General features: G+C 30.8%; 59 protein-coding genes (2 of these 59 only partly in view). 46 read left to right on the plus strand and 13 right to left on the minus strand.

Annotation, left to right across the window (positions count from 1 at the left end; all coding sequences use genetic code 11):
- On the minus strand, positions 1–875 hold the 5' portion of the coding sequence (locus BLT88_RS08610) for a quinone-dependent dihydroorotate dehydrogenase (RefSeq protein WP_091954204.1). 160 nt of this gene lie to the left of the window's left edge; 875 of the gene's 1,035 nt are visible here — the first part of the coding sequence; it begins with the start codon at positions 873–875; the stop codon falls past the left edge of the window.
- Positions 876–920: 45 nt separating this feature from the next.
- Complete coding sequence (gene pheT, locus BLT88_RS08615; protein ID WP_091954206.1) at positions 921–3,347, minus strand: phenylalanine--tRNA ligase subunit beta; 2,427 nt, start codon at positions 3,345–3,347, stop codon at positions 921–923.
- Between the two features lie 172 nt (positions 3,348–3,519).
- Here pheT and BLT88_RS08620 point away from each other — a divergent pair, with 172 nt between their 5' ends.
- Complete coding sequence (locus BLT88_RS08620; RefSeq protein WP_091954207.1) at positions 3,520–7,473, plus strand: endonuclease; 3,954 nt, start codon at positions 3,520–3,522, stop codon at positions 7,471–7,473.
- Positions 7,474–7,567: 94 nt separating this feature from the next.
- Positions 7,568–8,788: a peroxiredoxin gene (locus tag BLT88_RS08625; protein ID WP_091954209.1), complete on the plus strand. Its 1,221-nt coding sequence runs from the start codon at positions 7,568–7,570 to the stop codon at positions 8,786–8,788.
- A gap of 136 nt (positions 8,789–8,924) precedes the next feature.
- Here BLT88_RS08625 and BLT88_RS08630 read toward each other — a convergent pair whose 3' ends face one another.
- The 5 genes from BLT88_RS08630 to BLT88_RS08650 are packed head-to-tail and all read right to left on the minus strand — an operon-like array spanning position 8,925 to position 12,929.
- Positions 8,925–9,494, minus strand: a complete 570-nt coding sequence (locus tag BLT88_RS08630) for a phosphatase PAP2 family protein (protein ID WP_091954210.1) — start codon at positions 9,492–9,494, stop codon at positions 8,925–8,927.
- A complete protein-coding gene (locus BLT88_RS08635; protein ID WP_091954212.1) occupies positions 9,487–10,644 on the minus strand; it encodes a peptidylprolyl isomerase in 1,158 nt (385 codons plus the stop codon). The genes BLT88_RS08630 and BLT88_RS08635 overlap by 8 nt, the downstream gene beginning before the upstream one ends.
- Positions 10,645–11,373, minus strand: a complete 729-nt coding sequence (locus tag BLT88_RS08640; RefSeq protein WP_036786691.1) for an FKBP-type peptidyl-prolyl cis-trans isomerase — start codon at positions 11,371–11,373, stop codon at positions 10,645–10,647. It lies immediately after the preceding gene.
- A gap of 4 nt (positions 11,374–11,377) precedes the next feature.
- The gene (gene gldI, locus BLT88_RS08645; RefSeq protein WP_036786693.1) at positions 11,378–11,911 is read right to left on the minus strand and encodes a gliding motility-associated peptidyl-prolyl isomerase GldI; all 534 of its coding nucleotides are present in this window, start codon (positions 11,909–11,911) and stop codon (positions 11,378–11,380) included.
- The gene (locus tag BLT88_RS08650) at positions 11,901–12,929 is read right to left on the minus strand and encodes a bifunctional oligoribonuclease/PAP phosphatase NrnA (protein WP_036786696.1); all 1,029 of its coding nucleotides are present in this window, start codon (positions 12,927–12,929) and stop codon (positions 11,901–11,903) included. The genes gldI and BLT88_RS08650 overlap by 11 nt, the downstream gene beginning before the upstream one ends.
- Positions 12,930–13,050: 121 nt before the next feature.
- On the opposite strand from BLT88_RS08650, the gene BLT88_RS08655 reads away from it, so the two are divergent.
- The 27 genes from BLT88_RS08655 to BLT88_RS08785 all read left to right on the plus strand — a co-directional run bounded on the left by BLT88_RS08655 (position 13,051) and on the right by BLT88_RS08785 (position 34,537).
- Positions 13,051–13,470: a nucleoside-diphosphate kinase gene (locus BLT88_RS08655; protein ID WP_036786698.1), complete on the plus strand. Its 420-nt coding sequence runs from the start codon at positions 13,051–13,053 to the stop codon at positions 13,468–13,470.
- 444 nt (positions 13,471–13,914) lie between these two features.
- Positions 13,915–15,129: an OmpH family outer membrane protein gene (locus tag BLT88_RS08660; protein ID WP_091954213.1), complete on the plus strand. Its 1,215-nt coding sequence runs from the start codon at positions 13,915–13,917 to the stop codon at positions 15,127–15,129.
- A gap of 162 nt (positions 15,130–15,291) precedes the next feature.
- Complete coding sequence (locus tag BLT88_RS08665; RefSeq protein ID WP_091954215.1) at positions 15,292–15,684, plus strand: SMI1/KNR4 family protein; 393 nt, start codon at positions 15,292–15,294, stop codon at positions 15,682–15,684.
- 2 nt (positions 15,685–15,686) lie between these two features.
- The gene (locus tag BLT88_RS08670) at positions 15,687–16,202 is read left to right on the plus strand and encodes a hypothetical protein (protein ID WP_091954216.1); all 516 of its coding nucleotides are present in this window, start codon (positions 15,687–15,689) and stop codon (positions 16,200–16,202) included.
- 166 nt (positions 16,203–16,368) lie between these two features.
- Positions 16,369–16,965 (plus strand): MarC family protein, encoded by a 597-nt coding sequence (locus BLT88_RS08675; RefSeq protein WP_091954218.1) that lies wholly within the window; start codon positions 16,369–16,371, stop codon positions 16,963–16,965.
- Between the two features lie 236 nt (positions 16,966–17,201).
- Positions 17,202–18,518, plus strand: coding sequence for an aminotransferase class III-fold pyridoxal phosphate-dependent enzyme (locus BLT88_RS08680; protein ID WP_091954219.1), 1,317 nt, complete (start codon positions 17,202–17,204; stop codon positions 18,516–18,518).
- A gap of 6 nt (positions 18,519–18,524) precedes the next feature.
- Positions 18,525–19,583, plus strand: coding sequence for a GNAT family N-acetyltransferase (locus BLT88_RS08685; RefSeq protein WP_091954221.1), 1,059 nt, complete (start codon positions 18,525–18,527; stop codon positions 19,581–19,583).
- 10 nt (positions 19,584–19,593) lie between these two features.
- Entirely contained in the window at positions 19,594–20,673 is a 1,080-nt protein-coding gene (locus BLT88_RS08690) for a serine hydrolase (RefSeq protein ID WP_091955742.1), read from the plus strand.
- Positions 20,674–20,964: 291 nt separating this feature from the next.
- Positions 20,965–22,389, plus strand: a complete 1,425-nt coding sequence (locus tag BLT88_RS08695) for a hypothetical protein (RefSeq protein WP_091954223.1) — start codon at positions 20,965–20,967, stop codon at positions 22,387–22,389.
- A 198-nt stretch (positions 22,390–22,587) separates the two neighbouring features.
- Complete coding sequence (locus tag BLT88_RS08700; RefSeq protein ID WP_036786929.1) at positions 22,588–23,127, plus strand: Crp/Fnr family transcriptional regulator; 540 nt, start codon at positions 22,588–22,590, stop codon at positions 23,125–23,127.
- Positions 23,128–23,238: 111 nt separating this feature from the next.
- Positions 23,239–23,442, plus strand: coding sequence for a CDGSH iron-sulfur domain-containing protein (locus BLT88_RS08705; protein ID WP_231959955.1), 204 nt, complete (start codon positions 23,239–23,241; stop codon positions 23,440–23,442).
- 138 nt (positions 23,443–23,580) lie between these two features.
- Positions 23,581–23,703 carry a (4Fe-4S)-binding protein gene (locus BLT88_RS14435; protein WP_081958214.1) on the plus strand — a complete coding sequence of 41 codons (123 nt, stop codon included), beginning with the start codon at positions 23,581–23,583 and terminating at the stop codon, positions 23,701–23,703.
- 81 nt (positions 23,704–23,784) lie between these two features.
- Entirely contained in the window at positions 23,785–24,708 is a 924-nt protein-coding gene (locus tag BLT88_RS08715; RefSeq protein ID WP_036786932.1) for a bestrophin family protein, read from the plus strand.
- Between the two features lie 41 nt (positions 24,709–24,749).
- A complete protein-coding gene (locus BLT88_RS08720; protein ID WP_091954224.1) occupies positions 24,750–26,258 on the plus strand; it encodes a glutamate synthase-related protein in 1,509 nt (502 codons plus the stop codon).
- Positions 26,259–26,333: 75 nt separating this feature from the next.
- Positions 26,334–27,254 (plus strand): adenylate/guanylate cyclase domain-containing protein, encoded by a 921-nt coding sequence (locus tag BLT88_RS08725; RefSeq protein ID WP_091954226.1) that lies wholly within the window; start codon positions 26,334–26,336, stop codon positions 27,252–27,254.
- Between the two features lie 80 nt (positions 27,255–27,334).
- Positions 27,335–27,874, plus strand: a complete 540-nt coding sequence (locus BLT88_RS08730) for a Crp/Fnr family transcriptional regulator (RefSeq protein ID WP_091954227.1) — start codon at positions 27,335–27,337, stop codon at positions 27,872–27,874.
- Positions 27,875–27,949: 75 nt separating this feature from the next.
- Positions 27,950–28,351: a DoxX family membrane protein gene (locus tag BLT88_RS08735; protein ID WP_091954229.1), complete on the plus strand. Its 402-nt coding sequence runs from the start codon at positions 27,950–27,952 to the stop codon at positions 28,349–28,351.
- Positions 28,335–28,553, plus strand: coding sequence for a (4Fe-4S)-binding protein (locus BLT88_RS08740; RefSeq protein WP_368086540.1), 219 nt, complete (start codon positions 28,335–28,337; stop codon positions 28,551–28,553). The genes BLT88_RS08735 and BLT88_RS08740 overlap by 17 nt, the downstream gene beginning before the upstream one ends.
- 2 nt (positions 28,554–28,555) lie before the next feature.
- On the plus strand, positions 28,556–28,963 hold the full coding sequence (locus tag BLT88_RS08745) for an OsmC family protein (protein ID WP_091954232.1): 408 nt from the start codon (positions 28,556–28,558) through the stop codon (positions 28,961–28,963).
- Positions 28,964–28,996: 33 nt separating this feature from the next.
- Complete coding sequence (locus BLT88_RS08750; RefSeq protein ID WP_157691172.1) at positions 28,997–29,398, plus strand: hypothetical protein; 402 nt, start codon at positions 28,997–28,999, stop codon at positions 29,396–29,398.
- 153 nt (positions 29,399–29,551) lie between these two features.
- Complete coding sequence (locus BLT88_RS08755; protein ID WP_091954236.1) at positions 29,552–30,091, plus strand: Crp/Fnr family transcriptional regulator; 540 nt, start codon at positions 29,552–29,554, stop codon at positions 30,089–30,091.
- Between the two features lie 76 nt (positions 30,092–30,167).
- Entirely contained in the window at positions 30,168–30,545 is a 378-nt protein-coding gene (locus BLT88_RS08760) for a DoxX family membrane protein (RefSeq protein WP_091954237.1), read from the plus strand.
- 5 nt (positions 30,546–30,550) lie between these two features.
- The gene (locus BLT88_RS08765; RefSeq protein WP_091954239.1) at positions 30,551–30,772 is read left to right on the plus strand and encodes a (4Fe-4S)-binding protein; all 222 of its coding nucleotides are present in this window, start codon (positions 30,551–30,553) and stop codon (positions 30,770–30,772) included.
- Complete coding sequence (locus tag BLT88_RS08770; RefSeq protein WP_091954240.1) at positions 30,772–31,176, plus strand: OsmC family protein; 405 nt, start codon at positions 30,772–30,774, stop codon at positions 31,174–31,176. The genes BLT88_RS08765 and BLT88_RS08770 overlap by 1 nt, the downstream gene beginning before the upstream one ends.
- A 6-nt stretch (positions 31,177–31,182) precedes the next feature.
- Positions 31,183–31,602 carry a hypothetical protein gene (locus BLT88_RS08775; protein WP_091954242.1) on the plus strand — a complete coding sequence of 140 codons (420 nt, stop codon included), beginning with the start codon at positions 31,183–31,185 and terminating at the stop codon, positions 31,600–31,602.
- Between the two features lie 325 nt (positions 31,603–31,927).
- Entirely contained in the window at positions 31,928–32,662 is a 735-nt protein-coding gene (locus tag BLT88_RS08780; protein ID WP_231959956.1) for a PHB depolymerase family esterase, read from the plus strand.
- A gap of 156 nt (positions 32,663–32,818) precedes the next feature.
- Positions 32,819–34,537: an amidohydrolase gene (locus BLT88_RS08785; protein WP_091954245.1), complete on the plus strand. Its 1,719-nt coding sequence runs from the start codon at positions 32,819–32,821 to the stop codon at positions 34,535–34,537.
- Positions 34,538–34,742: 205 nt separating this feature from the next.
- Here the strand turns inward: BLT88_RS08785 and BLT88_RS08790 are convergent, their stop codons facing one another.
- The gene (locus tag BLT88_RS08790) at positions 34,743–36,083 is read right to left on the minus strand and encodes a vanadium-dependent haloperoxidase (protein ID WP_091954246.1); all 1,341 of its coding nucleotides are present in this window, start codon (positions 36,081–36,083) and stop codon (positions 34,743–34,745) included.
- Between the two features lie 1,284 nt (positions 36,084–37,367).
- On the opposite strand from BLT88_RS08790, the gene BLT88_RS08795 reads away from it, so the two are divergent.
- The 7 genes from BLT88_RS08795 (at position 37,368) to BLT88_RS08825 (ending at position 45,339) form a co-directional block, all read left to right on the plus strand.
- Positions 37,368–38,498, plus strand: a complete 1,131-nt coding sequence (locus BLT88_RS08795) for a T9SS type A sorting domain-containing protein (protein ID WP_091954248.1) — start codon at positions 37,368–37,370, stop codon at positions 38,496–38,498.
- A gap of 260 nt (positions 38,499–38,758) precedes the next feature.
- The gene (locus BLT88_RS08800) at positions 38,759–39,298 is read left to right on the plus strand and encodes a retropepsin-like aspartic protease (protein WP_091954249.1); all 540 of its coding nucleotides are present in this window, start codon (positions 38,759–38,761) and stop codon (positions 39,296–39,298) included.
- Between the two features lie 249 nt (positions 39,299–39,547).
- A complete protein-coding gene (locus BLT88_RS08805) occupies positions 39,548–40,567 on the plus strand; it encodes a TlpA disulfide reductase family protein (RefSeq protein WP_091954251.1) in 1,020 nt (339 codons plus the stop codon).
- A 459-nt stretch (positions 40,568–41,026) separates the two neighbouring features.
- On the plus strand, positions 41,027–42,310 hold the full coding sequence (locus tag BLT88_RS08810) for an ADP-ribosylglycohydrolase family protein (RefSeq protein ID WP_197675641.1): 1,284 nt from the start codon (positions 41,027–41,029) through the stop codon (positions 42,308–42,310).
- Positions 42,311–42,478: 168 nt separating this feature from the next.
- On the plus strand, positions 42,479–43,441 hold the full coding sequence (locus BLT88_RS08815) for a C1 family peptidase (RefSeq protein WP_091954254.1): 963 nt from the start codon (positions 42,479–42,481) through the stop codon (positions 43,439–43,441).
- Positions 43,442–43,638: 197 nt separating this feature from the next.
- Positions 43,639–44,682, plus strand: a complete 1,044-nt coding sequence (locus BLT88_RS08820; RefSeq protein WP_052107553.1) for a TlpA disulfide reductase family protein — start codon at positions 43,639–43,641, stop codon at positions 44,680–44,682.
- A gap of 18 nt (positions 44,683–44,700) precedes the next feature.
- Positions 44,701–45,339 carry a DUF998 domain-containing protein gene (locus tag BLT88_RS08825; RefSeq protein WP_036786702.1) on the plus strand — a complete coding sequence of 213 codons (639 nt, stop codon included), beginning with the start codon at positions 44,701–44,703 and terminating at the stop codon, positions 45,337–45,339.
- 134 nt (positions 45,340–45,473) lie between these two features.
- On the opposite strand, the gene BLT88_RS08830 is transcribed toward BLT88_RS08825, so the two are convergent.
- Together BLT88_RS08830 and BLT88_RS08835 are read right to left on the minus strand one after the other, a co-directional pair.
- A complete protein-coding gene (locus BLT88_RS08830) occupies positions 45,474–45,770 on the minus strand; it encodes a DUF721 domain-containing protein (RefSeq protein WP_036786704.1) in 297 nt (98 codons plus the stop codon).
- Positions 45,770–46,849 (minus strand): DNA replication/repair protein RecF, encoded by a 1,080-nt coding sequence (locus tag BLT88_RS08835; RefSeq protein ID WP_091954256.1) that lies wholly within the window; start codon positions 46,847–46,849, stop codon positions 45,770–45,772. The genes BLT88_RS08830 and BLT88_RS08835 overlap by 1 nt, the downstream gene beginning before the upstream one ends.
- 113 nt (positions 46,850–46,962) lie before the next feature.
- Between BLT88_RS08835 and BLT88_RS08840 the strand changes: the two genes are divergently transcribed.
- The 7 genes from BLT88_RS08840 to BLT88_RS08870 all read left to right on the plus strand — a co-directional run bounded on the left by BLT88_RS08840 (position 46,963) and on the right by BLT88_RS08870 (position 53,146).
- A complete protein-coding gene (locus BLT88_RS08840) occupies positions 46,963–47,727 on the plus strand; it encodes a tol-pal system YbgF family protein (RefSeq protein ID WP_036786709.1) in 765 nt (254 codons plus the stop codon).
- A gap of 56 nt (positions 47,728–47,783) precedes the next feature.
- Positions 47,784–48,290, plus strand: a complete 507-nt coding sequence (ribH, locus tag BLT88_RS08845) for a 6,7-dimethyl-8-ribityllumazine synthase (RefSeq protein WP_091954257.1) — start codon at positions 47,784–47,786, stop codon at positions 48,288–48,290.
- 150 nt (positions 48,291–48,440) lie between these two features.
- On the plus strand, positions 48,441–48,710 hold the full coding sequence (locus tag BLT88_RS08850) for a riboflavin synthase subunit beta (protein WP_091955744.1): 270 nt from the start codon (positions 48,441–48,443) through the stop codon (positions 48,708–48,710).
- 5 nt (positions 48,711–48,715) lie between these two features.
- Positions 48,716–50,530, plus strand: coding sequence for a DNA mismatch repair endonuclease MutL (mutL, locus tag BLT88_RS08855; protein ID WP_091954259.1), 1,815 nt, complete (start codon positions 48,716–48,718; stop codon positions 50,528–50,530).
- A 1-nt stretch (position 50,531) separates the two neighbouring features.
- Positions 50,532–51,266, plus strand: coding sequence for a rhomboid family intramembrane serine protease (locus BLT88_RS08860; RefSeq protein WP_091954260.1), 735 nt, complete (start codon positions 50,532–50,534; stop codon positions 51,264–51,266).
- The gene (locus tag BLT88_RS08865) at positions 51,263–52,117 is read left to right on the plus strand and encodes a rhomboid family intramembrane serine protease (RefSeq protein ID WP_091954261.1); all 855 of its coding nucleotides are present in this window, start codon (positions 51,263–51,265) and stop codon (positions 52,115–52,117) included. The genes BLT88_RS08860 and BLT88_RS08865 overlap by 4 nt, the downstream gene beginning before the upstream one ends.
- A 216-nt stretch (positions 52,118–52,333) precedes the next feature.
- Positions 52,334–53,146, plus strand: coding sequence for an endonuclease/exonuclease/phosphatase family protein (locus BLT88_RS08870; protein WP_231959957.1), 813 nt, complete (start codon positions 52,334–52,336; stop codon positions 53,144–53,146).
- Here the strand turns inward: BLT88_RS08870 and BLT88_RS08875 are convergent.
- The 3 genes from BLT88_RS08875 to BLT88_RS08885 form a co-directional block, all read right to left on the minus strand.
- Positions 53,143–54,312 carry an NAD(P)/FAD-dependent oxidoreductase gene (locus BLT88_RS08875; RefSeq protein ID WP_091954264.1) on the minus strand — a complete coding sequence of 390 codons (1,170 nt, stop codon included), beginning with the start codon at positions 54,310–54,312 and terminating at the stop codon, positions 53,143–53,145. The two genes, BLT88_RS08870 and BLT88_RS08875, sit on opposite strands and share 4 nt — an antisense overlap.
- Before the next feature lie 165 nt (positions 54,313–54,477).
- Positions 54,478–54,660, minus strand: a complete 183-nt coding sequence (locus BLT88_RS08880) for an antibiotic biosynthesis monooxygenase (RefSeq protein ID WP_231959959.1) — start codon at positions 54,658–54,660, stop codon at positions 54,478–54,480.
- The gene (locus BLT88_RS08885; protein WP_091954266.1) at positions 54,657–55,154 is read right to left on the minus strand and encodes a GNAT family N-acetyltransferase; all 498 of its coding nucleotides are present in this window, start codon (positions 55,152–55,154) and stop codon (positions 54,657–54,659) included. Before BLT88_RS08885 ends, BLT88_RS08880 begins: the two co-directional genes overlap by 4 nt.
- Positions 55,155–55,193: 39 nt before the next feature.
- Between BLT88_RS08885 and mtaB the strand changes: the two genes are divergently transcribed.
- The 3 genes in view from mtaB to BLT88_RS08900 are tightly spaced (at most 49 nt apart) and all read left to right on the plus strand, a layout consistent with a single transcriptional unit that may run on beyond the window.
- Entirely contained in the window at positions 55,194–56,528 is a 1,335-nt protein-coding gene (mtaB, locus tag BLT88_RS08890; RefSeq protein WP_091954268.1) for a tRNA (N(6)-L-threonylcarbamoyladenosine(37)-C(2))-methylthiotransferase MtaB, read from the plus strand.
- A 44-nt stretch (positions 56,529–56,572) separates the two neighbouring features.
- On the plus strand, positions 56,573–57,232 hold the full coding sequence (locus BLT88_RS08895) for an alpha/beta hydrolase (RefSeq protein ID WP_036786729.1): 660 nt from the start codon (positions 56,573–56,575) through the stop codon (positions 57,230–57,232).
- Between the two features lie 49 nt (positions 57,233–57,281).
- Positions 57,282–57,671, plus strand: partial view of a lytic transglycosylase domain-containing protein gene (locus BLT88_RS08900; RefSeq protein ID WP_091954269.1) — the start only. 513 nt of this gene lie beyond the right edge of the window; only the first 390 of its 903 coding nucleotides appear in the window; the start codon lies at positions 57,282–57,284; its stop codon lies beyond the right edge, outside the window.

Consider the following 57,671-nt stretch of genomic DNA (forward strand, 5'->3'; position numbering starts at 1 on the left):
TTATTGGAATTATCTGCCAAGTATTTAATCACTTTTGTACTCTGATTTTTAATTGGCTGGCCACTTACACCTCCATTACCAATTTCTTGCAAACGTTTTTTAGACACTTTTAAATTATCTCTTGTGGTAGATGTATTAGAGGCGATCACCCCATCAATCTTCGTCTCTGCAACTAATTCTATAATTTCATCTAATTGTTCATTATTTAAATCCGGAGCAATTTTTAACAAAATTGGTTTTTGTTTTTCTTCTTGATTATTAAGTTTCTGACATTCAGAAATTAACTCTAATAAGTAATCTTTGTCATTAAGTTTTGCGTGACTTCCTACATTTGGACAACTCACATTTAGCACAAAATAATCTACATACGGATGCAATCCTTTAAAACATTCTTTATAATCTTCTGTATAATTCTCGGGTAATGTTTGTGTGTTTTTACCAATATTCCCGCCGATAATAACTTTGCCTTTGTTCTTCTTTAACTGGTGAATAGCACTGCGCAAACCGTCATTATTAAACCCCATTCTGTTAATGATCCCTTGATCATCTTTTAAACGAAATAACCTTTTCTTCGGATTTCCAGCTTGGCCTTTAGGAGTTACCGTACCAATTTCTATAAATCCAAAACCAAAATTAGCTAATTCGTTATATAAGACAGCATTTTTATCAAAACCAGCGGCTAAACCCACAGGATTTTTAAAGGTTAATCCAAATAAAGTACGTTCTAATTTTTTATCATTTACTTGGTAAATAGCTCTAAATATATTTGAAACTAAAGGAATTTTAGACACTAATTTTATGAAGGAAAAAGTAAAATAATGAATTTTTTCTGGATCAAAAAGAAAGAAAAAAGGTCTAATAATAAGTTTGTACATAATTTATCAAATATAAAAAAAGCTCCAAAATAGGAGCTTAAAATTTTATCTTAAAACAGCATCTAAATTCTTCTCGAAACTTTGCTGTAATTTTTGCATTATTTTATCTATTTGCTTTTCTTCTAACGTTTTAGTTTCATCTTGTAAAACAAAACCAACGGCATAGGATTTTTTACCTTCAGGTAATTTATCACCTTCATACACGTCAAACAAATCTACATCTTTTAATAACTTTCTTTCTGATTGAAAAGCTAAATTATATACTTCCTTAAATTCAGTTTTGTTATCAATTAACAATGCTAAATCTCTTTTTACAGAAGGAAATTTAGATAAATCAGAAACTTTAATATTTTTCTTACTAGATAACTTTAAGACATTTTCCCAATTAAAATCTGCAAATAAAACTTCTTGTTTAATTCCAAATTCTTTTAGAATTGAACGTTTTACTACTCCAAAATCCACTAATTTTATTTTCCCCAAACTCAACGTAATTCCTTCAGAAAAAATATCATTTTTAGTAGGGGTAGTTTTTAAGTTCTGAATTCCTAATCTATCTAGAACTGAAGTTAAAACTCCTTTTACGTAAAAGAAATCAGAAGTTGAAGTAAGTGTATTCCACGATTCTTTTGTTCTTTTTCCGGTTACAAAAAGTGTTAGGTGTTTATCTTCTTGATACTTGTCATTATATTTATGATATGTTTTACCAAATTCATAAAATTTTAATGAATTATTTTTTCTATTTAAGTTATAAGAAACCGACTCTAAACCACTAAATAATAGCGATTGGCGCATAACGCCTAAATCACTACTTAATGGATTTAACATTATAACATTAGCTTCATTATTAATATTTTCTGACAACTCTGTATAGCTTGCTTTTGTTAAAGAATTCGCCATTGTCTCATTGAACCCTAGAGAACTTAATTGATTAGCAACAACGTTTTCTATCTTAATTTCTTTATTCGAATCAAAAGAAATTGAAGTATTTAATTTATGAGAAAACTCAATATTATTATAACCATACACACGTAAAATCTCTTCAACAATATCAGCTTCACGCTGAACATCTGCCCTGTAAGAAGGAATTGTTAATCCCAATCCACCTTCAGTTTCACTGCTAATTTTAATTTCTAAAGATGCTAAAATATTCTTTATCGTTTCTTTTGGAATCTCTTGTCCAATTAACCTGTAAGCACTCTCATAAGAGAAAAATACTTGAAAATCTTCAACTTTTACTGGGTAAAAATCTGAAACGTCAGAAGCTAGTTTTCCACCAGCATATTCTTCAATGAGTAAAGCCGCTCTTTTCAAAGCATACTCTGTCATACTAATATCAATTCCTCTTTCAAAACGGAAAGAAGCATCCGTATTTAAAGCGTGTCTTTTTGCCGTTTTTCTTATAGAAACAGGATTAAAATAAGCACTTTCTAAAAATATTGAAGTTGTATTTTCTGTAACGCCTGATTTTAAACCACCAAAAACACCACCAATACAAAGCGGATTAGAATCTGCATCACAAATCATAATATCTTCTGCAGAAAGCTTTCTTTCTACTTCATCTAAAGTTGTAAACTTTGTGCCTTCTTTTAATTTTTTTACAATAATTTTATTTCCTTTAACTTTTTGAGCATCAAAAGCATGTAAAGGTTGTCCTAACTCATGTAATACATAATTTGTAATGTCTACAATATTATTTTTTGGCTGTATTCCTATGGCTTTTAAACGATTCTGAATCCATTCAGGAGATTCTTTAACAGTAATATCCGTAATTACAATTCCACAATAACGAGGCACTAATTCTTTATCTTCAATTTCTACATCAAAACGCAACGTTCTCTCATCAACATGAAAATTACTTACAGAAGGAGATATGAATTCTAACTTAATATCTTTTTGAATTAATCCTGCTCTTAAATCTCGTGCCACTCCATAATGACTCATAGCATCAGATCTATTTGGTGTTAAACCAATTTCAAACACGTAATCTGTTTCGATTTTAAAAACTTCCGCAGCCGATGTTCCTTGTTTTATTTTTTTATCTAAAACTAGAATTCCATCATGATCTTTACCTAGACCTAATTCATCTTCGGCACAAATCATTCCATTGCTTTCTTCCCCTCTAATTTTTCCTTTTTTTATTTTAAAACCTTCCCCTTTTTCATCATACAAAACTGCACCAATTGTAGCTACAGGAACCTTTTGACCGGCAGCAACATTAGGAGCCCCACAAACGATTTGAACAGGCTTCCCATCTCCTAAATCAACAGTAGTAATCTTTAATCTATCTGCATTTGGATGCTGAATACAAGTTAAAACTTTACCAACAACAATCCCTTTTAAACTTCCCTTGATGGATTCTTTTATTTCTATACCTTCAACTTCTAAGCCCAAATCAGTCAACAACTCACCTGTTTTAGAAGTTTCCCAGTTAATCTGTAAAAATTGTTGTAACCAATTGTATGATATTTTCATTTTTTTTCTTTCAAATTTTCAGGCGCTAAATTAACCAATTTTTATCTATTTTTTTCCTTAAAAGTTAAATGTTAATATCTAGTTTATAACTAACTATGTTGGAAAGCTTTAACATTTCTTATTTCTCTTAATTTGCAATATTATCAATTTTTAACCCCTAAATACTTATCAAATGAAAAAATTATTACTTTTTTACGCATTGATCATATCATGCTCGGCATTTTCTCAAATTCCAAATTATTATAATGATGTTAATTTAAATCAAACTAGTACCGCATTAAAAGATGCTTTAGCTCTTAAAATTATTACCACACATACTACTAACTTATCATACACGCCAGGTGTATGGGACGCCTTAAAGCAAACGGATTTAGACCCAAACGATAATACAAAAGTTGTATTAATATATGGGTATAGCGATATTGATGGAAACTATGTCACAGATAGAACAAGAGATAAAAATTTAAATGGAGGAACTTCTGGAACACAATGGAACAGAGAGCATACCTACCCAAAATCTTTAGGAACTCCAAATTTAGGAACTTCTGGTCCAGGAGCTGATGTACACCATTTACGTGCCGCAGATATTACATTTAACGGACAGAGAAGTAGCAAAAAATTTGCAGATGGCTCTGGTAATGCAGGCGATGTTTCTGGTGGATGGTACCCTGGAGACGAATGGAAAGGTGACATAGCCCGTATGATGATGTATACTTACTTAAGATATGGAAACCAATGCTTGCCAACAGGCGTGGCCATAGGTTCAACTGCTACTTCTGATGTAAACATGTTAAATTTATTTTTAGAATGGAATACAGAAGACCCTGTTTCTAACTTCGAAAAACAACGTAACCCAATTTTAGAAGGAATTCAAGGTAATAGAAATCCTTTTATAGATAATCCTGCATTTGCAACTCAAATTTGGGGTGGACCACAAGCTGAAGATTTATTTGGTAATCCTCCTAATGGAGATACTGAATCCCCTACCGCTCCAACAAATTTAATAGCATCGAATGCAACGCAAAGTTCTGTAGATTTAACTTGGACGGCATCAACAGATAATACAGCAGTTACTGGTTATGCTATTTTTAATGGAACAACCCAAGTTAGCACAACACTCAATACCAACTTTACTGTTTCAAGTTTAATGGCTGGAACTTCATACTCTTTTTATGTAAAAGCATTTGATGCAGCTGCCAATGTTTCCTCTATTAGCAACGCAGTATCTATAACAACTACTTCTAATGAAACTGGAAGCGGAACAGCCACGGAGTTATTAATTTCTGAATATATAGAAGGCTCTTCGAATAACAAAGCTATTGAAATTGCAAACTTCACGGGTGTAACAGTAGATTTAGCTGCATATTCTATTAAAAAAGCAACAAATGGAGGTGGTACTTTTTCTAGTACTTTAACTTTAACTGGTAATTTAGCAAACGGACAAGTATATGTTATTGCCCATTCTAGCGCAACCGCAACAATTTTAAATGTAGCTAATTTAACAAATAATGGTGTTATGTCTTTTAACGGAAATGACGCTATGGGCTTATTTAAAAATGATGTATTAATTGACTTAATAGGTGATGCCTCAAACAGCAGTAACTTTGCCCAAAATGTTACATTACAAAGAAAATCATCGGTTACAAGTCCTAATAACTCTTATTCTGCAACTGAATGGAATTCTTTTTCAACAGATACTTTTAATGGTTTAGGAAATCATTCGATAGATGGAGGAACAACTTCAGATACTGAAGCTCCAAGTTCTCCTGCAAACCTAGTTGCTTCAAATATTTTACAAAATATGGTAGATTTAAATTGGTCGACCTCTACAGATGACACAGCAGTCACAGGTTATGATGTTTATCAAAATGGAGTAAAAATAACAACTGTAACAAATACAACGTACACTGTTTCTGGTTTAGTAGACAATACTGCCTACAGTTTTTCTATAACCGCGTTTGATGCAGCGGCTAATGTTTCATCAGCTAGTAACACTGTTTTTATAACAACATTGCCAGTTCCTGACACTACAGCGCCAACTGCACCAACTAATTTAACTTCATCTAATATTACACAAACTACAGCTGATTTAAATTGGACTGCTTCTACTGACAATGTTGCTATAACAGGTTATGATATTTATCAAAACAGCACAATTATTGCATCAATTTCTGGAACAAACTATACTGTTTCTGAATTGACATCTGGAACTTCCTATAATTTTTTGGTAACAGCAAAAGATGATGCAGGAAATATTTCTAATGCTAGTAATATATTAAATGTAACTACAGAATCTGCTCCTATAAATGGAACAACGACTGAATTATTAATTTCTGAATATGTAGAAGGGTCTTCCAATAATAAAGCTATTGAGATTGCAAACTTTACGGGTAATGCTGTTGACTTATCTTCTTACTCTCTCAGAAAAGCGACAAATGGTTCTGGTTCTTTTTCTAGTGTTTTAAATTTAGATGGAAATTTAGCCAATGGACAAGTTTATGTTATTGCAAATACTAATGCAAATGCTATTATTTTAAATGTTGCTAATATTACAAATGAAACTGTTTTAAGTTTTAATGGAAATGATGCTATTGGATTGTTTAAAAATGGAATTTTAATTGATTTAATAGGTGATGAATTAAGTAGTTCTGTGTTTGCACAAGATGTGACTTTACAAAGAAAATCATCAATAACTAGCCCTAATGTAACTTATATAATTTCTGAATGGAATTCTTTAGCAACCGATATTTTTAGCGGACTCGGAAACCACTTTATTGATGGTGGTGTTATACCAGACACTTCAGCTCCTTCTATTCCTTCTAATTTAGTGACTTCAAATATTACTGAAACGGCTGTTAATTTATCATGGTCTGCGTCCACGGATGATACCGCTGTAACTGGTTATGACATTTACAATGGCACAAATATAATTGGAAGCGCAGAAACTACTAATTTTAATGTTACTGGTTTATCTGCAGTAACTTCTTACAACTTTACAATTACAGCAAAAGATGAAGCTGGTAATGTATCTTCTGCTAGTAATAGCGCTAATGTTACCACTTTAGATTTAACTGCTCCTTCTGCTCCAGTTAATTTATCAGCTTTAAATATTACACAAACCACTTTAGATTTAACTTGGACCTCATCAACAGATAATGTAGACGTTATAAGTTATGATATTTTAAATGGAAGTTCTTTTATTGGCTCTGCTTCTGTTAATAACTTTTATATTAGCGGTTTAACTGAAAACACTACTTATAGTTTCTCCATAGTTGCAAAGGATGCTGCAGGAAATTCAACAACTAGTAATCCTATTGCCGTTACTACCTTAACACAGCCTACAAATACCTCAACAATTTTATCAGAATCTTATTTTGAATCTGGTTGGGATAATTGGATTGATGGAGGAAGTGACGCTTCTAGATATGCTGGTTCTCGTTCTTTTGAAGGAACTTATTCCATAAGAATACGTGATAATTCTGGTTCAGTTTCTGCAATGACATCACAAATCTATGACTTATCTTCTTTTGACACTGTTGAAGTTGAGTTCCATTTTTATTCTTATAGCATGGAAAATAATGAAGATTTCTGGCTGCGATATTATAATGGAAATTCTTGGACCACAGTTGCAACTTATGCTAGAGGAACTGATTTTGAAAACAACAACTTTTATTCAGCAACAGTTACTTTAAATAAAAATGAGAACGTGTTTGCCAACAATGCACAGCTTAGATTTCAAAATGATGCCAGTGGAAATGCAGATCATATATATATAGATCAAGTTATTGTTACTGGAAAAACGGGTTCTTTTTCAGCAAAATCTAGCGTTAAAAATTCTAAATCGACAACTTTTCTAAAAAGTCTAAATACCGATGAATTTAATAATTTTGAAGCAGGTTTTAAAATCTATCCGAACCCTACAACTGGAAGTTTTGTACATATTAAATTACAAAATACAGATTCAGAAAACATTACTTTTAAAATTAGCAATACATTAGGTCAAGTTGTTAAAAAAGGAACTTTATTAAAAAATACAATTGATGTAAAATCTTTAAGAAAAGGAATTTATGTAATTGAAATTAATGACGGAGAAGAGAAAATGACTAAAAAACTTATCAAAAAATAGTTCTTTATTTTAAAATAATGAAAGGCCTTATCAATTTTGATAAGGCTTTTTTATTTAAAATTATTTACTTTAGTTCTCACAACTAAATTTAAAAATGAGAAAATTATCCTATATATTTTTAAGCATTATATTTCTAATTTCTTGTACAAAGCAAACTAAGAAAACATTACAAAAAGGAACCTATAGAGCTGTTTTAAAAATACAAGACAATCAAGAACTACCTTTTATTTTTGAAGTAAAAAATGATTCTTTACTTTCAATTTTTAATGCTGATGAAACAATTTTTGTTGATGAAATTACCTATCGTAACGATTCTGTAAGAATACAAACACCTGTTTTTGAAGGATACATTATTGCAAAAATTGAAGACAACTTTTTAAAAGGAAGTTTTATAAAAACCAGTTTAGACAGAATTGTTCCTTTTGAAGCGACTAAAAATAATGTGCGTTTTTCATCAAAAAAAGAATCTACAAAAAACATTAGCGGAAACTGGGAAACGGTCTTCAATGAGAACTCTGCTGATGAGAAATATATTGCTAAAGGAATTTTTAATCAAAATGGAAATCTTGTAACCGGAACTTTTAGAACCACTACCGGAGATTACAGATATTTAGAAGGTCTTGTATATGGTGATTCTTTAAAACTTTCCACTTTTGATGGTGCGCATGCTTTTTTATTTACTGCAAAAGTTACAGATTCTACAATGAATGGTTTTTTCTATTCTGGAAATCATTGGAAAGAACCTTTTGAAGCCAAATTAAATAATACTTATGAATTACCAAAAGCAGACAATTTGACCTTTATAAAAGAAGGTTATGAAGATTTTGATTTTTCTTTTCCAGATACAAGAGGAAGAATTGTTTCTCTAAGTGATACTAAATTCCAAAATAAAATAGTTATCATACAAATTATGGGAACTTGGTGTCCAAATTGTTTAGACGAAAGTAAATTTTTGGTCAATTATTTACAAGAAAACCCAAATACTAACATTGAAGTTATTGCTTTGGCTTTTGAAGTTGCAAAAACTAGAGAAATTGCATTTAAAAGAATCAAACGATTAAAAGAAAGAATAGGTATTGAATATCCTGTTTTATTAGCGCAATATGGAAATTCGGCTGATAAAAAAATAGCAGAAAAAACATTACCCATGCTAAATCATTTAATTTCTTATCCTACCACTATTTTCATTGATAAAAATGGAAAAGTAAGAAAAATTCATACGGGTTTTAATGGACCTGCAACAGGAAAAAAATATAATGAGTTCAAAAATGAGTTTGAAAACTTTATGGATGCATTAGTTCTGGAAAAAGAATAATTTCTTTATTTTTTTAATTGAAAATTATCCATTTTAAGTTTAAAAAAAATCAATCTACTATTTCTAAAAAGATAAAATTTGGTTATTTTACGATTACTTTTTTCTACAGCGTATTTATACTTTCAATAATAAAAAGTTAAACAAAAAGTTTTTTTTCAACTTTCTTAAAAAGGAAATAATACATATTTGCTAGCAAAATACCTGTTACTATTCCTAAAGAAATATCAATAGGGAAATGCACGCCTAAATACAATCTACTGTACGCAAAAATTAATGGAAAAAATAAAATTAAATAAATAAATTTGTATTTTTCTCTTAATAAAAAGATGACAAATACTGAGAAAAAAGTGGATGTTGTTGCATGACCAGAAATAAAACTAAAGCTTTGAGGCCTTTTTAATATACTTAATAAATGCTGTATTTCGGGATCATTATTAGGTCTTAATCTTGCTGTAGAATTCTTGATTAAGTTTACAAATTGATCAGAAAAAGCCACTAAAACAATCAATGCTAAAATAACAAAACCTCCTTTTTTCCAACCAAAAGATTTTATAACTAGATAAAAAATTAAAAGGAACAATGGCGTCCAATTAAATTGGTTGGTAATTAGCAACCAAAATGAATCCCATTGTTCACTTCCTAAGTTATTTAAGAAAACAAGTAATTCTTTGTCTTTTTGTATAATGGAGTCAAATAAATTATTCACCAATTTCTAAGATTTCTACTTCAAAAACTAAATCAGATTTTGCAGGAAAAGGTCCATATTTAGCCTCTCCAAAACCTATATAATATGGTATAAACAACCTTGCTTTTTCGCCTACTCTTAAAGTAGCAGCGCCTTCTTTAAAACCAGTAATCATCGGTTTTTCTGCATCATCTAACTGAAATACAAATGGATTTCCTGAATCTAGAGTAGATTGAATTTTTGTACCATCGGCAATGTACAATGTAAAGTGAGCTTTTATAGGTTTATTTGTCACTACTTTTTTTCCTGACGGATTGCTTGTTAACTTTAAAATTCGCAAACCAGAAGCTGTTTTAATTGCTTTTGATTCATTCATTTTCGCTAAAAAAGTCGTTCTATTTTCTAAGTATTTCGAAAAACGTTCTTCATCTGCATCTTTCGCTTTCTTATTTCTGTCTTTTTTACCTTCAGCGTATTTAATGAATTCATTGTCAAAAACTTCACCAGCTTTAAAAGCATTAGCCACAGCACCTATTCTAATAATTTTTACAGTAAAAATGGTATCAAATTGTTGAATACTGTTTACAACAGACATTCTTAAAGAATCTATAGCATTCTTGCGTTTTAAAGAATCTTTAATTTGAAGTTTTAAAGTATTTAATTGCAAAGAGTTGACAACCGTTTTACCAAAAACAGTATGCTTACCATCTAAATGTGGTATTGCTCTGTGTGTAATAAAGAACTGACTTCCATTACTTTCTGGACCTCCATTTGCCATAGATAACATTCCTGCATCACCATGAATGTGCAATAATTTCCCGTTTATATCCTTGGTAAATTCATCGCCAAATCTATAACCAGCAGTTCCTCTTCCTGTTTCTGTTGGATCTCCTCCTTGAATTATAAAATTATTAACAACTCTATGAAAACGAATACCGTCAAAGTATTTTTTTCCTTGTATAGAATCCGTAACTTTAGTATTGGTTCCTTCTGCTAAGGACACGAAATTGGCAACAGTCATTGGGGCATCTTCTGCATATAACTCCAACAAAACATCACCTTTATTGGTTTGTATTTCTGCATAAAGACCTTCCTTTAGACCATTATATTTAGCTGGTGTACAACCAACTACAAGGATTACAATTATAAAGCTGTAAATATATATTTTCATTTATTTTTTAATTATATCCAATAGCTCTACTTCAAAAACAATCGCTGCAAACGGCTTAATTATTCCTGGTCTTGGTGTTGCTCCATAAGCCAATTCTTGAGGAATAAATAACTTGTACTTAGCGCCTTTATTCATTAATAATAATCCTTCTGTAAACCCTTTGATAAACTGATTTGCATTAGAATCATAAGGTTGTTTCTTATCAACAGAACTGTCAAAAACGGTGCCATCTATTAAAGTTCCATGATAATGAATTTTAAGTTTTGAGGTAGCTATAGGGTTTTCTCCCTTTCCTTCTTTTAATACTTTATATTGTAAACCACTCGCTGTAGTAATAACACCTTCTTTCGTTTTATTGATTGCTAAGAATTCTTCACTTGCTTTTTTAACATCTGCAAATTTTGATTCTGCATCCTTCGCTGCTTTTTCTTGAGCTGCTTGTCTTTTTTTAATTTGCTGCTTCTGGAAAAAGTCTCTTAAAAAAATATTTAAATCTTTTGGCGTCATTAATAAATTCGTAGAATCCATTCCATTTCTATAGCCTTGTAAAAATAAATCTGTGCTGGATTCCTCCAAATTTGCCTTTACTTTAATCGCCATATCCATTCCTAAAGCATAACTCGCTGAATCTAATCCTGTTTCTAAAGATTTAACATCTGCTTTATAATTTCCACATGAAGACATTGATGCTACTGCTGTTATAATTACTAAACCTTTTAGTATTCTCATTTTTCTATTTATTTATATTAATTAAAGTTACTTTACTCTTTATTGATTGATTGATTCCTATTTTGTTTCCATCTCCAGCAATACCAAAAGCGCTGTAAGAAGGAATTACAAATGTAACGGTTTCTCCTATTTTCATCAACTTTATTCCTTTTTGTAATCCAGAAATAAAATCTTCTTTATCAATGATATATTTTTTAATTCCTAAATCTTCTTTACTATACAAAACTGAATTATTCAAATCTGTAATATTGTAAGCAATTATTACCTCATTACCTTTTTCAGGAGTAGGTAAATTTTCTTTTACTCTATGAATGTATGTGTACCAAAATCCATTTGAAGATTGCAAATATACTTTACTAGAATCTTTTTTTATAATTTGAAGTATTTTATCGTCTTCAATTTTATTTAAAGCTAAAGCTTTGTTTATAGTTTCTTTATATAATGTTGTTGATGGTTTTGGATTGATTGGTTTTCTTGGTTCAATTTTAGAACACGAGAAACAACATAACAGCAAAACAAATAAATAACTAATCTTCATAAGCTGTTTCTAAGTCAGATTGATATTCTGATAATAAACTTGTAAAATTTGTAATAGTTTCTTGCATTGACTCTTCAGATTTTCCACCAGCAGCATTATCATGTCCACCGCCACTAAAATGGTTTCTTGAAAATTTATTTACAGAGAAATCACCTTTTGAACGGAAAGAAATTTTGATAATCCCTTGTTCTTTATCTTCAATAAATATTGCTGCAAAAATAATCCCTTTTAAAGAAAGTGCATAATTTACAACACCTTCCGTATCTCCTTTTTGAAAATCGAAACGATTTTTCTCTTCGTTCGTTAATGTTATGTATGCTGTTTTATAAGAGGGTAAAATTTGCAAATTACTAAGTGCCTGACCTAATAGCAACAATCTATTGTATGAATTTGCATCATATACATTGTTATGAATTCTGTCATTTTCAGCTCCTTTGTCAATTAAATCAGCAATAACTCTATGCGTTCTGCTGGTCGTAGATCTGAATCTAAACGAACCTGTATCTGTCATGATACCGGTATACAAGCAAGTTGCAATATCGACATCAATAAAATCTAAGTCATTATTCATTTCAATAAACTGATATACCATTTGGCATGTTGAACAAATTTCAACATCAGAATACATATATTTCATATCATCCGGTTGCTGATGATGATCTATCATTGCAAAATCATTTGGATACGCTTCTAATATTTTTTGCATATCATGACCAACTCTGTGTAGCGCATTAAAATCTAAAAGAAAAATTAAATCAGAATTATCAATTACTCTTTTAGATTGAGAATTTTGCCAATCAAAACGATAGGTATTTTCAGAACCAGGCAACCAATGTAAAAATTCTGGGTATTCATTAGGCACCACAACTGTACAGTTATGTCCTTTTTTAGCTAAATAGTGCTTTAATGCTAAGGTAGAACCCATAGCATCTCCGTCTGGATTTCTATGCCCAACTACCACTATATTTCTTGGTTTTTCTAGAAAGCGCTTTAACTCGTCAAATCCTTTTAAAATCATAATTCGCGAATATACAATTTAATTAAAAAATTTATGTAATTTCGCGCCGAATTTGTGAAACGCTTAACAATTAGTTTTACAATATTAAATATTAATCATAAAGTAATTAAAAGTCAATAGAATGGCAACAAATAGAACATTTACAATGCTTAAACCAGATGCTGTAGAAAACGGACATACTGGTGCTATATTAGAAAAAATGAACGCTGCAGGATTTAGAATTGTGGCTTTAAAGAAAACTCAAATGACAAAATCTGACGCTGAAACTTTTTATGCTGTGCATAATGAGCGTCCGTTTTTTGGAGAATTAGTTGAGTTCATGACAAGAGGGCCAATTGTAGCTGCAATCTTAGAAAAAGAAAATGCCGTGGAAGATTTTAGAACTTTAATAGGTGCTACAAATCCTGCTGATGCTGCTGAAGGAACTATTAGAAAATTATATGCAACTTCTATGGGAGAAAATGCTGTACATGGTTCTGATTCTGATGAAAATGCCACGATTGAAGCAAACTTTCACTTTTCTGGAAGAGAGCAGTTTTAATTTATATTAAAGCGCTTCATCATAAAATTTAAGAAATTTAGATTCCAAAAATATATTGGTTAAAAACTCACAATAAAAATTGTGAGTTTTTTTTTGCTTAATAAAAATATAATCTAACATTTAGAGTTGAAAATATTTAAATTCTAAGCTTGAAGTTTTTTTTTGCTACAAAAAAATTTATCTTCAAGGCAATAAGCGCCTCCCCAGAAACAGGGAAGAAAAAATCTCATCAATTATAGGGATTGACTTGTTTCAGATTTTTTTTTATTTTTACCAAAAAGAGATTGTGATTATAAATAAAATAGTAGATAAAAAATTATAGACGCCTTGCCAATAAAATCTATAAAAGTTCCTGTTATCCGGAAACAGAAACCTATAAACAGGAGGTTTATTCTCCATATAACGAGTTGTGCATAATGCGAAAAACCAACCAAAACCAATAAAATGACATCAGAAAATTTCGAAAATCATAACATATTTGACAGGTTAAATTCTTTAGAAGAAATTTTAGGAAATGATGATGTTAAAGATAAAATAGACCTTGAAAAGCTTTCTTTTTTCCAAACAGTTTTCTCTTATGTTAATCAAAGAGTAAAGTTGACAATTCCAGATTTAGTTCAACAAGCGGAATTGGATGCTTTAAGTAACGAACTAAATGCGGGAATAACTCAAGTAAATAATTACGTTGGAAATAATAATGTTGGACATTTAAATAATGCAACTAACAATTTTAATGCAGCGATTAATAGAATTAAAAACTTTCCTATTCCAGTAGCCAAAGTTGACTTTAATTTTTCTCGTAAAATCGCTGACTTTGAAAAAACAGCTAAAAGCAAATATAAATCTTTAGAGAAAGACAAAGACGAACTAAAAACTGAAATTGAAAAATTTAAAACTGACTTAACAACTAAAGAAGCTGAAATTCAAAGGTTACTTAAACTGATTGAGGGAAAAGAAACAGAAATTCAAAATTTGAACTCTACATTTCAGACCAACTTCAATAACATAAAATCAGAACATAATCAAAACTTTGAAAACGACAAGAAGACTTATCGTTCAGAAATAGACAAAGCTAAAGTAACTTTTCGTGAAGAAATTGACGAATTAAAGGAAAGTATTGATACAGATACAACAGAGACTGTTAAACAACTTAACGCCAAACTTACAGAAGCGAAAACGCTTGTGAATTTAATTGGTAATGTTGGAGTTACTGGAAATTATCAAAATATTGCTGATAGTCATAAAAAGAGTGCGAATTTTTGGCGTTTTATGGCAATTGTGTTTATGACAGTATTCTCAATATTGTTAGTTTGGACTATTATTGATTTAAGTGCAGAAGGTTTTGATTGGACTAAATCATTAATAAGAATTATTGCAGCAGCAGCATTGTCATATCCTGCAACTTATGCTGCTCGTGAATCATCAAAGCACCGTAAACTGGAAACAATAAATAGAAATGCAGAACTTGAATTAGCATCAATAAATCCGTTTATTGAAGGATTATCAGACGACAAAAAACAAGTTATTAAAGAGAAATTAGTGGAGAAATATTTTGGAAATAATAAAACTAACGAATTTTTAGAAACCAAAGAAACTGAAGGGTTATCGATTCCAGCAATCGAGAAATTATTAAACGCTATTGCAAAATTGAAAGGATAAAGCACTATGCACAACACCGTATATAATTTATTGCTAGTTCTAGCCTACTTACGAAAATCCTCGCGGATTTCCTATTCGGTTTGTATTTGCTAAATTAGGTGCTTAAAACACGCAACAAACCATATACAAACACGTTGTGCATAATTTAAACTGAACCTCAAAATGCCATTTCCAATTGACGAAAAATATATTTTAGAAACGGAAACTGAATTGAACGTCAAATTCCCATCTGAATTTAAAAACAGAATGATAAAATCAAATGGTGGAGAATTAGTTACGGACGAATTTGAATTTGAACTTTATCCTTTTTTTGACAAATCTGACCGAAAAAGAATAAGTCGAACTTGTAATCACATTGGACTTGAAACAAAAAATGCTCGCGAATGGAATGGATTTCCTGAAAATGGAATCGCAATTGGTTCGGACGGATTTGGAAACTTAATAATATTGATTCACGGCGGAAATGGAATTCTGACTGACAAAGTTTATTTCTGGAATCACGAAATTGGACAAATGGAAAAAATTGCTGAATCGATTAATGAACTGGACGAATAAAAATGGATGAAAAAACTACAGAAAGACTTTTAAAGAATTATTACAATGCTAGAAAAAGTTGGGAAGGTTGGTGTTATCTAAATAATATTCATTTAAAAAAGAATAATTCTTCTATTCGAGAATATGTTGACCAAAATGAACTGCTTTATCATTGTCGTTATCTACTATTAAAAGACTTACACATTGAACTTTATAAAATCATAAAAGATAAAAACTCTACATCAAGAGATAATATTTTTAAATTATTGAGAAGTATTGGTAGTAAAGAAGCTATTCAATTAATAAACGAACTGAACGATTTTAAATCCGAATTGGATTCATTAACGAATACAAGAGATAAATTTTACGCGCATTTAGATGAGGATTATGAAGACTTTTTAAAGTCTTTTGAAATAGAAAATTATTACAAGACATTTGAATATATTGAGTCTGCGATTATGATATTAGGAAAAGAAAAAGAATTGAAGGAGTTACTTAAAAAGATTCCTTCAAGAGATGAATTTGAATTAAAAATATAAAACTATGCACAACAACGTGTATAATTAATTGCTAGTACAAGCTTACTTACGAAAATCCTCGCGGATTTTCTATTCGGTTTGTATTTGCTAATTTAGTTGCTGAAACACGCAACCAATCATACACAAACACGTTGGCAATAATGCGTGAATAATAAATAATAAAAATATGAACGATTTAGGAGGCTCAATTTGGTCAGCTGCAGTATTACTTTTTTTTTTAATGGATCCTTTAGGTAATATACCTGTATTATTATCAGTTTTGAAGGGTATAAGCCCTAAACGTCAACGATTTATTATTATTCGAGAGCTTTTAATCGCTCTTGTAATACTGATTATTTTCCTTTTTGTTGGGCAGAGTCTTTTAAATTTTCTTCATTTACAACAAGAATCAGTTACGATTGCTGGAGGAATTATCTTATTAATAATAGGTCTTCGACTGATATTTCCTCGCCCAGAAGGTGTAATGGGAAAACAACCTGGTGGAGAACCTTTTATCGTTCCTATTGCTATACCAATGATTGCAGGGCCTTCAGTTTTAGCTATGCTAATTCTAATGACTAGTAATGAACCCGATCAGCTGGGTAATTGGTTTTTTGCACTTCTTATCGCTTGGGCGCTATCTGCTTTATTATTGCTGACTGCCCCATTTCTTTATAAAATTCTTCGCGAGCGAGGGTTGAAAGCTATTGAAAGCTTAATGGGAATGATATTAGTTATGATGGCAGTACAAATGTTAATAAATGGTATTAATATTCTTTTCTAATCATTTAATAAAAGCACGTATTGCCAACACCGTGTATAATTAATTGCTTTGGCAAGTGCTTATTTGGAAAATTCCTTCAGAATTTTCTCTGGTTCGTATTTGTTTATTAAATTAGTAGCTTAAACACGCAACAAACCATATACCAAACGTTGGCATTCATATTCCCTTAAATGTTTAAAAAAAAGCAATAATTGTCTTTATCTATTTAAATTATCTTAATTTAAAAAAAATTACTCATGAATCATAAACTATCTCAAAAAAATAGATTCACAAAAGCACATACACAGAATTATAGACAATCTTTTGCTTTAAATAGAAACGTATCGGGTTTCAATATTCAAAAGAAAGAACTTATTTACACCATAGTTTCGGATAAATCTGACGGTGCTTTTATTTGGGATATTGACGGGAATAAGTATATCGATTTAACGATGGGTTTTGGCTCTATACTTTTTGGCCATAATTATTCACCCATCTGTAAAGCAATTGAAAATCAATTAACTAAGAGCTGGTCAGTTGGACCTATATCCCCACTAGCAGGAATACTAGCTAAACAAATTACAACGGCTACAAATACAGAAAGAGCTGCTTTTTTTAATTCTGGAACAGAGGCAATCATGGTTTCTTTAAGAATTGCAAAAGCAGTAACGAAAAAAAAATATATTGTATTTTTCAAAGGCGCCTATCATGGTACATTTGATCCATTACTCACTCTAAGAAGAGATGAGCAAACAAATATTGCCAAAGAATCTATTCCTGGAATTACACAATCTATTTTAAATGAATCTTATGTTTTTGATTATGGTGCAGAAGATTCTTTAGATTTTATTAAAAAAAACAAGGATGATATTGCAGCTGTTCTTGTTGAACCAGTGCAGAGCAGAAACCCTAGTTTACAACCAATTGAATTTTTAAAGAAAATACGAAGTATTACCGAACAAAATAATATTGCACTCATTTTTGATGAAGTAATTACTGGTTTTAGAATTGATGTTGGAGGTTGCCAAAAACTATTTAACATACAAGCTGATATTGTTACTTACGGAAAAGTAATTGGGGGTGGATTACCAATTGGTATTGTCGCTGGTAAAAGAAAATTTTTAGATGCTATTGATGGAGGATTTTGGAAATATGGAGATCAATCAATTCCAACAGCAAAGTCAACTTTTGTTGCTGGTACATTTTGTCATCATCCTTTAGCAATGGCTGCGTCTTTAAAAACATTAGAAATACTCACTAATAATAACGGTCAATTACTAAAAGACATAAACATTAGAACATCTAATTTTTGTCATAGAATGAATGTATTTTTTAAAGAAAACTTTCCAAAGTTGTCAATTGTTCATTTCGGATCTTTATTCCGATTTGTGACACCTGGAAAATATAAAGAACTTTATAATCAACTTCTTTTAAATGGAGTTTATATTTGGGAAGGTAAAAACTGTTTTATTTCAGCAGCACATTCAGATGATGTAATTGCTAAATTGGAGGATAAAATTAAGTTAAGTTGTAAACAATTATTAGATAACGGTATTATAAAAACACGAGCTTAAGCAATTATGAAAAAAGAGATCTTATTTACTGACGGCAAATATTCAATTCAAAGACATCAAGGTATACCTAAAGAAGCATTTCATTTTTTAGATAGTATTGCTTGGGGAAATGAAGGCGCTATCTATGAACACAAAAATACAGAAGAAAATATTAAATTGATAAAAAACCCAGTACTTCTCGCAATATTTGAAGGTGAAAGAATAAGAGCAACTGCTGTTTTTTGCATGACAACTGTAACGACTAATAGAGAACAGTTTAATTGTAATTATATAAGATATTTTGCTTCATCAAAAGAAATACGGGGCAAAGGAGTTATGAAAAAATTCTCTATAAAAGTGATGGAATTAATTCGGGAAAAGGAAAAAGAAAAAACCATTTATTTTGCCTGCATAGAAAGAGCTAATAAGAGTTCTTATAAAGTGGTAGAAAGTGCTGGATACAAACCTTTAGGTAAGGTAAATACATTAGGTTTTAGTCGTTTTTTTCCGAAGACAAATAAAAGCATTAAACAAATAACCACTAAAGAGCAAAAAGTAGAAGTTTTAAATTTACTTGAGCAAACCTATGAAAACCATACTTTAACCCAATTTGATTCTTTATTTATTAAAAACAATTATTTTGTTATTCGAGAAAAAGGACAAATCATAGCTGGATGTCAATATCACCGTTCACATTGGATTATTAACAATATGAAAGGTTTTATGGGGAAAATAATAATGAATATTGTTCCCTTAATACCGGTTATTAATAAATTATTTAATCCAAAGCGATTTGAATTTTTAGCTTTTGAAGGCCTCTATTTTAAACCTGGTTATGAAGATCAATTATATGCTTTATTTGAAGGTTTGCTTGCTAAAGAAAAATTAAAATCTTCTATGTTTTGGTTGGGAAACACCTGCCCAATTCGTGAAAATATTTTAACAAAAGGTAAATTAGGGATGATTCATTCTTTTATAAAAGATTCTGATGTTGAAATTATGGCAGCTTACAAAAATTTAAATGAAACTAAAATTGAGGTTTTAAAATCGAAACCTATATACGCTTCGGCTTTTGATTATATTTAAAATTCATTTTATGAAAGAATATGAAAATTTCGCGAAATTACTCATCAATCCTAAAGGTTCAACTCCTATTTATAATTGCCTACTAAATATAAATAGCGAAAAAAGGAATATCAATTATAATATTGCTTTGGGACAAATCGATGCTTCGGGTGAAAAAATAGCTAGCAATTATCGTTTTCGAACAGGAAGTATTACCAAAACTTTCACGTCGACTATTATTTTACAACTGATGGAGGAGGGATCACTAAAATTAGAAGATTCTTTTCTAAACTGCGTACAAAATGATGAAACAAAAAAACTCTTGTTGGAAATATTATTTTGTGAAACCATTAATTGCTCTAGTCAAATAACAGTCAAAAACTTACTGCAACATAAAAGTGGCTTACGAGATTGTTTTGCTGATGATGAAAGGTTTTTTGCAGACATCAAAAAATATCCAAATCGAGATTGGAATTGGAACAACATTTTAGAGAAGTACTTTAAATATAATTTACATAAAAAAGGGTTATTCAAGCCGGGAGAAAGCTTTTATTATTCTGATACAAATTATGTCCTATTAGCAATAATAATTGAAGAAATAACAAGCAAAAAATATTCTGAAGTACTGGAAGAAAGAATATTAAACCCACTCTCTTTAAATGACACTTATTTAGAATTTCACCAAAATAAAAAAGGTTTTATTCCAATTATATTTCCATATCATGGTACAAATTCATTGAAAAATATAAACACATCATTTGATTGGGGTTGTGGTGGTATAGTATCGTCAACAAAAGATTTGAATGTTTTTATGAGGTCACTTTTAACCGGTCAAGTATTCAATGATATTAAAACCCTCAAGCAAATGATTAATTTTGATGATGGCTCAATTATAGCATCTGAGAAAAAAAAGAAAATAAAGTATGGAATGGGCATTCAACAAAAGAAAATAGGAGAACATAATTTTATTGGTCATAACAGTGCTTATGGAGGCATGGTATTTTATCATGTGGAATCTGATACTAGTTTAGTTCTTAATATAAATCAAGTTATAGCACCTCACAAGGCTGATTGGCTTCTAAAAAAAACGGTTGAAGCTTATTTTTCATAAAAAATAGACACTGTATTATAAACGAAATGCCAACACCGTATATAATTTATTGCTAGTGCAAGCTTACTTATGAAAGCCCTCGTGGACTTTCTTGGGCAGTAATTATATACTAAATTAGTTGCTTAAAACACGCAACAAACCATATATAACAACGTTGGCAGTAATTCTACTCATTTTCAAAAAAATAAATTACTTTGAGGAAACGTTTCACGAAACTTAAGTAGTTTATAATTAGGAAATTAAAAAAAAATATTCAGAATATAAAACCTGTAAATTAATTCAATAAAAAACATGAAGAATATCACGAAAATTCATTGGAAATATAATAACATTCTTACTACTTATTCTTTATTCTTCGTTCTGTTTTTATTATTTAATAAAAACGTTTATTCTCAAAAAAAATCTGATTTATATCAAACACGAGTACTAACAAAAAATGTTTACTCAATAAAGATTGCAAAACAAGTTTATAAGCATTTAAAACAATTTCATTCTTTGTATTCCTATCAAGATGAACTTTTGAAAATTGCTACAGACGCAACACTTGAAAAATATAATAAAAATAGAAAAAGTATATCTAAGGACATCAAAGGTTTAAATAAAATTTTGTCGCGTATTGAAAAACATAATGAAAAATTTCAAATGCCAATATCCATATTTAAATCAAGTAGTTATGACCCAGAAATTAAAATGAATAATTTACTGTCAAAAAATTTTAATAATCAGTTGACTGTACTTATTTCGTTATATAAAAACTCAAAGGGATATCATACCAAATTGAATAATCTAGAAGAGTTTGCTATAGAAGTTAATACTAAAGTTCAATTATCTGCCAGTGTAAAAGAAACTTTATACAAAGTATATAAGGAACTTCAAGATTTTTGTAATATACCTAATACATTAGCAACATTACAAATCTATTCGAAAACATGTCTTCTAACATTAGGAATTGGTAGAGAAACTCACCCTCTTAGTAACAGAATTTTGGTTGATTTAAGAAAGAAATCAACAAGTCTTGATAAACTAATTAAACAAGATAGAATCAAGTTTCACAATTATATTTCAAACACGAAACTTCTTACCCAAAATGTAATTGATTCTTATAATAAAGAATTATCAAAAGCTAGTTATAAAAAACTAAAAACATCTGAATCCATAAAAGATTTTTTTAACGACTTTAGTAAAGTGAGCAATCTCAAAGACAAAATTAAAACATATAATCAAAAATCAAAAAAATACAATTCTAACAATAGTGAAAAACACACTTTAATAGCAAATATTAGACAATTGGAAAACGAATTGTCCAAGGTAATAAAGCAGTTAGATAATTTGAATTTCAAATGCCCGGAAAAGTATAGTTATAATAACTGCAATCATGAAAGTCTTAAAAAAATATACGATCAAAATTTAAACTTACTCAATTCAAACTACGATTACATAAAAAATAAAATCTCGTTTGCTAAATCTCAACTTACGGCATTTGACAAAAAAAGAAAAAAGGAACTAGAAAAACTAAATACCGAATTAAAGGAGCTTGAAGATGTTCAAAAATTTGCTATTACAATGAGCACCAGCAGTGAAAAAAGAGAAAAAGCTGTTAAGACTTTAGAAAACAACTTGCAAGAACGGATAGATAATGATTTTTTAGTCCAAGAACTAAATAGTAAAATTGAATTACTCAATAAGTTAATGGAAAAGATAAATATTATAATATAATTCTACAGAAAATTAAAAGCTATTATTTTCTATAATTGTAAAAAATACTACCGCCAACACCGTATAAAATTAATTGCTGGTTTTGGCATACTTACGTAAGTTCTCGCAGACTTTAAATCTGTGGTATATTTACTAACTTTAGTGCTTAAAATACGCAACTAATCTTATATAACAACGTTGTAAGCAATTAATAGAAACATGAGTGAATTAGAAAAAATTCTAAATATCGAAGCTAACTCAAACCTTAAGCACTTTAAAAAGGGTGAATTTATTCAACGGCCGAATCAATTAAATGCTAATGCTATCTATGTAAAAAAAGGACTAATTAGAAGTTACATTATCGACAGCACTGGAAAAGAACACATTTATATGTTCGCCTCTGAAGGATGGATTACAGGAGACATTGAAGCTGTAGAATTTAATGAACCGACTACGTTATACATTGATTGCCTAGAAAATTCAGAGGTAATAGTATTAAAGAAAAATTACCTAAAAGAAGCTGACCTTTCAAAAGAAAAATTACTGCAAAACATGAAGAAGATGTCTCGAAACATTGGAAAGATGCAACGCAGGATACTAATGCTTATTGGGTCACCCGCTGTTGACCGCTATAATTATTTTTTAGAAACATATCCAGAGCTTCCTAGTAGAGTCCCCCAAAAAATGATTGCATCATACCTAGGTATCATGCCGCAAACACTCAGTACAATACGGAGCAAAATCGCAAAAGGAGAATAACTTCATTTCTTCATCTACATGAATGCATAGGTATTTAATAGTCATTAGTTTTACTAAAATCAAAATTTAGTAACTATGAGCAATGCAAATGTATCGGGCACGACCCCACAAATGGAACAATTAGAAGAAGGTAAAACGTATGCGTGGTGCGCATGCGGAAAATCCGAAAATCAGCCTTGGTGCAATGGTGCGCATGCTGGAAGTGAGTTTACCCCAAATGTATTTACAGCAGAAGAAAACAAAACTGCAGCTATGTGTATGTGCAAGCAAACAAAGAACCCTCCATATTGTGATGGCTCACATATGAGCCTGTAAGTTTCTATCAACTTATGGTTAATCATTATATACTAAATTTTAATCGACAGGTGAAACCCGTATGTGTGTTAACGTTTAATGTATAAAATAGTTTTAATGCTTTTTACATAGTGTTGTGCATTCGTTTTTTTTGCATTTATAAAGGTATACAACCCAAAAGTTTCACAATGGATTGCAATTGAAAATGCAATCACTAAAGAACTTAAAAACCAAATAAGCAAATGTCTATTAGGGGCGCTTTCTTATTACGAAAACATATAACTCAGATGGAAATAGGAATAGATAGTTTTGCAGCAGCACCAATAAATAATGAAATTTAAACGATCAAAATGATTAGCAATTATGATACTAACTAGAAAAATAGAAATTTCAAAACTATATGCTTTTACTAAAAACAATATGTGGTTTTTGGTGGCAACTTGCATTATCACTTTTTTTTGTGCAAATTATTTTGATCCAGATAAACTTAGGCAGCTCACCTTTCCTACAGGTGTGATTGGAACTGCATTAGCCTTTTTGATTGGTTTTAGAAATAATTCAGCCTATGACCGGTGGTGGGAAGCCAGAAAAATTTGGGGAAAATTAGTAAATGATAGTCGGTATTTTGGCCTTAAAGTAATTAGCCTTGTTGGAACTCAATGGAATTCTGAGCTTACAAAAGAGGATATTATCTCTGTTCAAAAAAGATTAATTTATAGGCATATGGCTTTTGTTTGGGCTGTAAATAAGCACCTGAGAAAATTAGATTGGAAAGAAACAATTTCTCCATTTATATCCAAGGATGAATTTAATAAATTACAAAAGAAACAACACATTCCATTGGCGATATTGAAAAACCAAGTACTTGATATAAAAGCTTTATATGAACAAAAATATTTTGAAGATTTTAGACATTTAAGCTTTGATGCCATTATGGAGAATTTTAATGATGCACTTGGAAAGTCTGAACGAATAAAGAATACTGTTTTTCCGATGCAGTATAATTGGTATATGCAATATGCCATCAGGGTCTTTCTAATATTATTACCATTGAGTTTGGTTGGATATTTTGATTTATGGTTTTTCCCATTATCATTTTTAATCGGATATGTATTCATACTACTTGAGTATTTGGGAAGACATATAGAAAATCCGTTTGAAAATCATCCGAATGACACACCAATAGATGCGCTTTCCAGAACAATAGAAATAAATCTGCGAGAAGTATTAGGAGAGTCGGATTTACCACCAAAAATAGAACCCATGGAAGGAAAGTATTTAATGTAGTAAAGAATTTGTTTAAGAATTCGAAATAAAAAAATATCAAAATGGACAAACCAAAAATTGTAGATAGAAAACCTATTAAAGTAGAAGTGAATAAAGGAGAAGACCAGTATTGGTGTGCCTGCGGTTTAAGTAGCAAGCAACCTTTTTGTGATGGCTCACACCGCAGTACCGATATTACACCTGTAAAATTTACTCCAGAGGAAACTGGTGATGCCTACTTATGCATGTGTAAACAAACTAAGAATCCACCATATTGTGACGGAACACATGCGACATTAAAAGAAGAAAATACTACATCTGAAACATCAGAACCAGTTAGTTCTGGCGCAACCAAAGAAGAGCCTACGTTAGCTTACATCAAAGCTCTGGCTAAAGATGGTTTGTCTAAAACAGGCCATCATGGTGAAATGGGTGCTATGGGTGTTCCTATTCCCGAATTGCCTCGCTGGAATGACATTCAATTATTGGCTGCTCAAATGGCAACTAAACCATTAATGGAAGATGTAGCCGTGGGATCTGAATTAATCATTGGACCAAATGCAAAGAAGCCTTTAAAGTTAGACATACCATTATTTGTTTCGGATATGAGTTTTGGGGCATTGTCTGAAGAAGCAAAAGTTTCTTTAGCAAAAGGAGCAGAAATGGCAGGAACAGGAATCTGTTCAGGGGAAGGTGGGATGTTAGATGATGAACAACAAGCCAATGGTAAATATTTTTACGAATACGCGTCTGCTAAATTTGGTTTTGAATGGGAGAAACTAAAAAGAGTTCAAGCCTTTCATTTCAAAGGTGGCCAAGGTGCAAAAACAGGAACTGGTGGTCACCTTTCGGGAAATAAAGTAATTGGCAAAATAGCAGAAGTAAGAAACCTAAAAGAAGGTACGCCTGCAGTTTCGCCACCAACTTTTGACGACTTGCATACAACAAAAGATTTCAAAGCATTTGCAGATAGAGTCAGAGAAGTTGCTGGCGGCATTCCAATAGGCTTCAAATTATCTGCAAATCATATTGAAGAAGACATTCAGTTTGCTTTAGATGCAAGTGCCGATTACATTATTTTGGACGGAAGAGGTGGTGGAACTGGTGCTGCTCCATTAATTTTCAGAAACAATATTTCTGTACCTACAATTCCTGCTTTAGCCAGAGCGAGACATTATCTGGATAAAATAAACAGAAAAGATGTTACACTTATTATTACAGGAGGAATTAGAGTTCCTGATGATTTTATAAAGGCAATGGCTTTAGGTGCAGATGGGGTTGCTGTATCTAATTCTGCATTACAATCTATTGGTTGTGTTGCAGCAAGAATGTGTAACACAAATAATTGCCCTGCAGGCATCGCTACGCAAAAACCTGAATTGAGAAAATTGATAAATATAGACAAGTCAGCAACCCAGCTTTATAATTTCTTTAATGCTTCTACTGAATTAATGAAAGTTATGGCAAGAGCCTGCGGACATAATCATTTGAACCAATTTGAGCAAAGAGATATTACCACATGGAAAAAAGATATGGCAGAATTAACTGGAATTAGGTTTGCCGGCAAATAGTCTGTATGAGTCCATTTATTTGCTGTTAAGCATTCATATACAGCCCGTTGCACCCTATTAAAAAAGATAAAAATAATGAATAGTTTGGTATCACATAAAATCCAATTGTTTAAAGAGAATCAAGAGATTAATTGTCCTGACACCAGTACCATATTAGAAGCCACCTTAGCTGCTGGCTTTAATCACGCGCATGCCTGTGGAGGAATAGCAACATGCTCTACTTGCAAGGTTCGTATAATAGAAGGATTAGAAAAATGTAATCCACGAAACAAGGAAGAGCAAAAAATGGCCGAAAAATTAAATTTTCCTTCAGACATTCGTCTGGCTTGCCAAACCAATATAATTGGCAATATATCAATCCGAAGAATGGTATCGGACAAATTGGATATGGACATTATATCCGAACAGTTTTCTAAAGATTCAGAAATCGCTCTTGGGAGTGAACAAAAGTTGACTATAGTATTTACCGATATTATTGACTATACGCCCTTAGCAGAAAAACTTCCTTCTTATGATATAGTTCATATTCTTAATCGATATTATCGAATTATGAATGTGATTATTCAAGATTATAAGGGATTTATTAGCGATGTAGCTGGGGATGGTGTTTTGGCTGTTTTTGGAACGGATAAAAAAAGTAATAATTCCGTTTTGGATGCAATTCAGGCAATAGAAGAAATGAATGAAAAATTAGAACTGTTTAATAAATATCTTGATGAAAATTTTAATATAAAATTTAGAATTCGTGCAGGGGTTCATTACGGGAACGTCATTCTAGGACCCTTTAATACCAGGAATATGAAGAAATTGGCAGTTATAGGTGATAATGTAAATTATGCCAGTCGTATTGAATCCGCTAACAAAGAGCTTGACACTAAACTTTTACTTTCTGAAGAGGCTTATCAAGAAGTAAAAGAAACATACCCAAAGCATAATTCGTTTCAGACTACCTTAAAAGGTAAGACAGGACAATATAACCTTTATGAAATCTTATAATACCTGAGTTCAATCTAAAAGATAGATGCATTTGCACGCTGCTGGTCTTATACTAAACGTTGTAAGCAATAAATAGTAACATGAGTGAATTAGAAAAAATCCTAAACATCGAAGCTGACTCCAACCTTAAGCACTTTAAAAAAGGGGGATTTATTCAACAACCGAACCAGTTAAAAGCCAATGCAATCTTCGTTAAAAAGGGACTTATTAGAAGTTACATTATCGACAGCACTGGAAAAGAACACATCTATATGTTCGCCTCTGAAGGATGGATTACAGGAGACATTGAAGCTGTAGAATTTAATGAACCGACTACGTTATACATTGATTGCCTAGAAAATTCAGAGGTAATAGTATTAAAGAAAGATTACCTAAAGGAAGCTGACCTTTCAAAAGACAAATTACTGCAAAACATGAAGAAGATGTCTCGAAACCTTGGAAAGATGCAACGCAGGATACTCATGCTTATTGGTTCACCCGCTGTTGACCGTTATAATTATTTTTTAGAAACATATCCAGAGCTACCTAATAGAGTCCCTCAAAAAATGATAGCTTCTTACTTAGGCATCATGCCACAAACGTTAAGCACAATAAGGAGCAAAATAGCTAAAGGAAAATAATTTCATTTCTTCATCTATGTGAATCCGTAGAAATTCAGAAGTACAGACATTTGTATAAATTAAATTTTACTACAAATGAAAAAAGTAAAAATTATTGTACGAATCCTCTTAGGATTAATGGTTCTGATATTTGGACTAAATAAATTTCTACAATTTATGCCCATGCCTCAATTGCCAGAATCGGCTGGTGAATTTATGGGAGCCTTAGTTAAAAGTGGCTACTTAATGCAGGCAGTGGCCATCGTAGAGATTGTAACAGGAATAATGCTGTTAATCAACAGATTTCAAGCATTAGCATTAGTAATACTATTCCCCGTATTACTGAATGCCTTTTGGTTCCATCTTTTCTTAGATCCTGCATGGATTGCTGGAGCTTTTATAGCCATAGCAATGAACCAATTCTTATTCTTTGCTAATAAGGAATCATATAAATCAATACTAAAGTTTAAAGAAACACATAATGAAAAAGCAATATAAAAATGAGGATATAACGATCCATTGGGATCAGTCAAAATGTATTCATGCTGGAGTATGCGTTCGGTCATTGCCTAAAGTCTACAATCCCAAAGAACAACCATGGATAAAAATCGAAAATGCTTCTTCTGAAGAACTAAAAACTCAAATAAGTAAATGTCCATCAGGAGCATTAAGCTATACATCTAACAAAAATGATAATTAATAATGAAGGAAACCTTACATGTAAACGGCACCTTGGGTGAGGAAAAATACTTAATGGAAATAAAAACTACTAATCACACCATAATGGTAGATGAACCTATATCCTTAGGTGGTTCTGATAGTTTTCCAAACCCTGCACAATATTTACTAACTGCTCTTGCTTCGTGTACTGCAATTACCATAAAAATGTATGCGAACAATAAAAGATGGGATGTAGGAAATATTAATGTAGATGTGAAACTGAAAGATGTTCTTTCTGAAGGGAAATCAATCAAAAAAATCATTAAAGCTGTCACGTTTGAAAAACGCCCTGACGACTCACAAGTAGAACGATTATTAACCATTGGCTCAAAATGTCCGATTTCAAAATTATTGGAACAGCCAATAGAAATGGAGTTTCAAAAATTATGAAATATGATAAAACATATTGCAATTATTATTCTGTTGGCTACCTTTATCGGGTGCGCAACGGACAAATCAAATACTACTAAAGAAAACACTGAAAAATTTATGGAACCAAGAATTTTAGCAATAGGAAGATTGCAATCAACTTTAGATATTTTAGTTGAAGAATGGGAAAGATATGGTAGAAACGTAATTGCCAGTAATTCAAAAGATAGGATTAAAGAAATCATTGAAACAGAATCAATAGATTTTATCTGCATTGGTGGTGGACTTCCTGACAACGAAAGAGACGAAATGGTGGTATATATCTCTACTATTAACTCCAGTATATCAGTTCATCCAATACCACGAACTGAGGATGCTATGGGACCGCATAACTTCATCCCTTTCCTTAACAATCTTGCGCTCATGTTCAAGGTGCGTAAAGCAATGAAAGAATAAAAGCTTACAACAATGTATAAAAGTAATAGCGGTTTGGGTGTTAACTCGAGCCGCTATTTTAATTTAATTTAGTATTTTGTAAATCTAGAGCTATTACGTTTTTTTTTCGCTACTGCTCTTATACTTAACCGTTGTAAGCAATTGAAGAACCAAATGAGTAAATTAAATAAAATCCTCAATATTGAAAATGAATCGAACCTCAGACGCTTTAAAAAGGGTGAATTCATTCAACAACCTAACCAATTAAAAGCTAATGCAATCTATGTTAAAAAGGGACTTATAAGAAGTTACATTATTGACAGCTCTGGAAAGGAACATATTTATATGTTCGCTTCAGAAGATTGGATTACTGGTGACATTGAAGCCGTAGAATTTAATGAACCCACTAGCTTATATATCGATTGTCTCGAAGATTCAGATGTCATATTTTTGAAAAAAGATCATGTTGAAGAAGCAAACCTTTCAAAAGAAAAAATGTTTCAAAACATGCAAAAGCTCTGGCGAAACATGGCTAAATTACAACACCGGATTCTCATGCTATTAGGTTCTCCTGCTATTGATAGGTACAAGTATTTTTTGGAAATTTATCCTGAATTACCCAATCGAATTCCTCAAAAAATGATTGCATCATACCTAGGTATAATGCCTCAAACCCTTAGTACAATTCGTAGCAAAATTGCGAAAGGAGAATAATTTCATTTCTTCATCTATGTGAATGCATAACTAATCTTATGTGCTGACCTTTGTATAAATCAAATTATAAATACAAATGAAAAAAGGACAACAAATTATCAGAATACTATTAGGATTAATAGTACTGATATTCGGATTAAACAAATTTTTACAATTTATGCCTATGCCTCCTATGCCTCAAGCGGCTGGTGAATTTATGGGAGCACTAGTAACAACTGGCTACTTAATGGTGGTAGTCGCAATAGTTGAAATCATTGCGGGTATAATGCTTTTAACAAACCGCTTTCAACCCTTAGCATTGGTTTTATTATTCCCAGTATTACTTAATGCTTTCCTGTTTCATCTTTTCTTAGCACCTGCTGGAATTGCTGGTGCACTAGTAGCATCTGCAATGAATATATTCCTATTCTTTGCCAATAAAGAATCCTATATTTCAATACTGAAGATTAAATAATCATTATGGAAAAACAGTATAAAAACAAAGAGATAACTATCCATTGGGATCAATCAAAATGTATTCATGCTGGAGTATGCGTTAGGTCATTACCTAACGTATACAATCCTAAGGAACAACCATGGATAAAAATAGAAAACGCTTCTTCTGAAGAACTTAAGACTCAAATTGACAGATGTCCTTCTGGAGCATTGAGCTATACCTTGAACAATAAAAACGATAAGTAATGAAGGATACTTTACACGTAAATGGTAAACTTGGTTCAGAAAACTACCTGATGGAAATAAAAACCACCAATCATACAGTTATGGTAGATGAACCTATATCAATTGGTGGATCTGATCAATACCCAAATCCTGCTCAATATTTACTTTCTGCTTTAGCATCTTGTACTGCTATAACGATAAAAATGTATGCGGATAACAAGGGATGGAATGTTGGTGAAATCAATGTAGATGTGAAAATGAAAGAAGCAATCTCTTCAGGGAAACCAAGAAAAAAAATAGTTAAAGCGGTACAGTTCGAAAACCCTTTAAAAGACGAACAGATTGAGCGTTTATTAACTATTGGTTCAAAATGTCCTATATCAAAACTATTGGAACAACCAGTAAATATGGAATTTGAAAAATAATATATTATGAAAAGGCTATTTTTTATATTCGTCCTAGGAGCTATCTTAACGGCATGCTCAATCGAAAAAAAACATAAAACAGAAAATCAAATGGAACCAAAAATTTTAGCAATAGGAAGATTGCAATCAACATTGGATGTGTTAGTTGAAGAATGGGAAAGATATGGCAGAAACGTTATTGCCAGCAATTCAAAAGATAGAATTAAAGAAATAATTGAAACAGAATCAATTGATTTCATATGCATTGGCGGTGGACTACCTGACAATGAAAGAGAAGCAATGGTAGAGTATATCTCTAATATTAATTCCAGTATTGCTGTTCACCCAATACCAAGAACTGAAGAAAAAATGGGGCCATATAAATTTATTCCTTTTCTAAACAACCTTGCTATAATGCACAAAGTGCGTAAGGTAATGGAAGAATAAAAGCTTACAACAATATATATAAGCAATAGCGGTTTGGGTGTGAACTCAAACCGTTTTTGTGTTTAATTGAGTATATTGCTATCTGAAAAGTTAGCGCAGTTTTATCCGCTACTTCTCATATACTAAACGTTATGCACAATAACAAAAAGAAATAGGCGTTAAAAAAAATTAAAGAAACTGTATAATGAAAAAAGCAATTTTACTATTTACTATTTTATTGTTAATTATAAGCAGTTGTAATAAAGATGATAATAAAAATCCAGAGGAATGTTACTCAAATACTAATGCACAGACTATAGTTCATGACGGTCTCAACAGAGAATATGTGTTTTATATACCAAACTCTTATGACGGAACATCTTCTGTTCCACTAATGCTCAATTTTCATGGGTTTGGTGGTAATGCTAGTGATTATATGCAAGAAGCAGATATGCGCTCATTGGCAGAAGCTGACAATTTTATTTTAATCTATCCTCAAGGTAGTTGTTTAGATGGTTTATCTCATTGGAATGCTTGTCCATTAGGACCAGACAATAAAAGTAATGCTGATGATTTTGGATTTATTGAATCCATGATAACTGAAATCTCATCTCAGTATAATGTAAATATGGAGAGAATTTATGCTGCTGGATACTCAAACGGAGGCATGATGGCGTATGGACTTGCGAACTATAAAAGTGATTTAATTGCTGCGGTAGCATCTGTTTCGGGAGTTATGTTAGATTGTACTGGACCTACCAGTCATCCTATGCCGATAATACATCTTCATGGAACTTCTGATGGCGTTCTCCCCTACAATGGGAGTAGTGACTATAACTCTACCCAAAGTACGTTGGACCATTGGATTAATTTTAATAATACAGTTTTTACCCCAACCGAAACAAGTGACAATAATATTGAACATTATGTTTATGATCAGGGAGATAGCTCAGTTTCTGTTGAGCATTACAAATATATTGGTGGAGACCATGTTTGGTTTAGCGCAACTTTTCAAGGTCAGAACACATCTGAATTGGTTTGGAATTTTGTGTCACGATATGACATAAATGGGTTGAGATAAAGAATAAAAGTGCATAACAATGTATATAAAAAAATAGGCGAAATATTAGTAAATTCAAGGCTATTGGCTCGCATCAAACTAATTGCTTAACCAAAAGTTTCTTGCTTCGTAATCGCCTACTTTTCATACACAAACACGTTAGAAACAATCCACAATATGAAGAACATAATATTTGTCGTCTTAATTATATCGTTACAATACTCTTGCTCTAGCGATTCAACAATAAGTAATAAAGAAAATTATACAATCTACTATAATGGTGAAATTTTAACCATGGAAGGAGATGTTCCAACATATACTGAAGCGGTGGTCGTGTCAGATGGCCAAATTGTATTTATTGGCGAAGAGTTAAAGGCAAAAAATAAATTCTCTGGAGCACAATTATATGATTTAAAAGGTGCTACTATTACACCGGGGTTTATTGAGCCTCATTTGCATCCTTCCTTAGGTTCTGCAATGATGAATTATGAAGTAATTGCTCCTTTTGACTGGGTCTTACCTTCTGGTATAAAAAAAGGAGTAAAGAATCATGATGAATACATTAAAGCGATTGAGATCGCTATCAAAACTAAATCTAAAAAAGAAGAAATTTTTTTTATTTGGGGTTACCATCAGTTATGGCATGGTGACATTTCAAGAGAGATGTTAAATGAAATTTCAGAAGGTCATCCTGTAGCCATTTTTCATCGATCATTTCATGAAATTTTTCTAAATGATGCAGCAATAGATTTAATTGGTATTTCGGAAGGCGATTTTTCACATAACTCTCAAGTCGTATGGAAGAAAGGTCACTTTTATGAGGGAGGTTGGCTCGCACTAGTGCCGCACATGGCTCACATTCTCTTTGACCCTGAAAAATATGCTTTTGGACTTTCCGAGATGACTAAACTTATTGAAGCTAATGGCATAACCACAATAGCAGAACCTGGTTTTCCAAGTGCTAACTTCGATTTAGAGTACTCCATACTTGAGAAAGAAATGACCAAATCACCTTTCTATGACACCTATTTAATTGGAAACGGCACCCAACTAAATGGAATGAAAAATGGAAATGAAAATGCCCTAGCATTTATTGAAGAATTATCTAAAAGTGAACAATTTTCATCTAAAAACCTTCATTTTCTTCCTAAACAAGTTAAACTATTCTCGGACGGAGCAATCTACTCGCAGCTTATGCAAATGAAAGAAGGATATATTGATGGACATCAAGGTGAATGGATGACTCCACTTAATGTTTTTAGTGAACAACTAGAATTATACTGGAAAAACAATTACAAAATTCATGTTCATGCTAATGGAGATTTAGGAATACAAAGAGTAATAGACTTGGTCAGAAAACTGCAAAATGAAACTCCTAGAAAAGACCACCGACTAACAATTCATCATATGGGTTATTTCGATGATAAAATAGCTCAAGAATGTAAAGAATTAGGAATAGAGGCTTCTGTAAACCCTTATTACCTTTGGGCCTTATCTGATAAATATGGTGAATACGGACTTGGTGTAGAAAGAAGTGAAAATTTAGTTGCGATTAATTCCCTAGTTTCTAAAGGCATCCCGGTATCTTTTCATTCAGATTTTTCGATGGCTCCACTAGACCCCTTAAGGCTTGTTTGGACAGCAGTTAATAGAATAAGTGCAAATGGAAATAAATACTCTCAAAATCAAAGAATAGATGTTTATGATGCCTTAAAATGCATAACAATTAATGCTGCGCGAACAATAAACAAAGAAAATATCATTGGAGGTATCAAAGTCGGCAAACAAGCTAATTTTACAATATTGGATAAAAACCCAATCAATATTAAACCAGAGAATATAGCGGATATTAGAATTATCGGCACTATATTCCATGGAAGAGTTAATATTCTATAAATATATTTCTAACACTATGTAAAAATGCATTGAAACGCATTTTACACTAACCGTTATATGCAAGCTAAAGAAACACCTGTACTCAAATTGAATAACATCGAAAAAACAGAAAACAAAATATATTTTGCCTGAGGTTTCAATATTTTACTTATAATAAATATATAGGATTAGAGATTTAATTTTTTTTTAAATAATAATCAATCATTTAATTATCAAAAATATTAATTACATTTTCACCTATTTGATATCCTTGTTCTAAACCTAGATCAATTCCTTCTCTAAAATGTATACCTCCGTATAATCTTGATTCAGCAGCCTCCTCCGCCATATCAATAAAAGATGAATATTCTCTTGGTGTACCATCAATATCTGCTCTAGTTTCGTGAGTACGATCAATAAATGCATAATTATCTCCAAATAATGAAGTTAAAATACTTGCTAATGCTCCAGATTGTACTGAATGACCTGACGTATATTCTGGGAACGGTGGAGTTTCTAAAATTGTTTCCCAGGAAGCGTCAATTTGATTTTTGATTACTGTAACTGGTCTTGGATAATTGGTTGTGTATTTTACTTTCCAGCAAGAAATAAAAGAATCATTAATCCCAATAGCTAATTTTGCAAATGCTTCAGACGAAGCTAATAAATCAAAATCATTATCATTAATTAACTGATTTAGAATTGATATTGAATGACCAGGAGGTGTGGCAGAAGTTTGTGGGTCATCTGACCAAAATTCAGCTATTACAGTTTGTTCAGGCGTTACATTATTTACTACTTCGTAAACTTCAAGAGCTCTTTGATAATAAATAGAATTAACATCAGTACTATAAACTGGCGGGTCAACAAAAATAGAGCTTTCAACATTTAATGAAATAAATGGTCTATTATTTCCCCAATAAGGTTGTAAAGCTCGTTGGCCTGGTGCAGTAGGTTTCCAAAATTCAACACCCGGTAATGGCTCGTATTCTGTCGGAAAATTATTAAACTGAGCAGCATAACCACCATCAGTTGTAGACCATAGTATAATTTGTTCAGTTAAATCATTTGCAAAAGTAATTGATCGATTAACTACATCTTCAGCTATATCATTTGAATACTGATTGTTAAATTCCGTTTCTAACTCAAGAATCCTAGAATAATTGACAATAGAGGCATTAGAGTAAAAGAATTTGGTCATAATTGCCATTGTAGTATTTGCAACTGTTGGCCAATGATATTCTAAACCTTCCTTGATAGTCGTTTCTATATTTAAATCATTTATTCTACCTGTTAAGGATAATTTATCAGACGAACCAACTTGTATAGACTCATATAAAGCGATACCTGTATAACCAAATGCCCTTGCTGCTACAGGAGGTGTATAGCCTGCTGTTTCAGTAGTCAATACTTTAATTAAATTAAACCAACTCACAACAACATCAGAATTGTATTGGGCAGGACTTACGCTTTCTAGTTGGGCAATATCATTGTCACTATCCGGGGAACATGAAACAATTAGAATCATAAAAATAATACTGCACTGCAAATAACTTTTTTTAATCATAATTTTAAATATTGGTTTATAAAATTTAAGCCCAATTGCAATTATTTGAATGTTCAGATAAATATTTTTTTTTTTTATAAAACATCAATTCATTATAAATATTATCTTTTTTGTCTTTTCGATTTCTCCTCACTACGGAGATAACATTATATTATTTGCAAATAGCAATTAAATATCTTTTTTATTAAAAATAATTGTCAAATGAGGACGTAAAATTTGACTTCATATATTAGGTGAATACATGATCAAAATTATAAAATTACAGTTGCCGAAACCGTATATAATTTATTACGGGCTTCTTACTTACTTGCGAAGGTTCTCTCTGACTTTCTTCGCAGGTAATACTTACTGCAAACTTTAACATAAATCTTCAAAAAAATATTTTATTTTGACTGTTCATCCATTTTGTGTCGCTCATTGGCTAGTTTGAATGGATTAACTGATTTTATCGACACTAGTTTTTGTATTATAATACCGGTTTATAAATAGTTATATTTAAGTGTCTAGGATTAAAAATTTGTATTTAGAAAGTCTATGGATAACAAAAAATTATTTGTGACCATAAAAAAGTTCAACAACTAATTATTTTTAAAGATGGTCAGAAAATAAAATATGATTATAAAATTGTAAGTGAATCAACAATTGGAAATAATATTCAATTATTGACTGAGCCAATTATAAAAGGAAAAAGAAATTTGGACAAAACGATCATCAAGGTTAGTATCAGGATAATTTTAGAGGTTATGGGAATAGTGGTTTTTCATCTGGTGGCAGTTATCATTTGACAACATATTTTGTTTCAATTAATAGAAAAGACAATGTTGTTTATTTGGCAACGGCAAGAACTAATTCAAAAAAAAATAAAAAATTAGCTACAACAACTTTTAGCGAATGTAGTGATTTGACAAAGAAAATAAAGTCTAACTTTTTTTTGGGAAATAAGGTATAGTTGAAATTGTTCAATCTTTAATGACCATTTTGGAAATTAAAGAAACTTTTGCAACACCGTTTATAATTAATGGCTTGTTCTCCCCTACCTACGAAAATTCTGGCGAATTTTCTATCTGGTTTTTATTTGTTAATTTAGCTGCTTAAGCGCGCCACTAATCATACAAAATCGTTTCTCTGTATTTTTAGAATAATTAAATAAAACCCAAAATAACACCAATGAAATTTGACAACTAAATCAGACTGATATTTTTATCTGTATATTTTTACTTTGACAGACTCTCTTTTTTATCTATGTTATTTTTATAAAATTCACGATATTAAAACATTTCAATTATGAAATACATAACTATATTACTTCTTATCATAGGGTTCTCTTTTCCTAATTTCGCGCAACAAACCATCGATGGATCTATTATGCACGATGGTATTCAGCGAGACTATATTTTATATATTCCAGCTATTTATGATGGCAATACAGATGTGCCTTTGGTTCTAAATTTTCATGGGTTTGGTAGTAATGCGAACGAACAAATGCATTATGGTGATTTTCGTGATATAGCTGATACAGAAGGATTTCTTTTGGTTCACCCTGAAGGGACTTTATCAAATGGAGATCAATTCTGGAATGTAGGATTTCCAGGAAGCACAAGCACAATAGATGATGTTGGTTTCACCGAAGCTTTAATCGACGAATTATCAACTTTATATGCCATAGATTTAGACAGAGTTTACGCAACAGGAATGTCTAATGGTGGTTTTATGAGTTTTTTATTGGCTTGTCAATTGAGTGAAAAAATTGCGGCTGTGGCATCTGTAACTGGTTCTATGACCCAAGACACTTTTAATGACTGCAACGCTCAACACCCAACACCGGTTCTGCAAATTCATGGCACAAGTGATAGCGTTGTTCCTTATGATGGTAATATTACTTGGACATTATCTATTGTTGATGTTTTTTCTTTTTGGATGAATTATAATAATTGCGATACAAACCCAATAATTACTACTTTTTCTGATATATACACTTTAGATGGAAGCACCGTTGATCATTTTGTTTATTCAGGTGGTGATAATGGTGTAACTACAGAACACCTGAAAGTTATAGGAGGAGGTCATACTTGGCCAGGCTCAGCTTTTAATTTCCCGGGAACAAACTATGATATTAATGCTTCAATGAAAATTTGGCAGTTCTTTTCGAGGTTTGACATTAATGGAACATTGTCTGTCAGTGAATTTGATAATAGACAAGTAATCATCTATCCAAATCCAACCAATTCAAAAATTAATTTGTCATTGAAATTTTCTGAGGAATTGAATTATGAATTGTTTTCTTCTTTAGGAAAGCGATTGATTATTGGAACAATTAAAACAGATAATGAAGAGATTGATTTATCAAATTTATCGCCTAATATATACTACTTGAAATTAGGAAATCAGGTATTTAAAATTTTAAAGTCCAATTAAAATTATTTAATGAAATATTTGATTGTTTTTGATAGAAAACTAAAAAGAACAGCGTATATTATTTATCCCTAGTAATCCTCTAATTACGAAAACTCTCTCGGATTTTCTATTCATTTTTTTATTTAGTAGAATACCTGCTCAAAAAACGCAACTTTCCTTGCACAATCAAATTGGCCAAATTAACACTCGTTAACACTAAATAACTTTAAAAACAAATAAGAATAAATAAATTTACAAAAACTTTATAGCATAAATAAAATATGAAAAATATCATTTTACTTTTATTAATTAGCGGATTGTTATTCTCTTGTTCGACCTCTAGAACAGTTCAGGAATCGGGAATAACAAACGAATTAGAATCCAGTAGTTTAGAACAATTTTTAATTAAAAATAATAAATATATAAAAATTCCGTTAACAAAAATGGCTTCAGGACATTTACATCTAAACGCTCTAATAAATGGAGTTAGAGGAGAGTTCATTTTAGATACAGGAGCTGGAGCAACTGTAATTGACACTAAACAACAGAAAAAATTTTATATGAAAACGCAAGAATCTGAAAGCTTAGGAGCTGGAGCTGGTGGTCAAACAAGTTTACAACAATCATTAGATAACTCTTTTAAAATGGGGACATTAGAAATGCCGAAATTCTTACTCTATGTTATGAATCTTGACCACGTTAATAATGCATTTACCTTAATGGGATTAAAAGAAGTTGATGGTGTAATTGGAGCTGATATATTAACATCAAATAAGGGTATAATTGACTATGCAAATTTAACCCTCTATCTGAAGAAATAACTATTGCCTACATAGTATATAAAAAATAGTGCAAGTTTCTGCTAACTTGAAGGTTTGGGCATTTTTGGAAAGTCGCGAAAATTTTAAATTTGACAAATCCCCAAAAATAAAATAATTAGTAAAAGTTTAAAAATTGGTTTGTGTATTATCTGAAAAATTATAGCTACTTTTTAGTGCTACGTTTCATATTCAAGACCGTTAGCAAAAATGTAAAATGAACATCAACAATTAAAACAAAAATTAATGAAAATGAAAAAAATAATGTACTTGACTATTGCTGCTTTAACAGCAGTCGCCTGTAAACAAGAGCCTAAAGACTATGTTACGTTTTCAGGAAAAATAACAAATCAAAGTTCTGACTCCTTAGTCATAGGATCAAATACAGACAGAAACTTTCAAAAACGAATTACTGTTGATGCTGATGGTGCCTTTAGTGATACATTAAAAGTAGTAACTGGTGGTTTTTATGTATTTGATGGGACAGAAAGTACTCCTCTTTACCTTAAAAATGGTCGAGATATACATTTAACTCTAGACACGAAGCAGTTTGATGAAACTGTTCTTTATACTGGAAGTGGTGCTAGTGCTAATAACTATTTAGCTAAAAAAGCATTAGACCAAGAGGCTATTTTTGCAGATGAAACTATGTTTATGATGATCAAAGAAGATTTTGTTGCAAAATTAGAAACTATTGAAAGTGATTTCATGAAAAACCTTGACGAAATATCTGGTTTAGATACTGCTTTCGTTGCAAACGAGAAAAAAGGATTTGACGAATTAAAGAAATATCTATTAAGTTATCAAGAAGATAAATTTTTCTTAAACACTGTTTTAAGAAAAGGAAAAAACTCTCCAAAATTTATAGCGTATGAAAACAATGCTGGCGGAAAGACTTCTTTAGATGATTTAAAAGGAAAGTATGTCTATATTGATGTTTGGGCTACTTGGTGCGGTCCTTGTATAGCTGAAATTCCCTACTTAAAAGAAGTAGAGAAAGCTTACCACGGTAAAAACATTGAATTTGTAAGTCTTTCTATAGACGAACCTAAAGATTATGACAAATGGAAAACGATGATTAAAGAAAAAGAACTAGGGGGAATTCAATTATTAGCTGACAAAGCATGGGAATCTGAGTTTGTGAAAAACTATAGGATAAACGGGATTCCAAGATTCATTTTAATCGATCCAAAAGGAAATATCATAACTCCTGATGCGCCTAGGCCTTCTATGAAGAAATTAAAAGAGTTGTTTGGTAATTTAAGTATTTAAACTTTTTATAACATCCGAAAATAATTTAAACCGCATATTTAATGCTTATGAATACGATGAAAAATCTTTAATAAATAATTACGACCCATTTGTAGTAGTCGTGTTTTTAATTATGGTAATAATTCAGAGTGTGAAATTGATTTAACTGAAATTGAAAACTCTGAAAATATAAAAGAAATCAGTGAACTAGAATTTGAATTTACCTTTCGTTTTACATAAGAAAAAAGAGAAATTTGAACATTGTAATTTATAAACACTTTTGCTAACACAACATATAAAAAATAGTAAGTTAAGTGCAAACTACAAAGTTTGTACTTTTCTGTTATCTTTGTTTATAAACTGAAAGTAATAGTATTTTTGTTCTGCTACTTTCCATATACTATACCGGTAGTACCAATTATGAAAAACTTTGTTAAACTAGCATTTTGTGTCCTAATCTTCTATTCATGTAAGACTGAAATGAAGAAAAATAAGGCTACTGAAATCTCTAATAAAGAAACGAAGGAAAGCATTATTCTATCGCGCAAAAACTATTGTAATCAATTATATGGTTTTTGGTTGGGCCAAAGTATTGCAAATTGGACAGGGCTCGTTACGGAGATGGATAAAATTGGTAATATAGGAGAAATTAGAACAGGTAATTTTTACACCAGGGATGATTGGGGTAAACCCGATCAACCAAGTATTTGGGGAGCAGGTATTCCTAGTGACTTATCCCCAACTATTGATTTTGTCTTCAGAGACACAAATGAAATTTGGGGCGCAGATGATGACACTGATATTGAGTATATGTACCAACATTTAATGTTTGTAAATCAAACAAGTTTTTTAACACCTGTACAAATAAGGGATGGATGGTTAAAACATATTAAACAAAATGAAGAAAACTATTTGTGGGTATCAAATCAAAAAGCATATGATTTAATGCTGGAAGGGGTCTTGCCTCCTGAAACTGGAAACCCAGAGAAAAATGAACATCATGAAATGATTGACGCCCAATTAACTACTGAGATATTTGGCTTATTTTCACCTGCACGTGCAGATGTTGCAACCCAAATTGCCCTTCTACCCATTCAGACCACGGCAAGGGAAGAATCTGAAGATATATCAAAGTTTTATGTAACTATGTATTCATTGGCTTCTTTGAATACCGAAAAGACTTTGAGTGAGCGCATACATTGGATGGCCAATAAAGCGAGAAAGGTGCTTCCCGATAATTCATATCCAGCAAAAATGTTTGATTATTCACGTAAATTATACGAGTCAGGCATAACTTGGGAACAAACCAGAGATTCCATCTACTATAGATATCAGGTTCAACAAAAAGATAGTTATGATATTACATCAAAAAACTTGTATTGTAATGGTTGCTTTGCAGCCGGGATAAACTTTGCATCGAGTTTGGTAAGCTTGTTCTATGGAGAAGGTGATTTAAAAAAAACCATACAAATCGGAACTCTAGCTGGATGGGATTCTGATAATCCCACAGCAACTTGGGGTGGATTAATTGGCTTCATGATTGGCAAAGACGGAATTGAAAAAACTTTCGATAGACAATTTTCTAATCGATTCAATATTCACAGGACGAGACAAAACTTTCCTGAGGATGGAATCGATACTTTTGAAAGAATGGCCCAAAGGGGACTACTTGTGACAGATCGAGTTGTAAAAGAAGAAATTGGTGGAACAATCAATGAAGAAAATGATACGTGGATTATCCCAATCGAAATTGAATATAAATAAAAAAGCTGCTAACAGTTTATATAATGTATTGCTTGTTCTAGTTTAATTAAGAAAATCCTCGCGGATTTTCTATTCGGTTTGTATTTGCGAAATAATGTGACAAACCAGACAACAAAAAACAGACAACAACGTTCCAATAGTTTGAACTTGTGCTTAAAAAAAAAATGAATGAAAAATAAGATTTTAATTACCACCATTATTTTATTTGGCCTAATGCTAAGTAATTGTCAAGATCCATATATCAGATTCAACCCTCTGATAGATGAAAATAATATAATTGTACCAGATACAATCAAACCACAGGAATCTATTAATGACCCTCAACAAACCGGCGTTGACTGTAATTATAATTCTCAAAATAAGTCTTTTACTGATTTAATTGATATCATTGAAATTCCAAATGATTTACCTGAAAATTATGATTTATCTAGCGATATGCCTCCTGTTAGAAGTCAAGGTAATCAAGGAAGTTGTGTAGCTTGGGCAACTACTTATTACTTAAAAAGTTATCAAGAAAAAAAACAGTATGGTTTTGACTACCTTTCATATGAAAATATTATTAGCCCTGCATTTGTATATAATCAATCGAAAGTAAACAATAGCTGTAATTCTGGCTCAACAATTGCTAATGCTTTGGAGGTTTTAAAAGAATTAGGAGCAAATAATTGGAAAGATTTTCCTTATTCAGACACTCAATGTTCTAATTTACCAACAGAAGAATTACTAATTAAAGCAGCTCAAAATAAAATTAAAGAGTATTTTCAGGTCGGAATTCCGGACTCGAATACTGACGTTAATTATACTCTAATAAACCTAATTAGAACTTTAATTTCTGAAGAGAATCCAATTGTCGTGTCGTTAGATTGGCAGGACCTTATTTTTGAGACTCTAATTGATGAAACCATAGCAACCTCTTTCAGTCAAAATCCTACCGATGAATGCGGACACGCAGTTTTAATAGTAGGCTATGATGATAGAATAAATGCTTTTAAATTTGTTAATTCTTGGGGAACAAGTTTTGGAAACGAAGGATATGGATGGATAAGTTATGATTTTTTCTTACCAATTGTTGATATAGATTTTCAAGAAGGATTAACAGGCGCTTATATTGCATATGATGAAGATGAATAAACTGACTTACAACATTCGGTATAATTAATTGCTGGTGCAGACTGCTTAACGAAATTCTTCATGGACTTTACATCTGTGATTTATTTGCTAAATTAGGGCTTAATAAAAGTTAGTTGCATTTTTGTTAATTCTGATTTTGCTTCGGAAATTAATCGTGCAAAAAACGTAACTCTTCTATTACAAACACGTTATAAAGAATGTTAAATAAAATTACAAAGCCATCAATAATTATATTTTTGGTATCTACTTTAATTTTTGGTTGCAAGGAAGAAATAAAAAATCCTATTTCTGTAATAGAAGTTAATATCACTAATCAACAATTATTAGATAGCCTAATTATATATGATAAAGATAAATCATGGGAGATAAAGTCTGTACTTCGATTTAAGGAATCAAATAGAGTTGTTGATACTTTAAATATTCTAGAAAATAAACTTTATCAAATTTATTCATTTTTAGATAGTAAACAGGGAGAATTGGGAGAGTTCATAATTTCCCCAAATAGTAAAATAGCGCTATCTATAGATGAAAAGGAACTTTTCGAGTCCATAGATTATTCTGGCAACTTTAAGTTATCTAATAATTTCTTAGCCTTTTCTAAAAAATATCAAAACCAATTATCTGAAAAGGTTCGCAATGGAATAGAACAAAAGGAGCTTGAAATACTCATTCAAAAAAAAGGTCAATTAATATATGAAAAAGGAATATCTCTAAACATAGTTGATAGCTTAAGCACTTATGTAAAATTAAAATTTAATGAATTTTCTGATATTCTTAAAAAGAAGAATATTAAATACATATACAAAACATCACTAATTAATAAAATTGGAAATAACTTCTTTTTCAAAGACATAAAAAATAACGTTAAAACATTAAAAGATTTTAAAGGAAAATTTGTGTACATCGATGTTTGGGCAACTTGGTGTAAACCCTGTAAAGTAGAACATACTTTTCTAAAACAGCTAGAGGAACACTTTTCTAACAACGATGAACTTCAAATTATTTCTATTAGTACTGATCGCGAATATGATAAGTGGGAAAAGTATATTACCAAAAATTCAATTGATGGAGTGCAACTTTATTCTGGGTCAAATTCGGATTTTGTAAAATTTTATGATATTGGGGCACTGCCCAGGTTTATATTTTTAGATAAAGAAGGTAGCGTGATTAGTCCAGATGAGATAAGACCTTCTAACCCTAAAACATTACAAAAATTAGAAGCAGCGATTCATAAAAAATGAGATTTAAAATAATAGTAAATGAACAACAAAACCATTTTTTTAATCGGAATAGTAGGAGTTAGCCTTTTTGTAGTTTCTTCTATTTTAGGTGGATTTTTAATTGAAAATTATAACGTATTAAGTCAATATATAAGTGAATCTTATGCAATTGACACTGAATACGGAAAAATTTTAAGAATATTTGGTTACCTACCAAGTGGTATTCTTGTCACCTTATTTTGTTTTCTTGGAGTGAGATATTTTCAACCTTCCAAACTACTCAAAATAGGGTTTTATGGAATCGGAATATTTTATGGACTAGCTACAGTAATTGTTGGAATATTTCCTTGTGATAGCGGTTGTAACAGGGAATTAATCGATCCTAGTTCTTCTCAACTAATTCATAATTTTGTAGGTTTACTAACTTATCTATTCGTTCCTTTTTTTATAATTTTAATTGGGTTTGGATTAAAAAAAACACCCAATAACAATACATTTTCTTTACAATCAATTGCATTGGGCGTAATCAGCATTTTGTTTGTATATTTATTTGCATCTAACTCAAATTCTGAATATATCGGACTTTATCAAAGAATGGTGGAGTTGATGTTTGTTATTTGGATAATTTTTTGTGCTATTGTAATAAAGGATAAAAAACCAGCAGTTAACAATATTTAGGGGCAACTAAGGCGAATTCAACTACGTCAGAATCCCGTCGAAATTACTAAGGTCAGTTCTAAGCCAAATATTAAGGTATATAAACCCGCACTAAAAATTATACGAGAACGCTAGACAAACCATCCAAAAAAACTTTACAATAGCATTAGTTTAGATATTACTCCTTCTCCTATTTCTTCATTCATCATTTTAATAATCTTCTCTTTCCCATAACTTAACTCTTCACGCAAAACTGAAGAATTTAACTGAATAATAAGTGTTTTATTTTGCAATTTCACAGAGGTTGTGTGCGTCGTAACACCAGGTCCCATCATTTTATGCCAAGTTTCTTCAACTTTTATTTTTTGCATTCCTTTACCCAGATTATTTTCCTTGATAAAGCTCTGCATTAAATCTTCTATTGAAAAAGAATCATTTTCCCTTTTTGCCATTATAATTTAAAAATTTGATAAGGTTTGTTACTCTGTTTTACAATATTTTCTGTTCTTTCTGAATGAGTATCCGTAATAAATATCTGACCGAATTCATCATTATTTACCAAATCAATAATTTGAGAAACTCGCTTTTCGTCTAATTTATCGAAAATATCATCTAATAATAAAATAGGAACTACATTTGATTGTTGCTTTATAAACTCAAACTGAGCTAATTTTAAAGCTATTAAATATGATTTTTGCTGACCTTGAGAACCAAATTTTTTAATAGGATATTCGCCAATTTCAAAACTTAAATCGTCTTTATGAATTCCGGATGTTGTGTACTGTAAAATTTTATCTTTCTCTAATGATTGCTTCAATAAATCTGATATAGAAAAATTATTTAACTGGCTTTTATAGATTAAATTAACAACCTCTTTATCGCCAGAAATAATTTGATATTTTGCATTAAAAATGGGAATAAATTCTTCTAAAAAAGCTTTTCTAATTGTATAAATTTCAGCACCGTAATTGGCTAATTGATCATCATAAACACTCAAGTTTAAAGCATCAAACGTTCTATTTGCTGCAAAATATTTTAACAATGCATTTCTTTGAGTTAATACCTTATTGTAGGCAATTAAATTTTGTAAATACTTTTTGTTTTGCTGCGAGATAACACCATCAATAAATTTTCTTCTTGTATCACTTCCATCTGTTACTAGATCTCTATCTGCTGGAGAAATAATAACCAAAGGAATTTGACCTATATGTTCAGAAAATTTGTCATAATTCTTTCCATTTCTTTTCAAAACTTTTTTTTGCCCACGTTTTAAACTGCAAACAATTTTCTCATTTCTATCATTTAAAATATAATCACCTTCTACCATAAAAAAAGCTTCACCATGCTTTATATTCTGCACAGCAACAGAATTAAAGTAACTTTTTGCAAAAGACAAATAATAAATAGCGTCCAAAACGTTCGTTTTCCCTACTCCATTATCACCCACAAAGCAATTTATTTTCTGCTGAAAATCAAAAGATTGTGATTCTAAATTCTTAAAATTGACTAAAGAAATTTTCTGTAAATACATGAATAAAGACTTCGTTTAAAAATGAATTGCAAATTATCGAAAATTTAGCGAATTATCCGCTTTTACAATCCAATTAAAAAAACTATTTTTGCGCCACTAATTTTAAGGAAAATATGGCAACATACAAGAAGAAATATAAACCAGAAGGTAAAAAAGAAGCGAATCAAATTGACGAATCTGAATTTGAAACAGCAGGAGTATTAAATACATTAGACGAAACAGCTTCTAAATCTGAAAAATGGATAGAAAAAAATAGCAAACCTTTATTTTACACTTTAATAGGTATCGTTGTTGTTTTCTTAGCTTTTCTTGGATATAATAGCTATATCGTTGAACCTAATGAATTAGAAGCTTCTAACGAGTTAGCTTTTCCAAGAAAATATTTTGATGAAGCTGCAAATGCAGGTGCCGGAAAAGATTCTTTGCTCAATTTAGGTTTAGAAGGTGCAGATGGAAAATACGGTTTTTTAGACATTGCTGATTCTTATAGCGGAACAGATGCCGGAAATTTAGCAAACTATTATGCAGGTGTTTCATATCTACAAATGAAACAATATGATAAGGCTATTGAATTTTTAAGCAAGTTTAATTCTGATGATGAAATGTTAGGACCTGTTGCTTTAGGAGCAATCGGTGATGCTTTCTCAGACATAGATCAACAAGACGATGCTTTGGAATATTATGAAAAAGCAGCAAATAAAAAATCAAACGAGTTTACAACTCCAATGTTTTTATTCAAAGCAGGACAAACTGCCATGTCTTTAGAAAAATATAGCAAAGCAGAACAATTATTTACACAGATAAAAGAGAACTATTCAAAATCTGATCAAGCAAAAGATATTGAGAAATTTATCAATGCTGCTAAATACGCGAAATAGTATATCGTAATTAATTTCAATGGGCAATGCCTTATTGAAAATGAAAAATAAAAAAAATGGCTACAACCAATTTATCCATTTACGACAAAGCAACAATCCCAAATGCGAAAAATTTTCGATTTGGGATTGTTGTTTCAGAGTGGAATCCTGAAATAACACAAAATCTAAAAAAAGGTGCAATTGAAACGTTTTTAGATTGTGGAGCAATCCAGAAAAATATTGTTTCTTGGGATGTTCCGGGGAGTTTTGAGTTGATTTATGGTTGTAAAAAAATGATTCAATCTCAAAAAGTTGACGCTATTATCGCCATTGGAAATGTAATTCAAGGAGAAACAAAACATTTCGATTTTGTTTGTGAAGGAGTAACACAAGGAATTGTAGATTTAAATATCAAATTTGATATTCCTGTAATTTTCTGTGTTTTAACCGATAACACAAAACAACAATCTATAGATAGATCTGGAGGTAAGTTAGGCAATAAAGGTACAGAATGTGCTGTAGCAGCTATCAAAATGGCCGCAATTAAAAACCTAAATAGAACGTCAGAAAATATTGGTTTTTAATAAAAAAGCAATCTTATTCTTTTAAGAATACTTTTAACATCATTTCTTGATTCATTACTTTTTAATTATTTAAATTTGATTTATTCAAAATTGGTATAATACTTGATTTTTTTTTTAAAAATTAATATTTACCAATTATTTTCTAAAATTATGGGATTTTTAAAAAGAACAAATAAAAAATTTGATTACAAACCACGTTATTATAAGGGTGATGGCAGTCCTTACAAAATTGAACATAAATTAGATAAATTCAGAAAAACTGCAGGTAAAAACAAGGGGATAAAATCGAAATTTTCAGATGCCATCAATGAACTTAATAGTCCAAATAAAGGAGCTAACAAAACAATAATTTATATTGTTTTAGTCTTAGTTTTAATTTTTTTGTATATCATAGATTTTGATTTGTCTATATTCTTTTAAATATAATGTCAGATATTATTCAACTTTTACCAGATCATGTAGCGAATCAAATTGCTGCAGGAGAAGTAGTTCAAAGACCAGCTTCTGTAGTTAAAGAATTGCTAGAAAACGCTATTGATGCGGGTGCAACCAGTATAAAATTATTATTGAAGGATGCCGGTAAAACTTTAATTCAGGTTATAGATGATGGCAAAGGCATGAGTACTACTGATGCCAGAATGTCTTTTGAAAGACACGCTACTTCAAAAATTCAAAAAGCAGAAGATTTATTTAACCTTTGTACAAAAGGTTTTAGAGGAGAGGCTTTAGCCTCTATTGCTGCAATTGCCCATGTTGAATTAAAAACAAAACAAGAAAATGAAGAACTTGGAACCTTTATAAAAATTGAAGGAAGTAAAATTATTTCTCAAGACTTTATTTCTACCTCCAAAGGAACAAGTATTGCCGTAAAAAACTTGTTTTACAATATTCCGGCAAGAAGAAACTTTTTAAAATCAGATACTGTAGAAACACGTCATATTATAGATGAATTTCAAAGAGTAGCTTTAGCGCATCCAAGTATTGCTTTTTTAATGCACCATAACAATAATGAAGTTTACCATTTAAAAAGTAGTAATTTAAGAAAACGAATTGTAAGTGTTTTTGGTACTAAAATGAATGAAAAATTAGTTCCAATAAACGAACAAACTGATATTGTCTCTATTAATGGTTTTGTGGCAAAGCCAGAATTCTCGAAAAGAAAAAGAGGAGAGCAATTCTTTTTTGTAAATGACCGATTTATAAAAAGTTCTTACTTAAATCATGCTGTGGTAAATGCTTTTGATGGTTTACTCGAGCATGGCTCGCATCCCTCCTATTTTTTATACTTAACAGTGCCTGCAAATACAATTGACATTAACATTCATCCGACAAAAACGGAGATAAAATTTGATAATGAAAAAGCATTGTATGCGATGTTAAGAGCAACGGTAAAACACAGTTTAGGACAATACAATGTAGCACCTCTTTTAGATTTTAATAGAGATGCTAACTTAGACACACCTTACCATTTAAACACAAATACAGAATCTACAAAAACACCAATAATTTCAGTTGACCCAGATTTTAATCCTTTTAAGGAATTAGAACAAAAAGAAATACGATTTCCTTTCAAAAGAGAACAACAAACTGAAAGTTGGGAATCTTTATATACTTCTGTAGCAGTTACAGATGAAGAAAGACAATCGGAATTATTTGATAATCAACAAGAAATAAAAACACAAAAAACGTTTCAAATTCAGCGTAAATATTTGCTGAGTTCTATAAAATCTGGAGTTGTATTAATCAATCAATCATTAGCGCATCAGCGCATTTTATATGAAGATTTTTTAGAGAGCATTACTGTAAAAGAAGCCAATAGCCAACAATTATTATTTCCTGTAAAAATATCATTCTCATCGCAAGAAATAGAAATGATTTACACCATGAAAACTGAATTAGAAAATGCTGGTTTTTCTTTTGATGAATTCACAAAAAGTGATGTTACCATAAAAGGAATTCCTGTTTCTGTAACAGAAAGTAAGATTACTATTATTTTAGAAGAGTTATTAAGTGATATAGATTTAGAAGTCCCAGATGCAAGTTTTAGTCATTTTGATGTAATGGCAAAATCGTTTGCAAAAACATTGTCTATAAAAACAGGAACACAACTTTCTGAAAAAGAACAAGAAAGTTTAGTGAATAATTTATTTTCTTGTAAAGAACCTACAATTTCTCCGTTTGGAAAATCAACATTTAAAACACTGACTTTAAACGAAATAGATAATCTATTTAACAGTTAATATGAATAGACTTACAGACGCCATTAAACACCTAATTATAATCAATGTAATTTTATTTGTAGTACCACAATTACTGCAATTAGACTTAACAAATATATTGGCATTACATTTTCCGAAAAACGAGCATTTTGGATTTTGGCAATATATAACTCATATGTTTATGCATGGAAGTTTTCCACATATTTTGTTCAACATGTATGGTCTATACGCCTTTGGAACTCCTTTAGAACAAATATGGGGGAAGAATAAATTTATATTTTTTTATTTTTCTGCGGGTTTAGGAGCAGGAATCATCTATTCTTTGGTGAATTATTACCAATTTAATGGCGTTTATGAGCTTTTTATAAATGCAGGTTTAAATGATTCTGAAGTTTTATCTATCTTAAAATCAGGAAGTACAAATGACGTAAGAGTCATAAATGCAATTTCTCAAGAACAATTTAATAAAATAACTTCCTTATATAGTACACCTGCGGTAGGTGCTTCGGGAGCAGTTTATGGAGTTTTAGTGGCTTTTGGGCTGTATTTTAAAGACGCTAAACTAGCCTTACTGTTTTTCCCTGTTCCCATTGCAGCCAAGTATTTTATTCCGGTAATGATTTTAGGAGATTTATTCTTTGGAATGACAAAATATTCTGTTGGAAATATTGCTCATTTTGCGCACATTGGAGGAGCCTTAATAGGATTTATTATTGCTTGGCATTGGAAAAACAATCAATTTAAAGTGCGTCAATGAATTATATAAATAACTTAAAAAACCGTTTCAAAAATGGAAATATTGTAGAAAAATTAATCTACATAAATATTGCTATTTTTATTTTATCCTTACTTTTTAATGTTTTTCAAGGTTTGTACAAAGGGCAAACAAATTGGTTTGTAAATTGGTTTTCTTTAGATGATGATTACGACTCTCTATTAAAAAAACCATGGTCTATAATAACCTATGGTTTTTTACATGCAGATTTTATACACATCTTAATGAACTTAATTGTTCTGCACTTTATTGGTAATTTATTTATAGAATATTTCACTCAAAAATTATTACTTAATTTTTATATTATCGGTACTTTTTTTGGCGGACTTTTGTTTGTTTTTAGTCAAAATTATTTCCCTCTATTTGAAGGAAAATCATCTTTACTAGTCGGTGCTTCTGCAGGAATTTCTGCCATATTTATAGGGGTTGCAACGTACATACCAAATTATCAATTAAAGCTACGTTTTATAGGTTTTATAAAATTATGGCATTTAGCTGCCTTTTGGATTGGTTTAGATATTATTGGTTTAATTGGAAGTAATTCTGGTGGACATTTTGCCCATTTAGGAGGAAGTTTATTTGGTTTCTTATATGTTAAAAAAGCAAATAACAAAAAAACTGATTTCTTTAAACAATTTTTATCACTTTTTATAAGGAAGAAAACTCCTTTAAAAACAGTCCATAAATCTGCAAAAAAGAAAAGCAATTCATTAAAAAACACCGATATTACACAAAAACAGATAGATTCTATATTAGATAAAATAAGTAAATCTGGTTATGACACTTTAACAAAAACAGAAAAAGATTTTTTGTTTAGACAAGGAAAAAAATAATTTTTAAAAGTGAAGAAATTATCAGTTCTGAATAAAATAATATACTTGCTAAATTCGATTTTAGCGACAGTACTTTTGATCTCTTATTTACTACCTTTTATATCTCCAAAGAATATTCCTGCATTAGCAATTTTAAGTTTATTTGTTCCCACTTTAATTATTTTAAATTTATTTTTTATAATCTATTGGATACTTAAACTAAAAAAACACTTTATTATGTCGGCCTTTATTTTGGTTATTGGTTGGTTCTTTTCTAACACTCCGTATAAGTTTACCGAAAACAAATCTTCGTTAAATGATGATTTAAAAGTAATGAGCTATAACGTAAGAATGTTCAACCATTGGAAATGGATTGATGACCAAAACATCCCTGAAAAAATAAATGCATTTGTATCTGAAAAATCGCCAGATATTTTATTATTTCAAGAATATTATACTCTAGAAAAACAACTTTTTTTATATCCTTATAAGTACATAAAAACAAAGGACGAAAAAAATAAAATTGGTTTAGCCATTTATTCTAAATTCCCTATTATCCAAAAAGGTTCTTTAGATTTAAAAAACACTTCTAATAATATCATTTTTGCAGATATCGTAAGAAAGAAGGACACCATTAGAGTGTATAATTTGCACTTGCAATCTTTTGAATTAAACACTAGTCAAGAGAATTTCGGCCAAGAGAATTCAGAAAAACTAATTGAAAGATTAAAAAACCGTTTTAAAAAACAAGCAGAACAAACCGAAGTATTCACTGCTCATGAAAAACAATGGACGGGTAAAAAAGTTGTAGCTGGAGATTTTAATAATACGAGTTATTCTTGGGTTTACAATCAAATTTTAAAAGATAAAAAAGATAGTTTTATTGAAGCAGGAATCGGTTTTGGAAAATCATTTAATTACTGGCTTCCTATGAGAATCGATTTTATATTAACTGATAAAAATGCCATTGTGAATCAGTTTAGTTCATTTTCTGAAAAAAATTCTGACCACTTCCCTATTTTGGCCAGAATAAATTGGAAAATTTATTAATAACTTCTTTTTTCTATAATTTTATGAGCTTTACGTTCTATCTTTTTCTTTAACAAACTAGCCATTGCTAAAAAGAAACCTTTAAATTTTGCTGCTCTCAAAGCATAATGACTAAACTTTAAAAGTCTACCGAACTCTTTTTTAAGATCTTCATCATATTTTTTTAATGAAGATTCAGAAAAACCATCATTATTTAGACATCTTTCTATATTTTTTGCAGCAATAATACCAGACATCATTCCTGTACCAATACCTTCTTTGTAAAAAGCATTTGCCAAACCAGCGGCATCTCCAACTAACAAAAATCGATCTCCAGAAGTTTTGTAATTTCCAAAATGAAACGGAATAGACCATCCCCTCCAACTACCTACTTTAGTCGCATTGCTAAATTTATTTTTAACCTTTTTATGTGTTTTTATAATGCTCTGAATTTCGTCAACTAAATTAACTCCATATTTTTTAATATGATCTGCACGTCCACCCAAACTAATATTTACTTGTCCGTCTGATAAAGGAAAGATATAAAAAAATAAAAGCATTTTTTTATAAATTATACGAACTTCTGCAGCGTTTCCATCAGGAAGGTCTTTTACATCTTTAAAATACGCACTGATAAAAGTAGATGAAAATTTTTTATCTATTTTATTGATAGCCAACTTACTAGAAACAATAGATTTAACACCATCTGCACCCACTACAAATTTTGATACTATTTCTTTACCATTTTTTAATTTGACAAAAACACCTTCAGATTCTTCTCTAAGCTCTTTAACTCCACTTCCAAAATGTTGATTGGCATAAGTATCAGATAAATGACTTACCAAAAATTGATCAAAATCGATACGTTTAGCGTATGAAATAATCATATCTCTATCATCACTCTCCTTAAATTCTATATTAGATGTATTATTTATATGCAGGCTAATTTTTTTACTATGTATAAATTTTGGGTTTTTCAAAAAAGAGGTGAATAAATCTTCTCCTAAAAGCTTCATAGCCTTATAAGCATATAAGATTAAACCATCTCCACAAGTTTTATCTCGTGGAAAAGTTGATTTATCAATAATATAATGTGGAATTTTCAACTTTGTTAACATTAAAGAAGTCGCAGTTCCAGAAGGTCCTGCTCCGATAATGCAAACAGCTGTTTTTTCAATTTTATTCATAGCTATACAAATGCAATATAGAAAATATTTCTAACCTTCAACTCCATATTGTCGTTCTACTTTATAAAATCATATTTGGTGTTTTTTAGACCATTTTTCTCTCCCTAGACTTCTTACTTCTGTATGTTCTAAATTATTTTTCTAAATAACAATGTCATCCAATGTCTACCAATAAGAAACTTTAATCCCGGTTTCATTTCTTGCGGATTCTATTCCTAAATATCCTTTTTGATTTTTAGCTAGTTCTTCCATCCTTATTGACATTTCAAGATAGTCATGGGTATTATCTGCTAAAATAGTTGAGAAAATCACTGCATAAGAAAATAGCGTTAATTTGTCTTCAATCATAAAATTAATTCATATTTTGTTTCTAGTAATTTAATATCGTCATTTATAAACTGTTTTACAACTTTAAAATTATAACGTACTAAAATTTTAGCTGAGGCTATATTTTTGTTAACAACATACCCTACTATTTTCGGAATTCCTATTTGTTTGCAATGGTAAATTAGTCCTTCACAAATTTCAGAACCATAACCCTTTTTCCAATATTTCTCTAAAAAACGATATCCAATCTCATCATCTTCTCCATCTTTTACTAAAGCAACCGTTCCTATAAAATGAGTATCAAATTTTCTTTCAATGGCGTAAATCCAAAAATCATTATTAGATAAATTATACTTGTTAATAAGATCTGTTAATTCAACTAAATGCTCCTCAAATGTTTTTGTTTCACCATCAACAAACTGCATAACATTATCATTGCTTTGCATTTCGTGAAAAGCCTCTAAATCATCTAAAACGAGCTTCCTAACTAATAATCTTTCAGTTTCAAAAATCATGAATAAAATCGTATTTTTGTCATTGTTAAATGTACATGAATGATGGCAGATAAAAAAGTAGCTTTTTACACATTAGGTTGCAAATTGAATTTTTCGGAAACATCCACGATTGCAAGAAATTTTGTTAATGAAGGTTTTGACCGTGTTGATTTTGAAGAGAAAGCAGACATTTATGTAATTAATACATGTTCTGTAACGGATAATGCAGATAAACGTTTTAAATCGATTGTGAAAAATACATTAAAGAAAAATGACAATGCTTTTTTAATAGCTATTGGATGTTATGCCCAACTAAAACCAGAAGAATTAGCAGCTGTGGATGGTGTAGATTTGGTTTTAGGAGCCACTGAAAAATTCAATGTAACAAGTTATATTAACGATTTAACTAAAAATAATGTTGGCGAAGTCCATTCTTGTGAAATTTCTGATGCTGATTTTTATGTAGGTTCTTACTCTATTGGTGGCAGAACTCGTGCTTTTTTAAAAGTACAAGATGGTTGTGATTATAAATGTACGTATTGTACTATTCCCTTAGCGCGAGGAATTTCTAGAAGTGATACTTTAGAAAATGTAATTAGTAATGCTAAAGAAATTTCATCTAAAGGAATTAAAGAAATTGTTTTAACAGGTGTAAATATTGGTGATTATGGAAAAGGCGAATTTGGTAATAAAAAACACGAACATACTTTTTTAGAATTAGTTAAAGAGCTCGATACAATTGACGGTATTCATCGTTTACGGATTTCATCCATAGAGCCTAATTTATTAAAAAATGAAACCATAGATTTTGTTGCGAAATCAAATTCATTCGTTCCTCATTTTCATATTCCTCTGCAATCTGGAAGTGATGTATTACTTAAGAAAATGAAACGTAGATATCTGCGAAAAACATATACAAATAGGGTTGTTAGGATTAAAGAAGTAATGCCAAATGCTTGTATAGGTGTGGATGTTATTGTTGGTTTTCCTGGAGAAACTGATGAATTATTTTTAGAAACTTATAATTATTTAAACGAAATGGATATTTCGTATTTACACGTCTTTACCTACTCTGAAAGACCCAATACAGAAGCTGTAGATTTGGAAGGAGTTGTTCCAAAAAAAGTACGTGCAAAACGCAGCAAAATGTTACGAGGATTGTCTGCTAAAAAAAGACGTTCTTTTTATGAATCGCAGCTTGGGAATACATTAACAGTTTTGTTTGAAAACGAAAACAAAGAAGGTTATATAAACGGGTTTACAGAAAATTATGTAAAAGTAAAAGCACCTTGGAATCCTGAATTAATCAACACTTTGCATACAATTACACTAACTAAAATTGATGAAGATGGTTTGGTGAGATTTGATTTTGTAGAAGAAGCTGTAATTATCTAATTTGACAGTAAAACTGTATTTAAAACAAAACAAAGTACGTTTATATGGCTAAGATTCCTATCTACTTTATGCCTGGCTTAGCCGCTGGTCCAGAAATTTTTGAACACTTAAAATTATCTTCAGAAATTTATGAATTCTATTATTTAGAATGGATAGAACCTATAGATTTAGACGAATCTATTTTTAATTATGCACTGAGAATAACAAAAGATATTCAGCATATTAACCCTGTTTTAGTTGGTGTCTCTTTTGGAGGGATTTTAGTTCAAGAAGTAAGCAAACTTATAGCTACTAGAAAAGTAATTATTATTTCAAGTGTTAAAACACATCATGAACTTTCTAAAAGATTTAAAGTTTTAAGCATAAGCAAACTGTACAAAGCATTTCCTGCAAAATTTGTAAATAATTTTGAAGATTATGCAAAATTTTTCATTGGAAAATCCTTACAAAAAAGAGCCGTAATTTATCAGAAATATCTGTCTGTTAGAGGAACAAAGTATTTAAAATGGTCAATTCACAATGTTTTAAACTGGCAACAAGAAAGTAATTTAAAAAACATTGTTCATATTCACGGAACTAAAGACAACCTTTTTCCAATAAAACATATTAAAGACTCCATAAAAGTAGAAGGTGGTACTCATGTAATGATTTTAACAAAGGCAAAAGAAATATCAATAATCATTCATCAAAGTTTAACTTGTTAAAACTATTTCTATTAGTTACTTTTATAGTTGATTAAAAAAGGCATTTATCATGAATAAATCTTTACGTGTTTTATCTCTCTTAAGTATTGTTTGTATGACTATCTTATTTATGAATGCAATTCATAAATCTGATATCGATTCAATTACAAGCACACACAAAACTTATAAAATTAAAGCATTAAAGCTTCCTAGTAATTTGAATTTAGCTGGAGAAAGAGTACCTATAGAAAAACCAGATGTAAAAGAAAGAATGGACAGAGAATTGTTGGTAAATACCTATTGGCAATCTAATGGATTATTACTTTTAAAACGAGCTAATAAATATTTCCCTATACTAGAACCTTTATTAAGAAAGTATGGATTACCAGACGATTTTAAATTTTTGGCGTTAGCAGAAAGTGGTTTTAGTGATGAAACTTCTTCAGCTGGCGCGGCAGGA

Origin of the sequence: Polaribacter sp. Hel1_33_78 (assembly GCF_900106075.1) — a bacterium.
Taxonomy (GTDB): domain Bacteria; phylum Bacteroidota; class Bacteroidia; order Flavobacteriales; family Flavobacteriaceae; genus Polaribacter.

Excerpts from the sequence above, each read along its gene's own strand:
- pheT (WP_091954206.1), bottom strand. The coding sequence starts at position 3,347 with ATGAAAATATCATACAATTGGTTACAACAATTTTTACAGATTAACTGG.
- BLT88_RS08620 (WP_091954207.1), top strand. The coding sequence starts at position 3,520 with ATGAAAAAATTATTACTTTTTTACGCATTGATCATATCATGCTCGGCA.
- BLT88_RS08625 (WP_091954209.1), top strand. The coding sequence starts at position 7,568 with ATGAGAAAATTATCCTATATATTTTTAAGCATTATATTTCTAATTTCT.
- BLT88_RS08635 (WP_091954212.1), bottom strand. The coding sequence starts at position 10,644 with ATGAAAATATATATTTACAGCTTTATAATTGTAATCCTTGTAGTTGGT.
- BLT88_RS08640 (WP_036786691.1), bottom strand. The coding sequence starts at position 11,373 with ATGAGAATACTAAAAGGTTTAGTAATTATAACAGCAGTAGCATCAATG.
- gldI (WP_036786693.1), bottom strand. The coding sequence starts at position 11,911 with ATGAAGATTAGTTATTTATTTGTTTTGCTGTTATGTTGTTTCTCGTGT.
- BLT88_RS08650 (WP_036786696.1), bottom strand. The coding sequence starts at position 12,929 with ATGATTTTAAAAGGATTTGACGAGTTAAAGCGCTTTCTAGAAAAACCA.
- BLT88_RS08655 (WP_036786698.1), top strand. The coding sequence starts at position 13,051 with ATGGCAACAAATAGAACATTTACAATGCTTAAACCAGATGCTGTAGAA.
- BLT88_RS08660 (WP_091954213.1), top strand. The coding sequence starts at position 13,915 with ATGACATCAGAAAATTTCGAAAATCATAACATATTTGACAGGTTAAAT.
- BLT88_RS08665 (WP_091954215.1), top strand. The coding sequence starts at position 15,292 with ATGCCATTTCCAATTGACGAAAAATATATTTTAGAAACGGAAACTGAA.
- BLT88_RS08670 (WP_091954216.1), top strand. The coding sequence starts at position 15,687 with ATGGATGAAAAAACTACAGAAAGACTTTTAAAGAATTATTACAATGCT.
- BLT88_RS08675 (WP_091954218.1), top strand. The coding sequence starts at position 16,369 with ATGAACGATTTAGGAGGCTCAATTTGGTCAGCTGCAGTATTACTTTTT.
- BLT88_RS08680 (WP_091954219.1), top strand. The coding sequence starts at position 17,202 with ATGAATCATAAACTATCTCAAAAAAATAGATTCACAAAAGCACATACA.
- BLT88_RS08685 (WP_091954221.1), top strand. The coding sequence starts at position 18,525 with ATGAAAAAAGAGATCTTATTTACTGACGGCAAATATTCAATTCAAAGA.
- BLT88_RS08690 (WP_091955742.1), top strand. The coding sequence starts at position 19,594 with ATGAAAGAATATGAAAATTTCGCGAAATTACTCATCAATCCTAAAGGT.
- BLT88_RS08695 (WP_091954223.1), top strand. The coding sequence starts at position 20,965 with ATGAAGAATATCACGAAAATTCATTGGAAATATAATAACATTCTTACT.
- BLT88_RS08700 (WP_036786929.1), top strand. The coding sequence starts at position 22,588 with ATGAGTGAATTAGAAAAAATTCTAAATATCGAAGCTAACTCAAACCTT.
- BLT88_RS08705 (WP_231959955.1), top strand. The coding sequence starts at position 23,239 with ATGGAACAATTAGAAGAAGGTAAAACGTATGCGTGGTGCGCATGCGGA.
- BLT88_RS08715 (WP_036786932.1), top strand. The coding sequence starts at position 23,785 with ATGATACTAACTAGAAAAATAGAAATTTCAAAACTATATGCTTTTACT.
- BLT88_RS08720 (WP_091954224.1), top strand. The coding sequence starts at position 24,750 with ATGGACAAACCAAAAATTGTAGATAGAAAACCTATTAAAGTAGAAGTG.
- BLT88_RS08725 (WP_091954226.1), top strand. The coding sequence starts at position 26,334 with ATGAATAGTTTGGTATCACATAAAATCCAATTGTTTAAAGAGAATCAA.
- BLT88_RS08730 (WP_091954227.1), top strand. The coding sequence starts at position 27,335 with ATGAGTGAATTAGAAAAAATCCTAAACATCGAAGCTGACTCCAACCTT.
- BLT88_RS08735 (WP_091954229.1), top strand. The coding sequence starts at position 27,950 with ATGAAAAAAGTAAAAATTATTGTACGAATCCTCTTAGGATTAATGGTT.
- BLT88_RS08740 (WP_368086540.1), top strand. The coding sequence starts at position 28,335 with ATGAAAAAGCAATATAAAAATGAGGATATAACGATCCATTGGGATCAG.
- BLT88_RS08745 (WP_091954232.1), top strand. The coding sequence starts at position 28,556 with ATGAAGGAAACCTTACATGTAAACGGCACCTTGGGTGAGGAAAAATAC.
- BLT88_RS08755 (WP_091954236.1), top strand. The coding sequence starts at position 29,552 with ATGAGTAAATTAAATAAAATCCTCAATATTGAAAATGAATCGAACCTC.
- BLT88_RS08760 (WP_091954237.1), top strand. The coding sequence starts at position 30,168 with ATGAAAAAAGGACAACAAATTATCAGAATACTATTAGGATTAATAGTA.
- BLT88_RS08765 (WP_091954239.1), top strand. The coding sequence starts at position 30,551 with ATGGAAAAACAGTATAAAAACAAAGAGATAACTATCCATTGGGATCAA.
- BLT88_RS08770 (WP_091954240.1), top strand. The coding sequence starts at position 30,772 with ATGAAGGATACTTTACACGTAAATGGTAAACTTGGTTCAGAAAACTAC.
- BLT88_RS08775 (WP_091954242.1), top strand. The coding sequence starts at position 31,183 with ATGAAAAGGCTATTTTTTATATTCGTCCTAGGAGCTATCTTAACGGCA.
- BLT88_RS08785 (WP_091954245.1), top strand. The coding sequence starts at position 32,819 with ATGAAGAACATAATATTTGTCGTCTTAATTATATCGTTACAATACTCT.
- BLT88_RS08790 (WP_091954246.1), bottom strand. The coding sequence starts at position 36,083 with ATGATTAAAAAAAGTTATTTGCAGTGCAGTATTATTTTTATGATTCTA.
- BLT88_RS08795 (WP_091954248.1), top strand. The coding sequence starts at position 37,368 with ATGAAATACATAACTATATTACTTCTTATCATAGGGTTCTCTTTTCCT.
- BLT88_RS08800 (WP_091954249.1), top strand. The coding sequence starts at position 38,759 with ATGAAAAATATCATTTTACTTTTATTAATTAGCGGATTGTTATTCTCT.
- BLT88_RS08805 (WP_091954251.1), top strand. The coding sequence starts at position 39,548 with ATGAAAAAAATAATGTACTTGACTATTGCTGCTTTAACAGCAGTCGCC.
- BLT88_RS08810 (WP_197675641.1), top strand. The coding sequence starts at position 41,027 with ATGAAGAAAAATAAGGCTACTGAAATCTCTAATAAAGAAACGAAGGAA.
- BLT88_RS08815 (WP_091954254.1), top strand. The coding sequence starts at position 42,479 with ATGAAAAATAAGATTTTAATTACCACCATTATTTTATTTGGCCTAATG.
- BLT88_RS08820 (WP_052107553.1), top strand. The coding sequence starts at position 43,639 with ATGTTAAATAAAATTACAAAGCCATCAATAATTATATTTTTGGTATCT.
- BLT88_RS08825 (WP_036786702.1), top strand. The coding sequence starts at position 44,701 with ATGAACAACAAAACCATTTTTTTAATCGGAATAGTAGGAGTTAGCCTT.
- BLT88_RS08830 (WP_036786704.1), bottom strand. The coding sequence starts at position 45,770 with ATGGCAAAAAGGGAAAATGATTCTTTTTCAATAGAAGATTTAATGCAG.
- BLT88_RS08835 (WP_091954256.1), bottom strand. The coding sequence starts at position 46,849 with ATGTATTTACAGAAAATTTCTTTAGTCAATTTTAAGAATTTAGAATCA.
- BLT88_RS08840 (WP_036786709.1), top strand. The coding sequence starts at position 46,963 with ATGGCAACATACAAGAAGAAATATAAACCAGAAGGTAAAAAAGAAGCG.
- ribH (WP_091954257.1), top strand. The coding sequence starts at position 47,784 with ATGGCTACAACCAATTTATCCATTTACGACAAAGCAACAATCCCAAAT.
- BLT88_RS08850 (WP_091955744.1), top strand. The coding sequence starts at position 48,441 with ATGGGATTTTTAAAAAGAACAAATAAAAAATTTGATTACAAACCACGT.
- mutL (WP_091954259.1), top strand. The coding sequence starts at position 48,716 with ATGTCAGATATTATTCAACTTTTACCAGATCATGTAGCGAATCAAATT.
- BLT88_RS08860 (WP_091954260.1), top strand. The coding sequence starts at position 50,532 with ATGAATAGACTTACAGACGCCATTAAACACCTAATTATAATCAATGTA.
- BLT88_RS08865 (WP_091954261.1), top strand. The coding sequence starts at position 51,263 with ATGAATTATATAAATAACTTAAAAAACCGTTTCAAAAATGGAAATATT.
- BLT88_RS08870 (WP_231959957.1), top strand. The coding sequence starts at position 52,334 with ATGTCGGCCTTTATTTTGGTTATTGGTTGGTTCTTTTCTAACACTCCG.
- BLT88_RS08875 (WP_091954264.1), bottom strand. The coding sequence starts at position 54,312 with ATGAATAAAATTGAAAAAACAGCTGTTTGCATTATCGGAGCAGGACCT.
- BLT88_RS08880 (WP_231959959.1), bottom strand. The coding sequence starts at position 54,660 with ATGATTGAAGACAAATTAACGCTATTTTCTTATGCAGTGATTTTCTCA.
- BLT88_RS08885 (WP_091954266.1), bottom strand. The coding sequence starts at position 55,154 with ATGATTTTTGAAACTGAAAGATTATTAGTTAGGAAGCTCGTTTTAGAT.
- mtaB (WP_091954268.1), top strand. The coding sequence starts at position 55,194 with ATGATGGCAGATAAAAAAGTAGCTTTTTACACATTAGGTTGCAAATTG.
- BLT88_RS08895 (WP_036786729.1), top strand. The coding sequence starts at position 56,573 with ATGGCTAAGATTCCTATCTACTTTATGCCTGGCTTAGCCGCTGGTCCA.